Annotated in this window: 60 protein-coding genes (2 of these 60 cut by a window edge); 36 read left to right on the top strand and 24 right to left on the bottom strand. The window is 65.5% G+C overall.

Going from position 1 to position 55,187, the window contains the following annotated elements:
* Positions 1-178, top strand: the final stretch of a protein-coding gene (gene msrB / locus AC07U1_RS05930) for a peptide-methionine (R)-S-oxide reductase MsrB (RefSeq protein WP_495177168.1). 311 nt of this gene lie to the left of the window's left edge; only the last 178 of its 489 coding nucleotides appear in the window; the start codon falls outside the window, past its left edge; it ends in the stop codon at positions 176-178.
* Here the strand turns inward: msrB and AC07U1_RS05925 are convergent.
* Genes AC07U1_RS05925 through AC07U1_RS05915 form a run of 3 tightly spaced genes read right to left on the bottom strand, consistent with a single transcriptional unit; the run spans position 159 to position 3,928 of the window.
* Complete coding sequence (locus AC07U1_RS05925; protein WP_495177169.1) at positions 159-1,949, bottom strand: hypothetical protein; 1,791 nt, start codon at positions 1,947-1,949, stop codon at positions 159-161. The two genes, msrB and AC07U1_RS05925, sit on opposite strands and share 20 nt — an antisense overlap.
* 6 nt (positions 1,950-1,955) lie before the next feature.
* Positions 1,956-2,393, bottom strand: coding sequence for a GtrA family protein (locus AC07U1_RS05920; RefSeq protein ID WP_056341951.1), 438 nt, complete (start codon positions 2,391-2,393; stop codon positions 1,956-1,958).
* Positions 2,393-3,928, bottom strand: coding sequence for an NAD(P)/FAD-dependent oxidoreductase (locus tag AC07U1_RS05915; protein ID WP_495177170.1), 1,536 nt, complete (start codon positions 3,926-3,928; stop codon positions 2,393-2,395). The genes AC07U1_RS05920 and AC07U1_RS05915 overlap by 1 nt, the downstream gene beginning before the upstream one ends.
* Before the next feature lie 146 nt (positions 3,929-4,074).
* Between AC07U1_RS05915 and AC07U1_RS05910 the strand changes: the two genes are divergently transcribed.
* Positions 4,075-7,308, top strand: a complete 3,234-nt coding sequence (locus AC07U1_RS05910) for a CHAT domain-containing tetratricopeptide repeat protein (RefSeq protein WP_495177171.1) — start codon at positions 4,075-4,077, stop codon at positions 7,306-7,308.
* A gap of 27 nt (positions 7,309-7,335) precedes the next feature.
* Here AC07U1_RS05910 and AC07U1_RS05905 read toward each other — a convergent pair whose 3' ends face one another.
* From AC07U1_RS05905 to AC07U1_RS05875, 7 genes are all read right to left on the bottom strand, one after another.
* Positions 7,336-10,122: an MSCRAMM family protein gene (locus tag AC07U1_RS05905; RefSeq protein ID WP_495177172.1), complete on the bottom strand. Its 2,787-nt coding sequence runs from the start codon at positions 10,120-10,122 to the stop codon at positions 7,336-7,338.
* A gap of 31 nt (positions 10,123-10,153) precedes the next feature.
* Positions 10,154-10,981: a fimbrial biogenesis chaperone gene (locus AC07U1_RS05900; RefSeq protein ID WP_495177173.1), complete on the bottom strand. Its 828-nt coding sequence runs from the start codon at positions 10,979-10,981 to the stop codon at positions 10,154-10,156.
* Positions 10,982-11,231: 250 nt separating this feature from the next.
* On the bottom strand, positions 11,232-11,672 hold the full coding sequence (locus AC07U1_RS05895) for a DUF4402 domain-containing protein (protein WP_495197665.1): 441 nt from the start codon (positions 11,670-11,672) through the stop codon (positions 11,232-11,234).
* A 426-nt stretch (positions 11,673-12,098) separates the two neighbouring features.
* Entirely contained in the window at positions 12,099-13,058 is a 960-nt protein-coding gene (locus tag AC07U1_RS05890) for a ParB/RepB/Spo0J family partition protein (protein ID WP_495177175.1), read from the bottom strand.
* Entirely contained in the window at positions 13,059-13,841 is a 783-nt protein-coding gene (locus tag AC07U1_RS05885; RefSeq protein ID WP_492735019.1) for a ParA family protein, read from the bottom strand.
* The gene (rsmG, locus tag AC07U1_RS05880; RefSeq protein WP_495177176.1) at positions 13,838-14,500 is read right to left on the bottom strand and encodes a 16S rRNA (guanine(527)-N(7))-methyltransferase RsmG; all 663 of its coding nucleotides are present in this window, start codon (positions 14,498-14,500) and stop codon (positions 13,838-13,840) included. Before rsmG ends, AC07U1_RS05885 begins: the two co-directional genes overlap by 4 nt.
* Positions 14,497-14,646: a hypothetical protein gene (locus tag AC07U1_RS05875; RefSeq protein ID WP_187669112.1), complete on the bottom strand. Its 150-nt coding sequence runs from the start codon at positions 14,644-14,646 to the stop codon at positions 14,497-14,499. Before AC07U1_RS05875 ends, rsmG begins: the two co-directional genes overlap by 4 nt.
* Between AC07U1_RS05875 and AC07U1_RS05870 the strand changes: the two genes are divergently transcribed.
* Positions 14,645-15,271, top strand: coding sequence for a hypothetical protein (locus AC07U1_RS05870; protein WP_495197664.1), 627 nt, complete (start codon positions 14,645-14,647; stop codon positions 15,269-15,271). The genes AC07U1_RS05875 and AC07U1_RS05870 overlap by 2 nt on opposite strands.
* 39 nt (positions 15,272-15,310) lie before the next feature.
* Here the strand turns inward: AC07U1_RS05870 and mnmG are convergent, their stop codons facing one another.
* From mnmG to AC07U1_RS05855, 3 genes are all read right to left on the bottom strand, one after another.
* Positions 15,311-17,182: a tRNA uridine-5-carboxymethylaminomethyl(34) synthesis enzyme MnmG gene (gene mnmG, locus AC07U1_RS05865; RefSeq protein ID WP_495177178.1), complete on the bottom strand. Its 1,872-nt coding sequence runs from the start codon at positions 17,180-17,182 to the stop codon at positions 15,311-15,313.
* A 210-nt stretch (positions 17,183-17,392) separates the two neighbouring features.
* A complete protein-coding gene (gene mnmE, locus AC07U1_RS05860; RefSeq protein ID WP_495177480.1) occupies positions 17,393-18,697 on the bottom strand; it encodes a tRNA uridine-5-carboxymethylaminomethyl(34) synthesis GTPase MnmE in 1,305 nt (434 codons plus the stop codon).
* A 23-nt stretch (positions 18,698-18,720) separates the two neighbouring features.
* The gene (locus AC07U1_RS05855) at positions 18,721-19,020 is read right to left on the bottom strand and encodes a DUF6489 family protein (RefSeq protein ID WP_495177179.1); all 300 of its coding nucleotides are present in this window, start codon (positions 19,018-19,020) and stop codon (positions 18,721-18,723) included.
* A 109-nt stretch (positions 19,021-19,129) separates the two neighbouring features.
* Here AC07U1_RS05855 and AC07U1_RS05850 point away from each other — a divergent pair, with 109 nt between their 5' ends.
* From AC07U1_RS05850 to AC07U1_RS05840, 3 genes are read left to right on the top strand one after another with little or no spacing between them, the layout of a single operon-like run.
* Positions 19,130-19,828, top strand: a complete 699-nt coding sequence (locus AC07U1_RS05850) for a dienelactone hydrolase family protein (protein ID WP_056341924.1) — start codon at positions 19,130-19,132, stop codon at positions 19,826-19,828.
* Positions 19,825-20,223: a nuclear transport factor 2 family protein gene (locus AC07U1_RS05845; RefSeq protein ID WP_056341922.1), complete on the top strand. Its 399-nt coding sequence runs from the start codon at positions 19,825-19,827 to the stop codon at positions 20,221-20,223. Before AC07U1_RS05850 ends, AC07U1_RS05845 begins: the two co-directional genes overlap by 4 nt.
* Positions 20,224-20,227: 4 nt before the next feature.
* A complete protein-coding gene (locus tag AC07U1_RS05840; RefSeq protein ID WP_187139273.1) occupies positions 20,228-21,814 on the top strand; it encodes an FMN-binding glutamate synthase family protein in 1,587 nt (528 codons plus the stop codon).
* On the opposite strand, the gene AC07U1_RS05835 is transcribed toward AC07U1_RS05840, so the two are convergent.
* The 6 genes from AC07U1_RS05835 to hemE form a co-directional block, all read right to left on the bottom strand.
* The gene (locus AC07U1_RS05835) at positions 21,811-22,212 is read right to left on the bottom strand and encodes a DUF1489 family protein (RefSeq protein WP_495177180.1); all 402 of its coding nucleotides are present in this window, start codon (positions 22,210-22,212) and stop codon (positions 21,811-21,813) included. The two genes, AC07U1_RS05840 and AC07U1_RS05835, sit on opposite strands and share 4 nt — an antisense overlap.
* An 88-nt stretch (positions 22,213-22,300) precedes the next feature.
* Entirely contained in the window at positions 22,301-23,029 is a 729-nt protein-coding gene (locus tag AC07U1_RS05830) for a YjbE family putative metal transport protein (RefSeq protein WP_056342864.1), read from the bottom strand.
* Entirely contained in the window at positions 23,029-23,322 is a 294-nt protein-coding gene (locus AC07U1_RS05825) for an antibiotic biosynthesis monooxygenase family protein (protein ID WP_495177181.1), read from the bottom strand. The genes AC07U1_RS05830 and AC07U1_RS05825 overlap by 1 nt, the downstream gene beginning before the upstream one ends.
* Positions 23,323-23,334: 12 nt before the next feature.
* Complete coding sequence (gene rho, locus AC07U1_RS05820) at positions 23,335-24,591, bottom strand: transcription termination factor Rho (protein WP_056341910.1); 1,257 nt, start codon at positions 24,589-24,591, stop codon at positions 23,335-23,337.
* A 193-nt stretch (positions 24,592-24,784) separates the two neighbouring features.
* On the bottom strand, positions 24,785-25,234 hold the full coding sequence (locus AC07U1_RS05815; protein WP_495177182.1) for a CopD family protein: 450 nt from the start codon (positions 25,232-25,234) through the stop codon (positions 24,785-24,787).
* A 2-nt stretch (positions 25,235-25,236) separates the two neighbouring features.
* Positions 25,237-26,259 (bottom strand): uroporphyrinogen decarboxylase, encoded by a 1,023-nt coding sequence (hemE, locus tag AC07U1_RS05810; RefSeq protein WP_495177183.1) that lies wholly within the window; start codon positions 26,257-26,259, stop codon positions 25,237-25,239.
* Between the two features lie 338 nt (positions 26,260-26,597).
* Here hemE and AC07U1_RS05805 point away from each other — a divergent pair, with 338 nt between their 5' ends.
* The 12 genes from AC07U1_RS05805 (at position 26,598) to AC07U1_RS05750 (ending at position 34,896) form a co-directional block, all read left to right on the top strand.
* Positions 26,598-27,410, top strand: a complete 813-nt coding sequence (locus AC07U1_RS05805) for a pyruvate, water dikinase regulatory protein (protein WP_056341901.1) — start codon at positions 26,598-26,600, stop codon at positions 27,408-27,410.
* A complete protein-coding gene (locus AC07U1_RS05800; protein WP_495177184.1) occupies positions 27,407-28,003 on the top strand; it encodes a Maf family protein in 597 nt (198 codons plus the stop codon). Before AC07U1_RS05805 ends, AC07U1_RS05800 begins: the two co-directional genes overlap by 4 nt.
* Positions 28,000-28,818: a shikimate dehydrogenase gene (gene aroE / locus AC07U1_RS05795; RefSeq protein WP_495177185.1), complete on the top strand. Its 819-nt coding sequence runs from the start codon at positions 28,000-28,002 to the stop codon at positions 28,816-28,818. Before AC07U1_RS05800 ends, aroE begins: the two co-directional genes overlap by 4 nt.
* On the top strand, positions 28,815-29,438 hold the full coding sequence (gene coaE, locus AC07U1_RS05790; protein WP_495177186.1) for a dephospho-CoA kinase: 624 nt from the start codon (positions 28,815-28,817) through the stop codon (positions 29,436-29,438). Before aroE ends, coaE begins: the two co-directional genes overlap by 4 nt.
* 19 nt (positions 29,439-29,457) lie before the next feature.
* Positions 29,458-30,162 carry a DNA polymerase III subunit epsilon gene (gene dnaQ / locus AC07U1_RS05785; RefSeq protein ID WP_495177187.1) on the top strand — a complete coding sequence of 235 codons (705 nt, stop codon included), beginning with the start codon at positions 29,458-29,460 and terminating at the stop codon, positions 30,160-30,162.
* Between the two features lie 44 nt (positions 30,163-30,206).
* Positions 30,207-30,779: a ribosome hibernation-promoting factor, HPF/YfiA family gene (gene hpf, locus AC07U1_RS05780; RefSeq protein WP_056341896.1), complete on the top strand. Its 573-nt coding sequence runs from the start codon at positions 30,207-30,209 to the stop codon at positions 30,777-30,779.
* A 158-nt stretch (positions 30,780-30,937) separates the two neighbouring features.
* Complete coding sequence (locus tag AC07U1_RS05775) at positions 30,938-31,402, top strand: PTS sugar transporter subunit IIA (protein WP_056342854.1); 465 nt, start codon at positions 30,938-30,940, stop codon at positions 31,400-31,402.
* 27 nt (positions 31,403-31,429) lie between these two features.
* Positions 31,430-31,768, top strand: coding sequence for a DUF1491 family protein (locus tag AC07U1_RS05770; protein ID WP_495177188.1), 339 nt, complete (start codon positions 31,430-31,432; stop codon positions 31,766-31,768).
* 193 nt (positions 31,769-31,961) lie between these two features.
* Complete coding sequence (locus tag AC07U1_RS05765; RefSeq protein ID WP_056341892.1) at positions 31,962-32,624, top strand: cell wall hydrolase; 663 nt, start codon at positions 31,962-31,964, stop codon at positions 32,622-32,624.
* Between the two features lie 69 nt (positions 32,625-32,693).
* Positions 32,694-33,305: a DUF4136 domain-containing protein gene (locus tag AC07U1_RS05760; protein ID WP_495177189.1), complete on the top strand. Its 612-nt coding sequence runs from the start codon at positions 32,694-32,696 to the stop codon at positions 33,303-33,305.
* Entirely contained in the window at positions 33,302-34,423 is a 1,122-nt protein-coding gene (locus AC07U1_RS05755; RefSeq protein ID WP_495177190.1) for a M14 family metallopeptidase, read from the top strand. The genes AC07U1_RS05760 and AC07U1_RS05755 overlap by 4 nt, the downstream gene beginning before the upstream one ends.
* Positions 34,423-34,896 carry a GNAT family N-acetyltransferase gene (locus AC07U1_RS05750; RefSeq protein WP_056341885.1) on the top strand — a complete coding sequence of 158 codons (474 nt, stop codon included), beginning with the start codon at positions 34,423-34,425 and terminating at the stop codon, positions 34,894-34,896. The genes AC07U1_RS05755 and AC07U1_RS05750 overlap by 1 nt, the downstream gene beginning before the upstream one ends.
* A 274-nt stretch (positions 34,897-35,170) precedes the next feature.
* On the opposite strand, the gene AC07U1_RS05745 is transcribed toward AC07U1_RS05750, so the two are convergent.
* A complete protein-coding gene (locus tag AC07U1_RS05745) occupies positions 35,171-35,626 on the bottom strand; it encodes an Hsp20 family protein (protein WP_495177191.1) in 456 nt (151 codons plus the stop codon).
* Between the two features lie 185 nt (positions 35,627-35,811).
* Between AC07U1_RS05745 and gpmA the strand changes: the two genes are divergently transcribed.
* Positions 35,812-36,498, top strand: coding sequence for a 2,3-diphosphoglycerate-dependent phosphoglycerate mutase (gene gpmA, locus AC07U1_RS05740; RefSeq protein ID WP_495177192.1), 687 nt, complete (start codon positions 35,812-35,814; stop codon positions 36,496-36,498).
* A gap of 103 nt (positions 36,499-36,601) precedes the next feature.
* Here the strand turns inward: gpmA and AC07U1_RS05735 are convergent, their stop codons facing one another.
* Positions 36,602-38,659, bottom strand: a complete 2,058-nt coding sequence (locus AC07U1_RS05735) for a TonB-dependent receptor (protein WP_495197663.1) — start codon at positions 38,657-38,659, stop codon at positions 36,602-36,604.
* A gap of 228 nt (positions 38,660-38,887) precedes the next feature.
* Between AC07U1_RS05735 and AC07U1_RS05730 the strand changes: the two genes are divergently transcribed.
* Positions 38,888-40,936: a DUF3857 domain-containing protein gene (locus tag AC07U1_RS05730; RefSeq protein ID WP_495177194.1), complete on the top strand. Its 2,049-nt coding sequence runs from the start codon at positions 38,888-38,890 to the stop codon at positions 40,934-40,936.
* Here AC07U1_RS05730 and dapD read toward each other — a convergent pair.
* Positions 40,914-41,756 (bottom strand): 2,3,4,5-tetrahydropyridine-2,6-dicarboxylate N-succinyltransferase, encoded by an 843-nt coding sequence (gene dapD, locus AC07U1_RS05725; RefSeq protein WP_495177195.1) that lies wholly within the window; start codon positions 41,754-41,756, stop codon positions 40,914-40,916. The genes AC07U1_RS05730 and dapD overlap by 23 nt on opposite strands.
* On the bottom strand, positions 41,753-42,430 hold the full coding sequence (locus AC07U1_RS05720) for a pyrimidine 5'-nucleotidase (protein WP_492735063.1): 678 nt from the start codon (positions 42,428-42,430) through the stop codon (positions 41,753-41,755). The genes dapD and AC07U1_RS05720 overlap by 4 nt, the downstream gene beginning before the upstream one ends.
* 153 nt (positions 42,431-42,583) lie before the next feature.
* Here AC07U1_RS05720 and AC07U1_RS05715 point away from each other — a divergent pair, with 153 nt between their 5' ends.
* Both AC07U1_RS05715 and AC07U1_RS05710 read left to right on the top strand, forming a co-directional pair.
* Complete coding sequence (locus AC07U1_RS05715) at positions 42,584-43,879, top strand: metal-dependent hydrolase family protein (RefSeq protein WP_495177196.1); 1,296 nt, start codon at positions 42,584-42,586, stop codon at positions 43,877-43,879.
* A gap of 54 nt (positions 43,880-43,933) precedes the next feature.
* Positions 43,934-44,671 (top strand): hypothetical protein, encoded by a 738-nt coding sequence (locus tag AC07U1_RS05710; RefSeq protein WP_495177197.1) that lies wholly within the window; start codon positions 43,934-43,936, stop codon positions 44,669-44,671.
* Positions 44,672-44,723: 52 nt separating this feature from the next.
* Here the strand turns inward: AC07U1_RS05710 and AC07U1_RS05705 are convergent, their stop codons facing one another.
* Complete coding sequence (locus AC07U1_RS05705) at positions 44,724-45,269, bottom strand: DNA-deoxyinosine glycosylase (protein ID WP_495177198.1); 546 nt, start codon at positions 45,267-45,269, stop codon at positions 44,724-44,726.
* Between the two features lie 260 nt (positions 45,270-45,529).
* On the opposite strand from AC07U1_RS05705, the gene rpsL reads away from it, so the two are divergent.
* The 14 genes from rpsL to rpmC form a co-directional block, all read left to right on the top strand.
* A complete protein-coding gene (gene rpsL / locus AC07U1_RS05700) occupies positions 45,530-45,901 on the top strand; it encodes a 30S ribosomal protein S12 (RefSeq protein ID WP_037515637.1) in 372 nt (123 codons plus the stop codon).
* Positions 45,902-45,973: 72 nt separating this feature from the next.
* Positions 45,974-46,444, top strand: coding sequence for a 30S ribosomal protein S7 (rpsG, locus tag AC07U1_RS05695; RefSeq protein ID WP_056341861.1), 471 nt, complete (start codon positions 45,974-45,976; stop codon positions 46,442-46,444).
* A 110-nt stretch (positions 46,445-46,554) separates the two neighbouring features.
* The gene (fusA, locus tag AC07U1_RS05690; RefSeq protein WP_056341859.1) at positions 46,555-48,648 is read left to right on the top strand and encodes an elongation factor G; all 2,094 of its coding nucleotides are present in this window, start codon (positions 46,555-46,557) and stop codon (positions 48,646-48,648) included.
* Between the two features lie 118 nt (positions 48,649-48,766).
* Positions 48,767-49,957 carry an elongation factor Tu gene (gene tuf / locus AC07U1_RS05685; protein ID WP_056341856.1) on the top strand — a complete coding sequence of 397 codons (1,191 nt, stop codon included), beginning with the start codon at positions 48,767-48,769 and terminating at the stop codon, positions 49,955-49,957.
* A 148-nt stretch (positions 49,958-50,105) separates the two neighbouring features.
* Positions 50,106-50,417 (top strand): 30S ribosomal protein S10, encoded by a 312-nt coding sequence (gene rpsJ / locus AC07U1_RS05680; protein ID WP_003042199.1) that lies wholly within the window; start codon positions 50,106-50,108, stop codon positions 50,415-50,417.
* Positions 50,418-50,718: 301 nt separating this feature from the next.
* Positions 50,719-51,498, top strand: a complete 780-nt coding sequence (gene rplC / locus AC07U1_RS05675; protein ID WP_056341854.1) for a 50S ribosomal protein L3 — start codon at positions 50,719-50,721, stop codon at positions 51,496-51,498.
* A 2-nt stretch (positions 51,499-51,500) separates the two neighbouring features.
* A complete protein-coding gene (gene rplD / locus AC07U1_RS05670; protein ID WP_056341851.1) occupies positions 51,501-52,127 on the top strand; it encodes a 50S ribosomal protein L4 in 627 nt (208 codons plus the stop codon).
* The gene (locus AC07U1_RS05665; RefSeq protein ID WP_056341848.1) at positions 52,120-52,428 is read left to right on the top strand and encodes a 50S ribosomal protein L23; all 309 of its coding nucleotides are present in this window, start codon (positions 52,120-52,122) and stop codon (positions 52,426-52,428) included. The genes rplD and AC07U1_RS05665 overlap by 8 nt, the downstream gene beginning before the upstream one ends.
* 21 nt (positions 52,429-52,449) lie before the next feature.
* Positions 52,450-53,286, top strand: coding sequence for a 50S ribosomal protein L2 (gene rplB / locus AC07U1_RS05660; protein WP_495177199.1), 837 nt, complete (start codon positions 52,450-52,452; stop codon positions 53,284-53,286).
* A 3-nt stretch (positions 53,287-53,289) separates the two neighbouring features.
* Positions 53,290-53,565 (top strand): 30S ribosomal protein S19, encoded by a 276-nt coding sequence (gene rpsS, locus AC07U1_RS05655; protein WP_037556370.1) that lies wholly within the window; start codon positions 53,290-53,292, stop codon positions 53,563-53,565.
* On the top strand, positions 53,565-53,945 hold the full coding sequence (gene rplV, locus AC07U1_RS05650) for a 50S ribosomal protein L22 (RefSeq protein WP_056341841.1): 381 nt from the start codon (positions 53,565-53,567) through the stop codon (positions 53,943-53,945). Before rpsS ends, rplV begins: the two co-directional genes overlap by 1 nt.
* Before the next feature lies 1 nt (position 53,946).
* Entirely contained in the window at positions 53,947-54,654 is a 708-nt protein-coding gene (rpsC, locus tag AC07U1_RS05645) for a 30S ribosomal protein S3 (protein ID WP_056341838.1), read from the top strand.
* Between the two features lie 11 nt (positions 54,655-54,665).
* The gene (gene rplP / locus AC07U1_RS05640) at positions 54,666-55,097 is read left to right on the top strand and encodes a 50S ribosomal protein L16 (protein ID WP_056341835.1); all 432 of its coding nucleotides are present in this window, start codon (positions 54,666-54,668) and stop codon (positions 55,095-55,097) included.
* Between the two features lie 4 nt (positions 55,098-55,101).
* Positions 55,102-55,187: the 5' portion of a 50S ribosomal protein L29 gene (gene rpmC / locus AC07U1_RS05635; protein WP_037515654.1), read on the top strand. It continues 118 nt past the right edge of the window; the window shows 86 of its 204 coding nt (coding positions 1-86); it begins with the start codon at positions 55,102-55,104; its stop codon lies off the right edge, out of view.

Below are 55,187 nucleotides of genomic sequence, written 5' to 3'. Positions count from 1 at the left end.
GGAGCCGCTGAAAGGCGCCATCGGCCTGTCGACCGACCATGAGCTCGGCTATGCGCGGACCGAAGTCCATTGCCGCCGCTGCGGCGGTCATCTCGGCCACGTCTTCAACGACGGCCCGAAACCGACGGGCAAGCGCTATTGCATGAACGGCGCCGCGCTCAGCTTCCGCCCCGCCTGACGCGATAGAGCCGCGCCGCCGACCCCTGCGGCATCGGCACGGGTTCAAGCCACGACGGCACGCGTCCCGACGCCAGCGCCGCGGCGAGTCCGGCCGGGAAGGACTTGGCGACATTCTCCATTTCGGGCTGGCCCGGGCAGACGAACAGATAATCGGCGCGCGCAGCCGCGACGATCGCTTCGGCATCGGCGGGGGGTGCGGCAAAGGCCCCGATCACCCGGTTCATCGCCGCATGGTTACGGTGATGCCCGGTCGCGACGACGGCGTGCGGCGTGGCGACGAGGAGCATCGGGCCGATATCGATCCCCGACAGCACGAGTCCCGTCGCCTGCCGCGCGAGCAGCGCCAGATCGGCGGGCGCCGGGCACGACGCGGCCGGCTTTTTCTCCGTGCGCGGCGCCGGCGCGATCATACCCACCGCCGAAGTCGCGATCTGGCCGAGTACCGGCGGCACGACGAGCAGCACTGCCAGCGACGCGCCGATCCGTGCCAGCGGCGAACGTCGCGACTGGCCATGACGCCAGAGCGCCACCCCGGTGAGGGCAAGCGCGGGCAGCGCATAGACATGGGTGACCGCGGTGGTCCGCGCGATCAGCAGCGACAACAGGCAACTTGCCGCGAGCACGATCAGCATCGTCTCCCAGCGTGCTTTCGCGGGTCCCGGCGCGGCGTTCCGCCAGATGCGCCAGCACAGCGCCAGACCGACGAGCGACGGTGCCAGCAGCAGCGCCATCGCCGGCGCCGCCTGCCGCCACACCGGTCGCCCTTCGAGCACATTCACATACCAATAATCGCGCACCAACGGCTCGAGCGCCCCGAACGGCCCCGCGAGGCAGAGCGGATTCTGCCAGGCAAACACCGCCGCACCGGCCGCTCCGGCGACCGCGATCAGCCCGAGCCGGACGCGCCAGTCGCGGCGCACCGGCGCCAGCCGCGCCCCGCCGATCAGGATCAGCGCCGCCACGGCGGCACCGCTCTGGAACGGGCGCGACCAGGCGTCGCACCAGTCGCCTGCCACGCCGTCCCAGCCGCGCGTCGCGAGCAGCAGCAGCGGCGCGCCGAGCGCCAAGGTCGCGACGAAGCTCAGGAACCGCGCGCCCGCGGCTGCGTCGCGCAGCCAGGCGAGCGCAAAAATACCGCCGAACAGCAGCAGATAGGGCAAGGCCTCGAGCGAGACGACGAGGTGCAGGCTCATCACCGCCCCCGCGAGCAGCCCGTGGCGCCGGTCGGCGGCGCCGAGTGCGATCGCCAGCATCAGCGTCGACAAGATCGTCTGCCAATTGTGATGATCGATGCGCAGCGGCACGAAATAATGGAGGAAGGTCACCGTCGTGGCCGCGAGCAGCAGCCCGGTCGCGACCACCGCGCGGTCGTCCGACAGACGCCGTAGCACCAGTGCGATCGCCAGAAACAGCGGCAACAGCAACAGCGGCGGATAGAGCGCGACCACCCATTGCTCGGCGGCGGCACGGCCGATCAGCGGTTCGAGTATCAGGATCAGCGCGGCGATCTGCGCATCGATCAGCCGCGACCAGTGCATCAGGCCGCCCGATGGTGGGTTGATGCGATATTGCGTCGTGTCGAACCAGGACTGACCGGCGATCAGGTCGCGCACCTGCACCAGCCGCAGCGCGTCGTCGCCGTCGCGAAAGCCCATCGTCGCGATCGCCGGCCAATAGATCGCCAGCATGACTGCCATGACGCCAAGTGCCAGCGCGACCGCAAGCCACAGGTCGCGCGCGAGCGGGCGCGGGGCGGAGGCACCGGTCATCGCGGGTCAGCCGCGCGCAAAGACGATCGTCTTGCGCAGCACATAGGTGGTCTGGAAACTGATCGCGATCGCCGCGAGCTTGGCGAGCCGCGGGTCGAGGCCGAAGGCGTCGCCGATCCACACGATGCCGACGGTGATACCGAGTCCCGCCAGCGCCGACCCGAGGAACAACGCCTTTTGCCGCGCACGCTCGACCCCTTGGGTCCGCGCGCCCGCGACGAACACCAGCCGCGTCGAGATCAGCCAATGGACGGCGATCCCGGCGCTATAGCTGATCGCCGATGCCGCGGCGGCATGCCAGCCGCCCGCGAGCAGCAGCAGGAACAGCCCCATATCCGCCGCCAGCGCCAGCGCGCTCGCGCCGATATAGCGCAAATAGGTGATCTGGTGCAGCCGCGCGAGCAGCCGCTGCCCGAGACGACCGATGCCGGCCTCGCCGAGCATCAGGCGGCCTTGCTCACGCGCGCCGGCACGTCGCGGACCGACGCCAGCGCCGCCTGCTCGCCCTCGGTGCCGCTCTCATGATATTCGGCGTCCTCATTGACACCCCAGATGTCGTAAATGCGCTCGCCGGCGACGATATTGCGCACCGTCAGCATCGCGGTCATCATCGCATGATCCTGGTTGTTGTAACGGTGCATGCCGTTGCGCCCGACCATGTGCAGCGTCGGATAGCGCGCCTCGAGTTCGGACCGCATCGTCTCGACATGCGCGGCATAATGGTCGTCATAGACCGGATAAGCCTTTTCCTGCCGCACCACCGCGCCGCCGACCACATCCTTGGGGTCACACAGCCCGAGGATCGCCATTTCCTTCGTCGCCAGCGCCACCAGATCCTCGTCGCTCGACGCCCACAGCCCGTCGCCCTCGAAGCAGAAATATTCGAGGCCGACGCAGGCGAGTTCGGGATCGGGCACCATTTCGGGCGACCAGCTGCGGAAATTCTGCACCCGGCCGACCTGCACCTTGCTGTCGTGGATATAGATCCAGTTGTCGGGGAACAGGTCCTCCGAGCGAATCTTGAGCGCGACGGTCAGGAAATCGCGATATTTCAGGGACGGCGCGGCGGAGAGCGCGCACGCCGGCAACGGATGGATGCGCGCCGCGAGCTCGCGCATCGGCGCGGAACTGATAACATGCCTCGCATCGATCATAACATCGCCGTCGGGCCCGGTCGCGGTCAGCCGCCAACGGCCCGACACCTGATCCTGCGTCACCTGCTTGAAGCTATGCCCCATCAGCACCGAATTGCCGCCCGCGACGACCTTGTCGCGCGCCGCTTCCCACATCATGCCCGGCCCCAGCCGCGGATAGCGGAAGGTTTCGAGCAACGTCTTGGTCGCCATGCCGTCATTCGGCGCCTTGTTGAGCCCCAGGCTGCGCTTCAGCCCGTCGAGCACCGCGGCGCCAAGGCTCAGCCCCTTGATGCGCTGCGCCGCCCAGTCGGCCGACATTTCGTCGCACGGCATGCCCCACACCTTCTCGGTATAGGTCTTGAAAAAGATCGAATAGAGCTTCCGCCCGAACTGGTTGATCGTCCAGTCCTCGAAGCTGCGGACTTTCTTGTTCGGAAACAGCTTCGCCTGCGCATAGCTCGCCATGCACAAAGTCGAACGCACGATCCCCAGATTCCACAGCGCCTCGAACGCGCGCAGCGGATAGCTGTAGAATTTGCCTTCATAATAGATGCGGCTCATCCGCGGGCGCTGGATGAAATCGTCGGGCAATATCTCGTTCCACAGGTCGACGACTTCCTGGCTCTTCGAGAAAAAGCGGTGACCGCCGATATCGAAGCGGAATCCCTCATGTTCGACCGTGCGGCTGATCCCGCCGACATAGGTCGGGTCCTTCTCGATCACGGTGACCGAAAAGCCTTCCTTGGTCAGCAGATAGGCGGCGGTCAGCCCCGCCGGCCCCGCCCCGATGATCGCGACATCGGCGCTGGTCGGACGATTTTTCGGCGCGGATGCGTCGGACATAATTTGATTCCCCACAGGCAAATTCATGCTCAGCGATTGCTGTGGGCAATCATGGATAAAAATTGGTTAACATCGCGCGGGAATATCGCCGCGCGGCCGCGTTTCCGGCCCGTTTACTCGGCTCTGGCCCGGCGCTAAGCAGGGTCATGATCGGACGCCGCCTTTTGCTGGGGCTTGCGGTGTCGCTTGCGACATATGCTGCGCCGTCGGCCGCGCAATTCGTCCCGCGCGAGGCGATGATCCCGGCCGAACAGGCCGCCCGGCAACTCGCGCCCGACCGCGCGGCGCCGACCCTCGCCGAACAGGACCAGATCGCCACGCTCGAAAGCCAGGTCGGGATCGACAGAGCCTGCAACACGACCTGGCAGCCCGCGCTGGAAGCCCCGCGACGCGCGCTGCTTCAGCTCTACGAACGCACCTACGGCCCCGACCATCCGGCCACCGCCCGCCCGCTCATGTCGCTGCTCTGTCACTTCGCCTATAATGGCAAGACCCCCGAAGGACGCGCCGAGAACGAGCAAATCATCGCACGCCTCGTCGCGATCGGCCGCAAGCGCGCGCAACCCGCCACGCTGTTTGCCGCGCTGACCGCGCAGGCAGGGCTGCGACGCGAGCAGGCAAAGCCCGACGCCGCCATCACCGACGCCACCGAGGCGCTCGCGCTGGCGCGCCGGCACTTCGCCGACTATCCGGCGATCGTCGCATCGAGCGCCGGCGCACTCGCCGCAACTTTCGAGGCCGCAGGCCGCCCGGTCGATGCCGAGCCGCTGCGCCAGGAGGCGGTCACGCTGATCCAGACGATGCCCGACGTGAATCGGCTCGCGTTGGTCGACGTCTATGAAGCGCTCGGCAACAACCTCACGGCACAGCTGCGCGCCAAGGATGCCGCGAGCTGGTTTTCGCGCGAGCTCGACATCTTCGAAGCGATCCTTTCTACCGCCAATGCCAACGATCTCAGCAACATCATCCTCTATTCGCAGCGGCTGTACGGGGCCGACCCGCCGCGGGTCGAGGCGCTGTATCGCGCGGTGCTCGCCCGGCAGGAGGCCGACCCGGCGAGCAGCGACAAGCGCAACTGGATGACGCTGTGGAATCTCGCCAAATCGACCTCGCTCGAACGGGGCTGGAAAAACAATGTTTTCCGCAGCGACCTGAGCGAAGCGATCGCCTATCAGCGGCGCGTCATCGCGGCGATGGGCCCCGGGCAGGGCAATAGCTTCGAACTCGAACTGGCCAGCCTGTTGCAGCAAAGGCGCGATACCGCGGCCGAAGCCGAAACCATCTATCGCCGCGCGCTGGCGGGCGATCCCGACAATCCCGCGCTGATCGAGAATCTCGGCAATACATTGCAGATTCTCGACCGGTTCGACGATGCCCTGCCGATCCGCCGGCATGCGGTCGACATCGCCAAGGCGCGGTTCGGCCCCAGCCACCGCGAAACGCTGCGGCTCGCGCAGAATCTGGGGGTCGCTTTGTGGATCCAGCGCCGGCCGAGCGAAGCCAGGCCCTATTATGAGGATGTCCTGGCCGGATATCGCGCCGAGTTGTCCGCGATCCCCGAGGGCGCGAACGCCGACTATCGGCGCAGCCTGAGCGATTTCATCAGCATCAAGGCGAGCGACCTGCTGAAACTCTACTGGACCGACCGGGCGAACCCCGCGCAAGGCGGCGATGCGGCCAGTCGCGCGGCGGGGTTCGCCGTCGCCCAGCTCGCGCACCCCTCGGTTTCGAGCGCGGCGATCAGCGAAACCGCGGCCCGCACCCTGGCCGAACGGGCCCGCAAAGGTGAATTGTTCGGCGCGTGGGTCGCGGCGCGCGACCGGGTCGTTTCGCTCGACGCGGCGATCGGCGGCGCGGCCCAGCGCGGCGCCGGGGGCGACGCCGACCGGGGCCGGCTGCTCGAAGAGCGCGCCGCCGCCGGCAAGATGCTCGCCGAAACGACGATCCGGCTGCAGGATCAAATGCCCGACATCTTCGCGACGCTCCGCCCCGAACCGGTGGCGCTGGCCGAAGTGACCGGCAGCGAGGGCAAGCCGGCGCTGCTGCGCGAGGATGAAGCGCTGATCCTCCTCTATCCCGGGATGCCCGATGCACGCGGCGAGATGAGCCGCGGAATCGCCTTCGCGGTGACCCGCACGGGATCGGCCTGGACCGAAATCCCGATCGACGGCGCCGATCTGGCGCAGGTCGTGGTCGACCTTCACGGGCAATTGTCCGACCGGCAAAATTCCGGCGCGACCGAACGGGTGCCGGGCGAAGACCTGTTCGACTATCTCCACTATGATCGCGGCGCCGCCTATCGCGTGCATCAGGCGCTGTTCGGCGATCCCGCCGTCGCCGCGCTGCTCAAGGACAAGGGCCGCTGGATCATCGTCCCCGAAGGCCCGCTGCTCGCGCTCAATTTCGCGGCGCTCGTGTCGCGCCCGCCCGCAGGCGGCGCAGCCGGCGACATCGATCCCGCCATGTTGCGCGCGACCGCCTGGCTGGGCCTCGAACGCGCGATCGTCGTGCTGCCATCGGTCGACGCGCTGCGCACAGCGCGCCGGGGCCGCGCCATGGCGTGGGGTCCGGGCAAATTCTATGGCGTCGGCGACCCCGCCTTCCGCGGCATCGCCGATCCCGCCCCGAAGGCATCGCCCGACCGCATCGCCGTGGACAGCGCCGCTCGTTCGGCGACGGCGAATATCCTGATGGCGCCGCGACAAAGCCTCTACCGCGGCGGCGTCGCCGACCCCGCGATGCTCGCCAAGCTGCCGCGCCTCGACCATAGCGCGGCCGAAATCCGGACGATGGCCCAGCTCCTCGGCGCCCCGCCCGATCGGCAATTGCTCCAGCTCGATGCGACCCAGGCGCGGATCGAGCGCAGCAGCCGCGACGGGACGCTGGGCGACAGCAATATCGTACTTTTCGCCACCCACGCGTTGCTCGGCGGCAGTTTCGACGGCACGCTGGCCGAACCCGCCCTGGCGCTGACGCCGGGCGCCCGGACGGGCGGCGAACCCGCCGACGCAAGGAACGACGGCCTGCTGACGGCGTCGGAGGTCGCCGAACTGCGCTTCAACGCCGCGCTGGTGATCCTGTCGGCGTGCGACACGGCGGCGGGCACCAGGGGTGGCGACGGTTTCAGCGGGTTGACGCGCGCTTTCCTTCTGGCCGGCGCGCGCGCCGTGCTGGCGACCTACTCGCCGGTCAACGACGAAGTCGGCGAACGGATGACCACCACCGCGGTCGCGCGGCTCAAGGACAAGCACGGCGACATCGCGGCGGCCTTGCGCGAAGCGATGCGCGAGATTGCCGCCGATCCTTCGCGCGATACGCGCGGTCAATCGCTCGCGCATCCGGCGGCATGGGCGGTCTATGTCGCGATCGATCCGTCCTGAACCAAAGGGGCGACCGGCCTGCCCCGATTACGGGACGGATGGCGCCCGCGCGGGACCCTTGTCCTCCGCAACCGGCGGCCCGCGCGCGCTGTTGCCCGCGCCGGTCACCCCGTCGCTCGCCGCCGCCAGATCGCGGCGAACCGGCTTCAGCGCCAGCGTCCCCAGCCGTATCCGCGGCGCCGCCTTGCCTGGCGATGCGCCGATGGCAAACGCGCCATCGATCCGCAGCAACTGCGCCGACGCTTTCGCCAAACGCACCGTGTAGCGGCCGTAAGCAACGCTTTCGAAAAGGAAATATCCGTCGAACTCGGTCAGCGTCGTCGCGCGCACCCGGCCCTCGGCATCGACGAGTTCGAGTCCCAGTCCCTCGATCGCATTGCCGCCGTCGCGGATCGCGACCCCCTCGATCTCGCCCGCCGCGGTCATCGGTAGCATCACCCGCGTCGCGACACCCGGACGCGGGGTGACGACGACGCCGGGCAGCGCGGGCTGGACATAGGGGTCGGGCAGGCTGCCGGCGTCGATTCCGATCATCACGGCGCGAAAGGGTTCGAGCCCGTCGACCGTCGCGCGCCCGCCCTTGTCGGTCGCGGCGTCGACAAAGGCATGGCCCGCAGTGATCGGCACGTCGGGCAGCGCGGCCTCGCCCGGCTGGCGGATGCCGTCGCCATTATCGTCCATCCACACCTCGGCCGTCACCTGGCCGCGGCTCGCGAGTTTCTCGCTCGACACGCGCCAGCCGCCACCCTGTGGTTTGGGTCCGAAGCTGAAGGCGAGCGCGAGCGACGCGGCGACCGAGCCGTCGCTCGCCACTTCGCCGAAACCCGTCAGCTGCAACGTGTTGAAACGGCGCGTATAACCCAGGCCCGCCCGCGCGCGGTCGAGCCCCTTGTCATAGCCGAGTTCGGCGCGCCACTCGGCGTCGCCCTTGCCTGCCCATTCGGCGATCACCGTCGCCCGCGAATCGGCGCTCGCGCCCGACAGCGCAAAGCGCGCCTCGCCGCGGAGACGCACGCGCCCGATGCGCGCATTTGCCAGTAAGGTCGCGCTGAGATTGTCGGGCGGATCGGGACCGATCGGCACTTTCGTGCGGCTCCAGTCGAGCTGACCGGTGAAGGTCAGCGCGCGAAAGCTCGCCGAGGCGCGCGCCGAGGCCTCGAGGCTCTGCACCCCCGACGTCCGGTCGACCTGGCGCAGGTCGAGATGCAGCGGCAGCACGGTGCGCCCGAGCTTGACCGACTGGTCGACCGAAATCTGATACAGCCCGTTGATATTGTTGATGAAACGGTCCGACACGAAACCGCCGAAGCCGCGCATCGCGTCGGCGCGCACATAGGTCTCGCCGAACGCCGCGAGCCAGCTCGCGCGCAGCGCGCCGCCCCCATCATCCGCATAGGCGCCCGATACCTCGAGCAGGGTCGGGCCGATCGAACGGCGCAGCGCGACTTCGCCATAGTTGCGCCGGACATTCTCGATCATCAGGCTGTGCGCATAACCAGCAATTGACGTGCGCGTGTCGAGCCCGCGCTCGACCCCGATCGTGCCGCGCCAGCCGCGGCGGAAGGTCTGGCGCCGATTGCCGAATTCGACCAAATCGGCATTTTCCTGGGCGAAACCCGCCCAATAATAGGTTTGTTGCGGTGGGATCGAATCGATCCCCACCTGCAACTGCTTGATCTCGCGCCGTATCTGACCCTGTGGGCCGTACAGCACGATCTCGAAGCGGTTCGAGCCATATTGCAGCGGCACATCGAGAAATTCGTAGCGGCCGTCGCCATTGGGGCTGGTGAAGGCCAGCAATTGCCCGTTGCGATACAGCTCGGCATCCCAGCCCGCGGGCAGGTCGCCCCGAAAATCCGTCTTGTCGAACGCATCGGGGCGCTCGACCGGGCGGTTGGTCAGCACCGCACCGCGCCCCGGCGACGAACCCGCGACGATTCCGGTCGATAGCAGGCTGACATCGCCGACCGCATAATGGGTCGCCTTCAGCGGGCCAAGCAACTTGCCCTGCGGATCGGTGCGATAGAGCCGCATCCGCAGGCTGTCGGGCACCCCCTCATTGTCCGACGACAGCCGCGCGTCGAAACTCTGCCCGAGCACCTCGCCCGCCGCAAAAACCTCGTAGCGCGCCTGGACATAGGAGCCGCCGCGCTTGTCGTTAACGAACCCCGCCGAGGCGACGACATCGACCGACGGCGTCGCCCAGTTTTCATAAGGTCGCGCCGCCTGCGGCAGGCTCGCGAGGTCGAAACTCTGCTGCGGGCGCAGCCCGGCGCCGCGCGCGCGGCGTTCGGCGGCGAGCTGGAAGGGCAATTTCTCTTTCGAATCGATACGCAGCACCGCGTTCGACATATCCGGGACCAGCGGCAGTTCGAACCAGGCGGCGAGCTGCGTCACATCGACGCACCAGCCCGCCGCGGTGTCGCGGATCGCGGTGGTGTCGATGGCGAAGCTGCGGCTCCCCAGCCTTACCTCGCCCGCATCGCGGTCGATCGTCAGGCTGCGGCGCTCGTCGAACACCCAGCCGGTTGCGCGGCGCAACTTCTTGTCGACGCGGATCGGCAGGTCGAGCGCGAGCACCATGTCGGCCAGGTCGACGCACATCCCCGTCGGCGTCTGATAGCCGCGCACCCCGTCGCCGAGCCGGTACTGGCCCGAGCGCAGGTCGAACAGCCAGCTGTCGTCCTCATTGGGTTTCCAGCCGTCCGAAACTTCAGCTTTTTCAGCCGCATGGGCACCGGCCGGGACCAGCCCCACCAGCGCCAGCCCGGCCGCGAGGACCGGGAAAATTCGTGTCAGAAGCGCGCGAAGCATCGCCGCGCCCGCTCGGCCGACTACCCGATGCTCATTTCACCACCCGGTCGACCGCGTCGATCGTGCCGCCGCCGACCTCGCGGTCCTCGCTATAACGGATGCGCACCGGCCCCTTGAGCTTCGCCGCCAGCTCGGCGGGCACGCGCAACTGGACCTGGCGCTGGCCGACCTCGGGATAGACCGCGATGCCGCGCGCGAGCAGCAAAGGCTCGGCGACCCCGGGCCGCGTCACCTCGATATCGCCATAGACCGAACGGTTGCCGCTGCGCGCGAGGTCGAAGGCGAAGGCCGGCCCGTCGACGGTATCGACCACCCGCGCCTCGCCGATCGACGCCTCGGCCCCCAGGTCGCCGACGCGCACGATCACCGGGATGGTGATGCCATAGATCGGGGTGAGCGCGATCGACACGCCGCCGCTGGTCGCGGGCTTCGCCGGGTCGGCCGCGGGCGCCGCATCGGGCACCGCGCGGAACAGCATATGCGCGCGATATTCGCCGGGCGGCGTCCCTTCGGGCACCCGCACCCCGACGCGGATCACCTGCGGCTGGTTCGGCGGCAAGGTGACGCGGCGCGGGCTAAAGCTAATCATGGCCAGCGCCGCCTTTTCGGCGTCATTCGCGTCACCCTCGTCGATCTCGTCGAGCCCGCCGAGCGCGGTCATCCGCTTGATCTCGAGGCTGATGCGATAAGTCGCGGGCTCGGACCCGATATTGTTCAGCACCACCTCGGTGCCGCGCGAGCCGTCGAGGACGACGCGGGTCGGCGCGACGAGCAGATCGCCCGCGGCGTGCGCGGGCATCGCCGCCGCACCGATCGCGAACGCGGAAAACAGGCACAAATCCTTGAAAAATCGCAACATGGAAATGGTCCCCACCATTTTGGAAACCGGTCGGCCCACACCGCCCGGCAGTCCCCTCCCTGTTGCGCCAACATGGTTGATATTTTGCTAACCATGGTGTTTCGCGCTGGCTGTGCAGCGCGGCACCGGCCCGCTCCTCCACCGTCAGTCAAAAAAATCAGCAAAAAGGGCCGCCGGGGGCTGGTACCCCGACGACCCTTTTGCGGCCGGCGAACCCGAAGGCCCGCCGGTCCCCCCACCCTGTCGAAACTTACTGGTAGTTGGCGGTGACGTTGAACGTCCCCGAATAGTCGCCCGCGGTCTGGTTGGCGCCGACGCTCAGCGTGCCGCCGACCTGAAAGCTGCCGCCCGTCGCGCTCAGCGTGACGTTGCTCGCCGAATAGGACAGCGACGAGGTCATCGTGCCGCCGAGCGAACCGTTGAGCGTCACCGACGAATCGCCGCCGACCAGCACCACCGCACCCGAGGTGCCGGCGATGTTGAAGTTCGCGGCGGTCGTGGCGCCGGTGCAGGTCAGCCCCGAACCGCAGGTCGCGGCACCGGCGGTCGACACCACGACGGTCGAAGCGGTCGCGCCGCTGATGACCGTGGCATATTGCAGGTCGCTGGTGTTGGTGAGCGTGATCTGGCGGAGGATCTTCGCCTTCGCCGTCCCGGTGGCCGATGCCGCCTGTGCCGCCGAAGCGTTCATGGCGAGAGCGGCAATAGCGGCACCCATAAGGGCGCGCTTCAGTGCAATGTTGCGCATAAGTTTTTGGTCCCTTGGTCAATCGGAAGCGATTGGAAATCCCACCCCATCGCTGTCGCCCTTCTACCGACGACCGGTTCAGCTTTTGCCCAACAACCATGGTTAATGACGCATTAGGGATTGGCCCGCATTTCCGGTGGAAAGCAGGCGAAATCAGCGTCTTGGCGCAAAATTAGCGGGACGGTGGGGACCGTCTTTTTCCTATAACGGCCCGCTTCGGTACAAATTAAGCCCGGTCCGACAAAATCGATTCGAACCGCAGAATCGGATTCGCGCAGAAGACACCAAGGACGCAGAGCGGCTAAGCGGCCCGATTGCTCGGCGCACTCCGCGTCCTCTGCGCGAATCCCTTCACGCCTTCGGTAGCAATCAGATCGATTCGCCGGAGAGCCGCTGGCAGATCATGTCGAGCTGGTCGAGCGACGCGAACTTCAGCGTCAACGCCCCCTTGCCGTCGCCGGCATATTGGATGCCGACGCCGATACCGAGCAGCTCGGACAGATGCCGCTCGACCGCGACGATGTCGGGATCGCGATTGCCGTCCATGCTCTTATATTCGAGCGGCGCCTTGCGCCCGCCGCCCTTGCCGGCGCGTACCAGCGCCTCGACCGCGCGCACCGACAGCCCGTCCTTGACGATCTTGCGCGCGAGGCCCTCGGCGCCCTCGGCGCCGATCAGCGCGCGCGCATGCCCCATCGCGAGGCTGCCGTCGCCGACGAGGTCCTGTACCGCGCGCGGCAGCTCGAGCAGGCGCATCAGATTCGCGACATGGCTGCGCGACTTGCCGACCAGCCGTGCCAGCGCATCCTGGCTATGCCCGAAATCCTCGATCAGCTTGCGATAGGCCCCCGCCTCTTCGATCGCGTTGAGGTCCTGGCGCTGGATATTCTCGACCAGCGCGATTTCGTAAGTCGCCGCATCGTCGAGTTCGCGCACCAAGGCCGGAATCTGGTGCAGCCCGGCGCGCTGCGCCGCGCGCCAGCGCCGTTCGCCCGCGACGAGCTGATAGCCGTGCCCATCCGGCGCCGCGCGCACGATGATCGGCTGCAGCAACCCGCGCGCGCTGATCGAATCGGCGAGTTCGGCAATCGCATTTTCGTCGAAATGGCGGCGCGGCTGGCCAGGCAGCGGGCGAATGTCGCTCACCGCGACATGCTGCACCGATTCGCCGCTCGCCGGCGCGGGCGACGCCCCGCCGGGGCTGGCGAGCACCGGCGCCTCGACCGCGGCATCGCCGAACAGCGCGTTCAGCCCGCGCCCCAGCCCCGACGGCCGCTTCTTCACCGGAAGCGCGCCAGAAACGCCAGTTTCGTCTTGTTTATCAGCCATTTATGCAGCCTTGCGGACGTTGGGCAGGCGATCGATCAGCTCGCGCGCCAGCGCGATATAGGCCGCCGACCCGGCGCAGCGATGGTCATAGATCAGTGCCGGCAGCCCGTGGCTCGGCGCCTCGGACAGCCGCACATTGCGCGGGATCACCGTTTCGAACACCACCGGGCCGAGCACTTCGCGGACATCGTCCGATACCTGATCGGTCAGCCGGTTGCGGCGATCGAACATCGTCAGCGCGACTCCCAGGATCGTCAGCCGCTGGTTGAATTTGCCGCGCACCCGCTCGACCGTGGTGAGCAGCTGGCTCAGCCCCTCGAGCGCGAAAAATTCGCATTGCAACGGCACGATCAGCGATTCGGCGGCGATCAGCGCGTTGAGCGTCAGCATCCCCAGCGACGGCGGACAATCGATCAGGCAGATGTCCCACTGCCCCGCTTCGGCGTCGGTCATCGCCTGCTGCAGCTTGTGCAGCCGGTCCTTATATTCGATCAGCTCGATCTCGGCGCCCGACAGGTCGACCGTCGCGGTGACGATGTCGAGCCGCGGCACCGCGGTCGGGATCGCGCATTCGGCCAGCGTCGCTTCGCCGCGCAGCAGGTCATAGCTCGACAGCGTGCGCCGCGCCTGCCCGATGCCCAGCCCGGTCGAGGCATTGCCCTGCGGATCGAGGTCGATGATCAGCGTGCGCCAGCCGGTCGCCGCAAGCGCGGTCGCCAGGTTGATCGCGGTCGTCGTCTTGCCGACCCCGCCCTTCTGGTTCGCCACGGCAATGCGGATCATCGCTTTCCTCGCTGTTGCGCCGCGATTTGGCCCGATCCCACCAAAATCTGGCTATCGGCATCGGTGCGGCTCTGTTCCACGTGAAACATTCTCTGCCACGCCGGCGGCAGCAACGCCAGTTCCTTAACCGCGTTTCGCCCCTTTGGCAGCAGCCAGCGCGTCGATTCGGTGGAAAAACGCGCGGATAAGTCGATCAGTCTGTCGAGCGGCGCAAAGGCCCGCGCGCTGATCGTCCCTGCGGGCCGCGTTGCCACCTTCTCCAGCGGCGCCTCGGCGACCTCGACATGCCCGAGCCCCAGCTCGCCCGCGACATCGCGCAAGAATTCGCACCGCCGCTTGCGCGATTCGACGAGCAACATCGGCCGCCCGGACAGGATCGCGACCACCAACCCCGGCAACCCCGGCCCGCTCCCCAGATCGACCCAAAGCCCCTCGCCATCCCGATCGAGCGCGAGCAACTGCGCGCTGTCGGCCACATGCCGCACCCACAAAATCGGGATCGTCGACGCCGCGATCAGATTCTGCCGGTCATTCTCGTCCACCAGCATCGCCGCAAACCGCTCGAGCCGCGCCCATTGCGCGGCGGTCGGCGAGAAAGCCTTCGCAATCCAGCCGCGTGCCTCGTCCTCACTCGCCAAAATCCCGTCAGGGGAAGTCACCAGTCACCACCTTCATTCGTCATTCCCGCGAAAGCGGGAATCCAGCTTTGCGCCTTAGCGCCCTTGCGCGATGTTTTGAAAGCCTCACGCTCCAAAGCATTCGGCCGATTGCGAACCTCGACCATCCGTGCGATCTTTCCACCCATGGGCATTTCGGCAACCATAGTCCCGATATTCATTTTATGGTCTGCATCATTTGCCGACCCGCCGGAGAATCTCGGGGTCACCAGCCCCGAAATTGCATCTCGGAACATTGTGCAGTGCGGCGCACGGGCCGTCGAAGTCCGCTACGACGACGACCTGGACGAGCTGAGCGGCTTCTCACAGTCCCCTACCCTCATCGTTCAGGGAGCGACCGAGGAACAACTGGCATGCATAGACAGGGCTGTTGGCTTTTACGATGTCGAATTGCCGCCCGAGCTACAAAAGGGCTTCGACGCAATAAGGCTGGCGCAATATATGACCGCCTATCGTGAACGAGCCGCAGCGTCGCTGTCGGCGCGAGGCCTGCTAGATAAGGTACCAAGGTTTCGCGCCGGAGAAATGGATGAGGTGACATTCTCCCGGCAATTGGAAGCCGTCTGTGGTCCCGCTGCTGCAGGAGCACTACAATCATCCTATGGTCCCCACGTCATCAGTCCCGAATGGGCGAGCAAACTACGGCTACCAACCGGGCTGGACGAAGAAGACGCGATCTCCTGTTTGCTGGCGGCCGCGTCCACCGCTGACTTCGAATTGAACCTCATCGGAAATGAAAGCATTTCCCAATAGGAAATCGGTCTATCGAAGCGGACTTTAACCGGGTCGGCTTCAAGCCGCGCGCCGCTTGCTATGCACCAGGATCGCGGTCAGCGCCGCCGGGGTCACGCCGTCGATCCGACCCGCCTGCCCCAGCGTCTCGGGCTGCGCCTTGGTCAGCCGTTCGACCATCTCGCGCGACAGCCCGCCGATCGCGGCATAATCGAGCGCCGGGTCGAGCAATATCGCCTCATTCGCCGCCAGCGACCGCAACTCGGCCTCCTGTCGCGCGATATACGGCGCATAATGCGCATCCTCGGCCAGCTCGGCGAGCAGCCTTTCGTCGATCGCCGCCAGTTCGGGCGCCAACAGCGCCAACATCACCATCGTCACTTCGGGAAAGCGCAGCAGATCGATCCGCCGCCGCGCCGCGCCGTCACCGGGCAGCGCCAGCCCGATCGCCGCATAATCGGCACTCGTCACCGGCGCTTCGAGCAAGGCCACTGCCCGCGCGCGCACGGCCATCCGCGCGTCGAACAAAGCCGCGATCGCCGGCCGCACCAGCCCCAGCGCGATCCCCTTCGGGGTCAGCCGCGTCGCGGCATTGTCGGCGCGCAGCCGCAGCCGATATTCGGCGCGCGCGGTGAGCATCCGGTACGGCTCGCTCACCCCCTGCAGCACCAGATCGTCGACCATCACCCCGATATAGGATAGGGACCGGTCGAGGATCAGCGGATCGCGCCCCTGCACAGCAAGCGCCGCATTCGCCCCCGCGATCAACCCCTGTGCCGCCGCCTCCTCATAACCGGTGGTGCCGTTGATCTGCCCCGCGCACCACAGCCCACCGATCGCGCGGACCTGCAACGTCCGGTCGAGCGCGCGCGGGTCGATATGGTCATATTCGACCGCATAGCCCGGCACGACCATCTCGACCGTCTCAAGCCCCGCCATCGTGCGCAGCATGGCCAGCTGCACATCGGCGGGGAGCGAGGTCGAAATGCCGTTCGGATAGACCAGCACCGAATCGAGTCCCTCGGGCTCGAGAAACACCTGATGCCCGTCGCGGTCGGCGAAGCGGTGGATCTTGTCCTCGATCGACGGGCAATAACGCGGCCCTGCCGCGCCGATCGCCCCGGTGAACAGCGGCGAGCGGTCGAGATTCGCCGCGATGATCGCGTGGCTCTCGCTATTGGTGCGCGTGATCGCGCAGAAAATCTGCGGCACCGTCCGCGCACTGTTCCACGTGGAACAGGTCCAGCTTGCGCCCTCGACGCTGTCCGACGGCTGCTCATCGAGCCGCACCCAGTCGATCGTCCGTCCATCGAGCCGCGGCGGCGTCCCGGTCTTGAGCCGCGCCATCGGCAGATTTGCGCGGCGCAACTGTTCGGCCAGCCGATGCGCGCCGGCCTCGCCGATGCGGCCGCCCTCCATCCGTTCCTCGCCACGGAACAGCCGACCGCCGAGGAAGGTCCCCGTCGCAAGCACCACCGCCCCCGCCACCAGCTTGCTCCCGTCGCCGAGTTCGAGCCCCGCGACCGACGCGCCATCGTCGGACAGGGTCAGCGCCGCCGCTTCGCCTTCGACAACGGTGATGCCCTCTTCGGCGGCGAGCAGGTCCTGGATCGCCTGCCGGTATAATTTCCGGTCGGCCTGGATACGCGGCCCCTGCACCGCCGCGCCCTTCGACGCGTTGAGCATCCGGTAATGGATCGCGGCGGCATCGGCCGCGCGCGCCATCCATCCGTCGAGCGCATCGACCTCGCGCATCAGATGCCCCTTGCCGAGCCCCCCGATCGCCGGATTGCACGACATCGTCCCGATCAGCGCCGGATCGAAACTGACCAGCGCAACCGACGCGCCAAGTCGCGCCGCGGCGGCGGCGGCCTCGGTCCCGGCGTGCCCGCCGCCGACGACGATGACATCATATATTGCGCTGCTGTGCATGATTGTGGCGGCGCATAGCCGAAACTGCCGGTCAAATCCATCTGGTCTTCGACCACCGATCGAGCGCCGCAAGATACATCGATGGAAGAGCCGTCACCGCCCCTCGTCCCCCCGGACTTGATCCGTGGTCCATTCTCGCAGCGTCGAATATGTGGATCCCGGATCAAGTCCGGGATGACGGCGAAATAGATCGCTGTTCCACGTGGAACATCACTTCCCGATGCAGAATCGTCCGAACAGCGTATCGAGCATTTCCTCGACCCCCGCCCGTCCCGTGATCCGGTCGAGCGTCCCGCCCGCGAGCCGCAATCGTTCGGCGAGCAGGATCAGGTCGCCCGCCTCGCGCGACCCGGGCACAACCTCCATCCAGCCCTTCGCCTCGGCGAGCGCCTCGCGCTGGCGCCGGCGCAGCGCCGCCTCGCCCTCGCGCGGCAACAAGGTCCGCGCCATCTCGACGATCATGCGGTGAAGCCGGTCCATCCCCTCACCCGTCGCCGCCGACAATATCAGGTCGCAGCGCGCGGCCTCCGCTTCCGCCGCGGCATCGCCGCGCCAGCGGTCGGCCTGCGCCGCGATCAATATCCCGCGCGCATGCTCCGGCGCCTCCTTCGGCGGCCCCAGCCACAGCAAGATATCCGCCGCCTCGACCGCCGCCTTCGCGCGGTCGATACCGATCATCTCGATCGCGTCGGCACTTTCGGCGCGCAGTCCCGCCGTATCCGAAAAGCGCATCGCGATCCCGTCGAGCGCCAGCGCGGTTTCGATCACATCGCGCGTCGTCCCCGCCACCGGCGACACGATCGCCAGCTCGCGCTTGGCTAATGCATTGATAAGGGTAGATTTCCCGGCATTGGGCGGTCCCGCGATGACGACCGACAGCCCCTCGGCGATCACCTCCGCGCCAGGCCGGACCAGCCAGCCATCGAGCTCGGCGGCGAGCATCTTCATCCCTTCGCCTAGGCGATGTGCGCAATCATCGTGAAGTTGCACATCCTCCTCATCACCGAAGTTCAGCTCGGCCTCCGCCGCCGCCATCAGCCCGAGCAACCGGTCCTGCCAGCCCTCGACCGCGCGCGACACATGCCCGCTCGCCATCCCGAGGGCCTGTTTCCGCTGGCTCTCGGTCTCCGCCGCAAGCAGGTCGGCAAGCCCCTCGGCTTCGGCCAAATCGATCCGCCCGTTGAGAAATGCGCGCCGCGTAAACTCGCCCGCCTCGGCCGCGCGGAGCCCCGGCATCGCCGCGAGCGCCGCCTCCACCACCGCGACCACCGCACGACCACCGTGCAGGTGCATCTCGGCCAGATCCTCCCCCGTCGCGGTCGCTGGTCCGGGAAACCACAGGACCAGCGCGCGATCGAGCGCGGCGCCGTTCATATCTTTCAGCTCGGCCAGCACCGCGCGCCGCGGCTCGGGCAATCGGCCCGCCAGTGCCGCAAGGGATGCGCCCGCTCGCGGCCCGCTGACGCGCACGACCGCGATCGCTGCCGGCGGCATCCCGCTCGACAGCGCAAAGATCGTGTCGCTGCTTCCGTCTTGGTTCAGCTCTTGCGCCCCCGCGCCGGCTTGTCGTCGCCATCGACGCTATCGGCCGATTTGCCCGCGCCGCCCATCAATCCGCCGCCGAACTGGCTCATCAGCGATTGGACCAGCCCGAGTCCGCTTTCGCCCATCGGCACCCAGCTCTTGACCATCGACTGGACCATGTCGGGAGTGATCCCCTTCGCCATCAATTCCTTGACGCGGCCGAGGTAGATGGCGTGCAGCGGCTCGAGATCGGGCAGGCCGACGAGCCGCCGCGCTTCCTCGGGGGTGCAATCGATCTCGATATTGAATTTCATCGTCCGTCTCCGCCCCGAAAAAACCGCGAACCGCGCTTGAGCCGCGCCGCTGCGCCCGCTAGCTTCGCGCTTTCACCGCCAAGAAGCAAGAGTCACAGGAGAGTCCCCCATGTCCGCGACCAACAACAGCATCCCCGCGCTCGACGGCGAGGGGGACATCCCCGCCTATGTCGCGCGGCCCGACGCCGACAGCTCGCGCGCGATCATCGTCATTCCCGAAATTTTCGGCGTGAACGCCGGCATCCGTAAGAAATGCGATGACTGGGCCGCCGAAGGTTATCTGGCGATCGCGCCCGACATCTTCTGGCGCTTCGCCCCCGGCGTCGAACTCAACCCCGATGTGGAAGCCGAATTGCAGGAAGCTTTCGGCTATTTCGGCCAATATGACGCCAATGACGGGGTCAAGGACATCGAGGCCGCGATCCGCTGGCTCCACGGCCAGGGCGCGTCGAAAGTCGGCGCGGTCGGTTTCTGCCTCGGCGGCCGCCTCGCCTATATGGTTGCCGCACGCACCGACGTGAATGCGTCGGTGGGCTATTATGGCGTCATGATCGACCAGATGCTGAATGAAAGCCACGCGATCGCCCATCCGCTGATGCTCCATATCCCGACCGAGGATCATCTCGTCGACCATGACGCGCAAAAGGTGATCCACGAAGGGCTCGACGCGCATCCGAAGGTGACGATCCATGATTATCAGGGCCTCGACCATGGCTTCGCGGCGACGATGGGCAATCGCCGCAACGAGGCCGGCGCGCAGCTCGCCGATGGGCGCACCAAGGCCTTCTTCGCCGAGCATCTGGCATGAGCGCGCACGCCGGAGTCACCGCCTGGCACGCCTATATGGCCGGCGGCGGCGATCCGCAGGCGCTGCGTGCGATGCTCGCCGAGGATGCGGTCTTCCACTCACCCGTCGTCCACACGCCGCAGGAGGGGCGGGACAAGGTCTTCGCCTATCTCCACGCGGCGAGCCACGCACTTGGCGGCGACGATTTCCGTTATCTGCGCGAGATCGTCGATGGCGATCAGGCGATGCTCGAATTCGCGACGACGCTCGACGATATCCAAATCAACGGCGTCGACATCATTCGCTGGAACGACGACGGAAAGATCATCGATTTCAAGGTGATGGTGAGGCCCTTGAAGGCGATCAACAAGGTGTGGGAGAAAATGGCCGCGATGCTCGCCGCGCAGGCGAGCTGACGTCATGGTGCGGGTTCCGCGCTGGATCGCCATCCCCATTCTCGCCGCCGCGATCGCGCTCGCCGCCTGGTGGGGACCGGCGCACTGGACGCTGATCCTCTGGGTTCCGCTGCTCGGAATCGCGCTCTACGACGCGGTCCAGCGCCACCACTCGCTCCGCCGCAACTATCCGCTGATCGCGCGGATGCGCTGGCTGTTCGAGGCGCTGCGGCCTTTCCTCTACGCCTATATCGTCGAAAGCCCGCTCGACGGGCGCCCCTTCGCACGCACCGAACGCGACCTCGTCTATGCGCGTGCCAAGGGTGATCTCGATTCGCATCCCTTCGGCACCGAACTCGACGTCTATTCGGACGAATATGAGTGGATGAGCCACAGCATCGCGCCAACCGCCCATGGCGATCGCGGCGCGCGCGTCCATGTCGGCACCTCGCAATGTTCAAAGCCCTATCAAAGCGCGCTGCTCAACATATCCGCGATGAGCTTCGGCTCGCTCAGCGCCAATGCGATCGAGGCGCTGAACCTTGGTGCCAGGATGGGCGACTTTTATCACGACACCGGTGAAGGCGGCTTCAGCCCCTATCATCGCAAGCATGGCGGTGACATCGTGTGGGAGCTGGGCAGCGGCTATTTCGGCTGTCGTGACGACGCTGGTCATTTCGATCCCGAACGCTTTCGCGACACCGCGCAAAACGACCAGGTTCGGATGATCGAGATCAAGCTGAGCCAGGGCGCCAAGCCCGGCCATGGCGGCGTCCTTCCTGGGCCGAAGGTCAGCGCCGAGATCGCCGCGACGCGCGGCGTTCCCGAGGGCCATGACTGTATCTCACCCGCCGCGCATTCGGCCTTTTCGACTCCGGTCGAGATGCTGGCATGGGCCGCGAAGCTGCGCGACCTGTCGGGCGGCAAGCCGGTCGGGATCAAGCTCTGCGTCGGCCAGCCGCACGAAATCTATGCCGTCATGAAGGCGATGATCGAAACCGGCATTCGGCTCGATTATATCGTCGTCGACGGCGCCGAGGGCGGGACCGGCGCGGCGCCGGTTGAATTCTCGAACCGCGTCGGCATGCCGCTGCGCGAAGGCCTGATCTTCGTACGCAACGCGCTCGTCGGCTGCGGGCTCAAGGGAGAGGTCAAGCTCGCAGCATCGGGCAAGGTCCATTCGGGTGCCGGCCTCGCGGTCAATAACGCGCTCGGCGCCGACTGGTCGAACGCCGCGCGCGCCTTCATGTTCTCGCTCGGCTGCGTCCAGTCGCTGCAATGCCACACCGATCGCTGCCCGACCGGGGTCGCGACGCAGGACCCGGGTCGCCAACGCGGGCTGGTGGTCGAGGACAAGGCCGAACGCGTGCGCCGCTTCCAGGCAGCGACGGTCAACGCGCTATGGGACATTACCTGCGCGATGGGGCTCGACACGCCGTGGCAGATCATGCCGCATCATCTCCACGAACGGCTCAATTCGGCGCGCTCGGACTCGATCGACCGCATCTATAAATTCTATGAGCGCGGCGTGCTGCTGGACGATCCGGACTCGGTCGCGAGCGCCCGCTATTGGGCGATGGCACGCGCCGACAGCTTCCGCGCCGTGCTTTAGAGCAGCATCAGCGCCGCGAGTTCGCGCTGGAGATGCGGCGGCAGTCCGTCGCCCTCTCCGCCTTCGCCGATGCCGGCAGGCGCATCCTCGCCGGCCAGATAGCGCCAGCCCTGATGCGCGCGGCGGTAGGTCGGCGGCAATATCTCGAGCTGGTCCGAACACACGATGTCGAGCCGCCCATCCTTGCGATCCTCGAAACGCAGGATCGTCTGCCGCGCGACGATGCGGTGCTTGATGATCCAGTGCAGCGCGCCGCCGATCAGTTCGTCCTGCCGCTTCGGCCGCATCCGCGTCGGCACGCGCAATTCGCCCTTGTCGGCCCGCGCCGCGACGCGCCGGGCAAAGGTTTCGACATGCGCGCAGCCAACGGCGACCTTGGTGAGATGAAGGGGAGGCATGGGTCTTAAATGAGGAGAAAGAAACAAGGAACAAGAGGGCCGCCCTGTCGAGCCGCCCCCTTGGTGTCGATGACTGCTGTTACGGGACTTAGCCGAACAATGTCCCGACACCGACGGTCGGATTGATCCAACCCTCGTACATCATCTTGACGGCGACATAGATGACGAGAGCCAAGCCGATATAAGCGATCCATTTATATCGCTCGATCAACCGCGCGAGATAATTGGCGGCTACCCCCATCAACGCCACGGCAAAAATCAGTCCGACGATCATGATCCCCGGATGATCCTTTGCCGCACCGGCCACCGCCAGAACATTGTCGAGGCTCATCGAGACGTCGGCGACGCCGACAGCCCAGGCAGCAGCCCAAAAGCTTTTCGCCGGTTTGATGCCAGACGTCTCATCACCCGATATCTCGGGCGATCCGGCCGAATGTACGGCGCTGTTGTGATTGATTTCACGCCACATTTTCCATGCGACCCAAACCAACAACAGTCCGCCGATAAAGATCAGACCGACGACCTGCATGAGTTGCACAACGACCAATGCAAAGAGAATTCGCAAGATCAGCGCCGCAACGACGCCAATGATGATGACCTTGCGGCGCTGTTCGGCGGGAAGCCCAGCGGCAAGAGCGCCAACGATGATCGCATTGTCCGCCGCCAGCACCAGATCAAGACCAATCACCGTCAGAAAGGTCGAAAAGGCCGCAGGAGAGGTTATATTGCTGAAATCGTTGACAATATGCTGCCACATTTCGGCCGGCGAACCGAGGCCCTGTGCGGCGGCCGCCGCTTGCGTCAAAATATCGAATATCACAGCATGTCCCCGAAATAGCTGACCTCTGGCATAGGGTCATAAAAATGATGCAGCAATGCCCGCCACTGCTGATAGCGATCGGACTGGCGGAACCCGTCGCGGTGATCCTCGACCGACCGCCATTCGACCAACAGCAGATAAGGCTGTCCGGTTCCTGTCGGGCGGCGGATTTGCATCGAAATAAACCCAGGGGACGCGGCTATGAGTGGCCGCGCTTCGACGACGGCCGTCTCGAACGCCGCTTCGCTGCCTGCACGAACGGGAAGCAGCGCGTGTTCGATCACGGCCATCGCCCCGGCGACTTACTGGTTCATGCTGTCGAAGAAATCCTCGTTGGTCTTCGAATCCTTGATCTTGTCGAGCAGGAATTCCATCGCGTCGATGGTACCCATCTGCATGAGGATGCGGCGCAGCACCCACATTTTCGACAGCTTGTCCTTTTCGACGAGCAATTCTTCCTTGCGCGTGCCCGACTTGCCGACGTCGAGGCTGGGGAAGATACGCTTGTCGGCGACCTTGCGGTCGAGGACGATTTCGGAGTTACCCGTGCCCTTGAATTCTTCGAAGATCACCTCGTCCATGCGGCTGCCGGTATCGATCAGCGCGGTCGCGATGATCGACAGCGAACCGCCTTCCTCGATGTTGCGCGCCGCGCCGAAGAAGCGCTTCGGACGCTGCAGCGCATTGGCGTCGACACCGCCGGTCAGCACCTTGCCCGACGACGGGACGACGGTGTTGTAGGCCCGGCCGAGGCGCGTGATCGAGTCGAGCAGGATGACGACATCCTTCTTGTGCTCGACGAGGCGCTTGGCCTTTTCGATCACCATTTCGGCAACCTGGACGTGGCGCGTCGCGGGTTCGTCGAAGGTCGAGGATACGACCTCGCCGTTCACGCTGCGCTGCATGTCGGTGACTTCCTCGGGACGCTCATCGACCAGCAGGACGATCAGGTAGACCTCGGGATGATTGTCGGTGATCGCCTTGGCGATATTCTGCAGCAGCACCGTCTTGCCCGTACGCGGCGGCGCGACGATCAGCGCGCGCTGGCCCTTGCCCTGCGGGCTGACGAGGTCGATGACCCGCGCCGACTTGTCCTTGACCGTTGGATCGAGACTGTCGAGCGACAGCTTCTGGTTCGGATAGAGCGGCGTGAGGTTGTCGAAATTGACGCGGTGGCGGACGACATCGGGATCGTCGAAATTGACGCTGATCAGCTTGGTCAGCGCAAAATAGCGTTCACCGTCGCGCGGGGCACGGATTTCGCCTTCGACGGTGTCGCCGGTGCGCAGGCCATGTTTGCGAACCTGGTTCGGCGAAACATAGATGTCGTCGGGACCGGCCAGATAATTGGCCTCCGACGAACGCAGGAAGCCGAAGCTGTCGGGAAGCACCTCGATCGTGCCCGACCCGATGATTTCCTCGCCCTCTTCGGCGAGTTCTTTCAGGATCGAGAACATCAAGTCCTGCTTGCGCAGCGTCGACGCGCCCTCGACACCCAGTTCCTCGGCCATTTCGACGAGTTGGGCGGGCGATTTGGTTTTGAGTTCTTTAAGATGCATGGGATAGATTCCGGGTATGAATATAAGAAGATATGGAGACTAGTTTCGTCGCACCGGCTGGTGCCTATCCGGTCGTGGGACAACCGTTACAGATAGTTCGGCGCATCGAAGCGCCGCCCGCAGGAAACGGGGTTGATCGGCCCCTATAACCGGCTTTTGTCCAAGTCAATCGGCGCTGCGCCGCACCGATGGATCAAAAGGGGCGAACGACTGCCAGAATGACGATCACCGCGGCCGCGACGCCCGGCACCTCATTCAGCATGCGAAGCTGTTTCTCGGTCAAGGGGCGCTCACCCTTGGCGAGCTTCTTGAAATAGCCGATCATCCAGCCGTGATAGCCCGACAGCGCGATCACGATCGCGAATTTGACCAGAAACCAGCCCTGGTTCCAATAGGAACCGTTAAAGGCGAGCATCAGCCCCAGGATCCACACGACCATGATCGCCGGGTTGAGGATGATCCTGCGCAGCCGGTCCTCACGCTCGATCCATTTCGCATCTTCCTCGGACCCCACCGGACACTGGTGATGATAGACGAAAAAACGCGGCATCATGAACAGGCCGGCCATGAAGAAGATCACGAAGATGACATGCGCCGCCTTGACCCACAAGGTTGCCAATCCCAGGAAACCTGCCAGTTCCATGCCTATCCTCGCACGCGCTTGATCAGATGCTCGACATGGGCGATCGGGGTGTCGGGCACGATCCCATGGCCGAGATTGAAGATATGGGGACGATGGCGGAAGGCCGCAAGGATGCGGTCGATCGCCGTATCGAGCGCTTCGCCGCCAGCGACGAGCGCCAACGGGTCGAGATTGCCCTGTACCGGCAGATGGGGTGGCAGAACGGCATCGGCCCACACCGGATCGACCGTCTCGTCGAGACCGACCGCATCGGTGCCGACTTCATTCGCATAGGCTGCCAGCTTACCGCCGGCCCCCTTCGGAAAGCCGATGATCGGCGTATCGGGATGCAGCGCCTTCAGCCGGCGCACGATCTCGGCATTGGGCGCGATAACCCAGCGTTCGAATTGCGCAGGGCTGAGGCTGCCCGCCCAGCTGTCGAACAATTGCACCGCCTCGACCCCGTTTTCGATCTGGCCGGAGAGATAGGTGGTGCTGAGGTCGACAATCGCGTCGATGATCGCCTGGAACGCCGCCGGATCGCCGAACGCCATGCGCCGGGCCGCCGCCTGGTCCTTCGACCCCGCGCCTGCGATCATATAGGTCGCGACCGTCCACGGGCTCCCTGCAAAGCCCAGGAAGGTCGTCTCGGGCGGCAAGGCGTCCGCGACGCGCGCCACGGTGGCATAGACGGGGTCGAGCCGTTGCGGCACGGCCTCGAGCGACGCCAGCGCATGGTCGACGAGCGGCGGGGCGAGCCGTGGGCCTTCGCCGGCCTCGAACCACAGATCCTGTCCCAATGCGTGCGGGATGACGAGGATGTCCGAAAACAGGATCGAACCGTCGAAGCCGAAACGGCGGATCGGCTGCAGTGTCACTTCCGCGGCGGCTTCGGGATCGTAGCACAGCTCGAGGAAACCGCCCTTGGTTTCGCGAAGGGCGCGATATTCGGGAAGATAGCGTCCTGCCTGACGCATCAGCCAGAGCGGCGGCCTGTCTTGCCGCGCCCCGCGCAGCGTCGCGAGCAAGCTCTTACGGGAAGCCATGGCGCGGACCTCTTTCTCTTCCAATATAATATATAAGAATATGGTGGTGGTTTGTTGGCGTGCGAATAGCGCGGCTTTAGGCAGCGCCGCCGCTTTTGCCAACAGCTTGACTCACGCGGTGATGATCTTCGCCAAGGAGTCGCGGCGGGCTTTCCCCCTAATTCACAGCCTGTGGATAAGATGCCTTCGCTGTGGACAAGCCGTGGGGTGGAATCGGTGCCGCCAGGGATGAATCCACCGTGCCGATTTGCTCCCCCCACTTGTCCCGAAACTTATCCACAGCCGGCCCGAACGCTTCATCGCTTGCCTTTTTCTGCGGCTTTGCGCCATGTGCGGCGATGGGCCGGCTCCACCTTCACCTCATATCCGATTCCACGGGCGAAACGCTCGAAAATATCGCCAAGGCGGCGATCGCCCAGTTCGACGATGTCGAAGTGGTCCGCCATTTCTGGCCGATGGTGCGCTCGGAATCGCATCTCGACCGGATCATGGCCGAGGTCGAGGCGAGCCCGGGGATGATCCTGTTCACCCTCGTCAACGGCGACCTGCGCGTCAGCCTCGAACGCCGCGCGCGGGCGCGCGACCTCCCGCTCGTCGCCGCGCTCGACGCGGTGACCGATGCGCTGTCGCAAATGCTGGGGCAGGAAGCCAAGGCGCGCCCCGGCCGTCAGCACCAGCTTGACGCCGCTTATTTCGCGCGGGTCGAGGCGATCCAGTTCACCGTCGCGCACGACGACGGGATCGGCTGGGAAAATTGGGAACAGGCCGATATTGTCCTCGCGGGCGTGTCGCGCACCTCGAAAACCCCGACGAGCATCTATCTCGCCAACCGCGGTTTCAAGACCGCCAACATCCCGATCGTCCCCGAATCACCGCCCCCCGACGCACTCTATCAGCTCAAGAAACCGTTGGTCGTCGGGCTGACCACCGGGCTCGACCGGCTGGTGCAGGTGCGCCGTAACCGGCTGCTCGCGCTCAACCAGGCCCCCGAGACGCCTTATGTCGACGATGAAACCGTCAAGGCCGAACTCGCCTATGCGCGCCGCATGTTCGCCGACAATGGCTGGCCGGTGATCGATGTGACGCGCCGCTCGATCGAGGAAACCGCCGCCGCGGTGATCAAGCTGGTCGAGGACCGCGGCGCGGCATGACCTTGCTCCTCGCCTCGCAAAGCAGCGGCCGCGCCGCGATGCTCCGCGCTGCAGGGCTAACCTTCGAAACCAGCGCCGCGCATGTCGACGAGGAGGCGCTGACCGCGTCGCTGCACGCCGCGGGCCAGACCCCGCGCAACATCGCCGACGCGCTGGCCGAGGCGAAGGCGATCAAGATTTCGTCGCGGCTTCCGGGCGTCACCGTGCTCGGCGCCGATTCGACCCTTGCACTCGATGATGGCGCGATGCTGAGCAAGCCGGAGAGCCCGGTGGAGGCCGCCGACCATCTCCGCCGCCTGTCGGGAACCCGACATCGCCTGTTCAGTGCCGCGGTCGCCGCGCGCGACGGGGCGCCGGTGTGGCGCGCGATCGGCGAAGCGAAACTGTGGATGCGCCCCTTGTCGGACGCCTTCATCGCCGACTATGTCGCGCAAAACTGGGACAGCATCCGCTGGACCGTCGGCTGTTACGAAATCGAGGGGGCGGGGGTGCAATTGTTCGACCGGGTCGAGGGCGATCCCTGGACCATCATCGGCATGCCGATGCTTCCGCTGTTGTCGTGGCTGCGCGCGACCGGGCTGGCGCCATCATGAGCGGCGGCGTTCCTTATGCCGAAGTGATCGGCGACCCGATCGCGCACAGCAAGTCGCCGCTGATCCACGGTTTCTGGCTCAAGGCGCTGGGCCTCAACGGCGATTATCGCCGTGCGCATGTAAAGCCCGACGATCTCGCCGCCTATATCGCCGAACGCCGTAACGATCCCGACTGGCGCGGCTGCAACGTCACCATCCCGCACAAGCTGGCGGTGATGGATTTCGTCGACGATCCCGGCGATGTGCGCGGCACGATCGGCGCGATGAACACGGTGGTGCGCCAGCCGGGCGGCGCGCTGATCGGCACCAACACCGATGCTGCGGGCTTCTATGCGCCGCTCGCCGAACTCGACCTCGAGGGCGCGCCGGTCGTCGTCGTCGGTGCCGGCGGCGCGGCGCGGGCGGTGCTGTTTGCGCTCGCCCGCGCGAAGGTCGGGCCGGTCACCATCCTCAACCGCAGTCCGTTGAAAGCCATGGGCCTGCTCGCGACCTTCGGTCTCAAGGGCGACGTCGTTGCGCTCGATGCCGCCCTGCCCCCGGCTGCGCTGCTGGTGAACAGCAGCAGCCTGGGCATGACCGGCCAGCCGCCGCTCGACCTCGACCTGTCGCCGCTCGCCGACGACGCGATCGTCTATGATCTCGTCTATGCGCCGCTCAAGACCGGCCTACTGCGCGCTGCCGAGTCGCGCGGACTCGACACGGTCGATGGCCTCGACATGCTGATCGGCCAGGCCGCACTCGCCTTCGAGCTCTTCTTCGGCAAGGCGCCGCCCGAGGGACGTGACGAAGAATTGCGCGCGTTGCTCACCGCATGAGTCACTACAAGCATCCCGCGTCGCGGCTCCGCCGTCCCTTCCTTCTCGGCCTCACCGGGTCGATCGGCATGGGCAAATCGACGGCGGCAAAGATGTTCATCGCCGAGGGCATCCCTGTGTTCGACGCCGATGCCGAGGTGCACCGACTGCAGGGTCCCGGCGGCGCGCTCGTTGCCGCGATCGAGGCGCGCTTTCCCGGCACCACCGGGTCGAACGGCGTGGACCGGCAAAAGCTCGGCGCGCAAGTGCTTGGCAATATGCACGAACTCGCCGCGCTCGAGGCGATCGTCCACCCCGCGGTCGGTCGGGCACAGAAACGCTTCCTCGCCCGGCACCGCGCGCGCGACGTCGTCGTGCTCGATGTCCCGCTGTTGTTCGAAAAGGGCGGCTGGCGACGCGTCGGCGCGATCGCCGTCGTCTCGGCCCCCGCCTGGATGCAGCGCAAGCGTGTGATGCGGCGGCCGGGCATGACCGCCGCGAAGCTGAAGGCGATCCGCCGGCTCCAGGTCCCCGACCGCGTCAAGCGCGCGCGCGCCGATTTCATCATCGAAACGGGTCGCCCGAAAAGCGCGACGCATCGCCAGATTCGCGCCATCGCCTCTTGTTTCCATGCCCGATAGGGTCAATATTGCGGGTTCGATGCGAGAGATTATCTTCGATACGGAAACCACGGGGCTCGACCCCAGAACCGGGGACAGGCTGGTCGAAATCGGGTGCATCGAACTGGTCGACCGCCGCGAAACCGGTCAGAGCTTCCACGCCTATTTCAACCCCGAACGCGACATGCCCGCCGCCGCCGAAGCGGTCCATGGGCTGTCGATCGGTTTCCTGTCGGACAAGCCGCTGTTCGCGGCGCGCGTCGACGATCTGCTCGAATTTCTCGGCGATGCACCGCTGGTCGCGCATAATGCGGTATTCGATTTCGGCTTCGTCAACGCCGAACTCGCACGCGCCGGGCGTCCGGCGCTCGACATGACGCGTATGTGCTGCACGGTGCAGATGGCGCGCAAGCTTCACCCCGGCGCCAAGCACAGCCTCGATGCGCTGTGTACGCGTTACGGCATCGACCGCAGCCACCGCGTCAAGCATGGCGCGTTGCTCGACGCGGAACTGCTCGCGCATCTCTATATCGAAATGACCGGCGGGCGGCAGATCGGACTCGGGCTCGCCGCCAGGCCGACGGCGCAGGTGGCCTCGTCGCTGGCGGCAGCCGCCGCCGCATCTTCCTCACCCGACCAACCATGGCGCGAACCGCGCCCGCATATGGCATCGGCCGCCGAACTGGCGCGCCATGCCGAATTTGTCACGGGGCTCAACCAGCCGCTGTGGCTCGATACGGTGTGATGGCCATTCCCTGACCATCGCGCCGGCCAAGAAGGAGAAGAAAAATGGAAATCCGCGTCTCTGGCCACCAGATCGAAACCGGCGAAGCGCTGCAGTCGCACGTGTCGGATCGGATGAACGCGATTGCCGACAAATATTTCTCCCGCGCGATCGGCGCGCACGCCACCTTCGGCAAGGGGCCGCACGACAGTTTTCAGTGCGACATCGTCGCGCATGTGATGCAGGGCCTCGTACTCAAGGGGCATGGCCAGGCGCAGGACGCCCATGTCGCTTTCGAGGGCGCGGCCGAACGCATCGAAAAACAGCTCCGCCGCTACATGCGCCGGCTGAAGGACCGCAACGGGTCGGGGGCACCCTCGCCGACGGTCGACGAGATCCAGGACAATGCCAGCTACATCGTTTTCGACAGCGGCAGCGAGGAAGAGGATGCGGGCGACGCCCCCGCGATCATCGCCGAAACGCGCGTCGATATTCCCAGCAGCAGCGTCTCCGACGCGGTGATGATGCTCGACCTCAGGAACACCAACGCGCTGCTCTTCGTCAACAGCAAGACCGGCGCACACAACATGGTCTATCGCCGGACCGACGGCACCATCGGCTGGGTCGAACCGCAATAGGACTGGATTTTCTCCGCCATCCGGCCTAAGGGCCGCGCCCAACGATACACCCAAAGGTGCCGGGGCCGGCATGGCGGGGGCCGTCACGACGATCCGCGAACGATTGCCGTCAGGGCGACCTGGGCGCTGGCCGGGCTGTTTGAGATTTGACCAAAAAGATGAACCTATCTTCCCTTCTTTATCCCGCGACCGTGCGCGCGCATGTTCAGCTCGATTCGAAAAAGGCGCTGTTCCCGTTCGTCGGCGAACTCGCGGCGCGTTCGCTCGGACTCGATTCGGGCGAGGTCAGCGAAGCCCTGCTCGAACGCGAGCGGTTGGGGTCGACCGGCTTTGGCCGCGGCATCGCTTTGCCGCACGCCAAGATGGCCGATCTCACCGGGGTGCGCGGCCTGTTCCTTCAGCTGTCGCGGCCGATCGATTTCCAGGCCGTCGACGGCCTGCCGGTCGACCTGCTGTTCGTGCTGCTCTCGCCGCTCGATGCCGGCGCCGACCATCTGAAGGCGCTCGCCGGCGTCTCGCGCATGCTTCGCAACGAGGCGATCGCCGACCGGCTGCGCGGCGCGAAGAGCGACGAAGCGCTATATGCGCTGCTCGCCGACAGCGAAACGCGTGACGCGGCCTGACGCCTCGACGTTGTCGGAAACCCCCGCATGACGCGGCTGACCAGCCGCTTCCTGATCGATCTTCTGCTCCGCCGCACCGACGCGGCGGGCGGCTTCGCGACGATTCTCGCCTCGGGCGACGCCCAATCGGGGGTGATATTGATCCAGTGCCGCGCGCGCGGCGCGGTCGGACCGCTGCTCGAACGGCGTTTTTCCATGACCGGCGCTTATATGTGGGAAGATGTCGGCGCATCGGCCGGCGATGATGAAGCGGCACGCACCGCTTATCTCGACCGGCGCAAAAAAGCCGATCCCGACCTCTGGATCGTCGAACTGGACATCGCGGATGCGCCACGACTCGTCGCCGAGTGGGCCGAACTGGCTTGACATTGTTGCGGCGCACAATAAGTGGCGCCGACAGATTAACGCGTAGGTCGTCCCGTGGGTTGCATCGGCTTCAAGTCGAGAGACCCGGCAAACGGTTCGGACACGCAGTCGGATGATGGCCGCAGGCGGGTACAGAAACTAAGTCCCCCGCCTGTTTTTCTTTGGCCCGTCAGCCGCCCTTTTGACGGATTTTATGAGTCGCATTTTGAACGTCGCCAGCGTGGCCGCCGTCGGCATGACCGTCGCCACCATGCTGTTCGTTGCGGAACCCGGTTTCGCCAAGAATCTGGCTTTTGATGCCAGCCTGCCCGTGTTGAGCCTGCCCGGCGCCGATGTGCCCGAACTGCTCCAGAAGGCGGATCTGCCGACCGACACGACGGTCGATACCCCCGATACCATCGAAGACCGGCCCGCCGTCGAACCGATCCCGGCTCCGGTGACCGCCGAATCGCTGGCCGCGCTCGTCGCCACGACGTCGCGTCCGGCGACGCTCGATCCCGAACTGCGCTGCCTTGCCGGTGCGGTCTATTTCGAATCGCGCGGCGAATCGCTCGTCGGCCAGCTTGCGGTCGCGCATGTCGTGATCAACCGCGCGCAGTCGGGCCGCTTCCCGACCAGCCTGTGCGGCGTCGTCCATCAGCCGAGCCAGTTCAGCTTCGTGCGCGGCGGCAAGATGCCGGCGATCCGCGAATCGTCGACCCTGTGGTCGAACGCGGTCGCGATCGCACAGATCGCCCGCGACGGCAGCTGGAAGAACCAGGCGCCCGGCGCGCTCTTCTTCCACGCCCGCCACGTCTCGCCCGGCTGGCGCAAGACGCGCATCGCGCAGATCGATAATCACATCTTCTATCGCTGACGATGGCACGGGGTGCGCCCGCGCATCCCGTTCATTGCCAATCCAGATTCGCTGGCGCATGGTGGGCGCATGAAGCTTCATCTTAATGCCGCCCTGCTCGGTGCAGCGGCGCTGGCTCTCGGCGGTTGCGCAACTGTTGTTCCGCCCGTCGAAGTCACGCGTTTTCACAACGCGGTTCCCGGCTGGGCACCCGGCACCCGCTACGCCATCGCGACCGCGCCTGTCGACGGTCCGGGCGCTGGCATGCCGTCGATCGAGTGGAACAGCTACCGCACGGCAGTCGACCAGCAATTGCAGCGGCAGGGCCTTGTCGCCGCGGGGTCGGGCGACAGCGCGCCCTTGCTCGTGCGTATCGGTTTCGATCGCAGCGAACGGGTGAGCGGCGGCGGCAACTCGCCGGTGTCGGTCGGCGTCGGCGGTTCGACGGGCGGCTATCGCTCGGGGGTCGGGCTTGGCGTCGGTTTCAGCTTCGGCGGCGGACCGCGCCGCATCTATGATCTGCAACTGTCGGTGCGCATCGACGATGCCGCTTCGGGTAACGCCTTGTGGGAAGGCCGCGCGATCGCCGCCGTCCCGGCCAAGGCGCCCGCCGCGCAGCCGTCGCTCGCCGCGGCAAAATTGGCCGGTGCCTTATTCAAGGACTTCCCCGGCGAATCGGGACGCACTATCAGCGTCCCATGACCATCAGCATCGACGCCGCTTTCGACAGCGGCAATATCGTCGTGGAGTCGCTCGCCGGCACCACCGCCCGGCTCTCGATCCGCAAGGACCGCGAATCCGATTTCTTCCAGTGGTTCCATTTCCGCGTCGGTTGCGCCGTCGGCGATGCGCTGGAACTCAGCATCACGGGTTTGGCGAACTCGGCCTATCCCGACGGCTGGCCCGATTATGCGGTGTGCGCCAGCACCGACCGTGAGCATTGGTTCCGGCTCGACACCGATTATGACGCGGCCGCCAACGGCGGGTCGCTGATCGTCCGCCACACCGCCGAAAGCCCGATCCTGTGGGTCGCCTATTTCGCACCCTATTCGATGGAGCGGCACCACGACCTGATCGCCTGGGCGGCCGAATGCGAAGGTGTCACCTATCGCCGCCTCGGCCACAGCCTCGAAGGCCAGCCGATCGATTGCCTCGAAATGGGCACTGGCGACACGCAGGTCTGGCTCTATGCGCGTCAACATCCGGGCGAGAGCATGGCCGAATGGTGGATCGAAGGCGCGCTCGAAAAGCTCACCGATCCCGCCGATCCGCACGCGCGCTCGCTGCTTGCCAAATGTCGCTTTCACATCGTGCCCAACATGAATCCCGACGGGTCGCGCCGCGGCCATTTGCGTACCAATTTCGCCGGCGTGAATCTCAACCGCGAATGGCACGAACCGACCGCCGAACGCAGTCCCGAAGTGCTCTGCGTCCGCAATGCGATGGATGAGACCGGCGTCGACTGGGCAATGGATGTCCATGGCGACGAAGCGATCCCGGCGGTCTTCTTCGCGGGCTTCGAAGGCATCCCGTCGCTTAAGCCCGAGCAGCAGGACAAATATAAGGCGTTCCAGGCTGCGCTCGCCGCCGCGACGCCCGATTTTCAGGTCGACCTCGGCTATGTCGAATCGGCGCCGGGCAAGGCCAACCTCAGCATGTCGACGACCCAGCTCGCCGAACGGTTCGGCGCGGTGTCGATGACGCTCGAAATGCCGTTCAAGGACAATCGCGACCTGCCCGACCCGGTGCAGGGCTGGTCGCCCGAACGCTCGAAGCTGCTTGCGCACGCTTGCCTGTCGACGCTGGACCAGATGCTGTGATGCCCGACGGGGGCGGCTGGCATATCGTCGAGGACGATCTGTCGGGCGCCCCTATCCGCGCGCTGCTCGAACAACATTTCGCGGGCATGCTGGCGAATTCGCCGGCGGGCAGCTGCCACTTCCTCGATTTCGATGGCCTGCGTGCGGGCGATGTGACCTTCTGGTCGATCCATCATGGCGACGATCTTTCCGGATGCGGCGCGCTGAAGATGCTTGATGGCCGGCATGGCGAGGTCAAGTCGATGCGCACGCATGACGCTTTCCTCAGGCAGGGCGTCGCGGCGCTTATGCTCGACCATATCATCGCCGAAGCGCGCGGGCGCGGGGCCGAAAGGCTCAGCCTCGAAACCGGCTCAAGCTCCGCCTTTGAACCCGCGCTCGCGCTCTATCGGCGCTACGGCTTCGAAGACTGCGAACCCTTCGCCGATTACAGGCCCGACCCGTTCAGTCGTTTCATGACACGATCGCTTTGAAAGGGGTTCGCGCAAAGACGCAAAGACACGAAGAAGACGCTCCGGGCCGATAGACCCTTTTCTTCTTGGGCGATGCGTTTGGCGCTGCGTTGTGGGAAAAGGCCGCTTCGCGGCAGGCACGACCTCTTTGCGTCTTTGCGTTTTTGCGCGAAACAAAAACGCGACACTTGCGCCACACCACAACCCGGCGAGGCCAATGCCCAAATGAAAACGGGGTCCGGAAGGAACTCCGGACCCCGCTCATAACCCCGAGGGGTTTGGACAATCGGGCGCGTTACGCGGCCTTCTTGTCCTCGATCACCGGCTGCGCGCCGCCGATCGCGATCTTGTGCGGCTTCATCGCCTCGGGCACTTCGCGGACCAGGTCGATGGTCAGCAGGCCGTCGGCGAGGTCGGCCTCGCTCACCCGCACGAAATCGGCGAGCTGGAAGCGGCGTTCAAAGGCGCGCGTCGCGATGCCGCTGTACAGCAGCTGACGGCCGTCGCCCTCACCCGGCGTCGCCTTGCGGCCGCTGACGGTCAGCATATTCTGCTGCGCGGTGATATCGATCTCGCCCGACTTGAAACCCGCGACCGCCACGGTGATGCGGAAATGATCGTCGGCAACCTTCTCGATGTCGAACGGCGGATAATTTTCGGCGCCCGAACCGCTCGTTTCCAGAAATTCGAACAGGCGGTCGAAACCGACGGTCGAACGGCGATAGGGGGTCCAGTCGAAGCTGTTGCGCATGGGTCTTTCTTCCTTTGATAAGCGAAGTCAGGGACCGCGGCGCGTGCCGCGATCGCCACCCGGTCCCTTCCTGGCGACCGGATGATCCGAATCTGGTGGCGGGCGAAACCATTTCAAGAGGGGCGTTGGCCTTCGTCCGAAAGCCACGCTAAGGGGGCGGCGAATCGTCGCTAGAAGGACCATCCATGCCGCAGCTCATCCTCATCCGCCACGGCCAGTCGCAGTGGAACCTCGAAAATCGCTTCACCGGCTGGTGGGACGTCGATGTCACCGAAAAGGGCGCCGCCGAGGCATGGGCCGCGGGCGAGCTGATGAAGGAAAAGGGTATCGCCCCCGACCTTTCCTTCACCTCGGTGCAGTCGCGCGCGATCAAGACGCTCAACCTCGCGCTCGAGGCGATGGGGCGCTTGTGGCTGCCGGTGACCAAGGATTGGCGTCTCAACGAGCGCCACTATGGCGGCCTCACCGGGCTCGACAAGGCCGAAACCGCGGCAAAGCATGGCGATGAACAGGTCAAGATCTGGCGCCGCAGCTTCGACATCCCGCCGCCGCCGCTCGACGCCGGCTCGCCCTACGACCTCGCGAGCGATCCGCGTTATGCCGGCATCGCCATCCCCGCGACCGAAAGCCTGAAAGACACGATCGCGCGTGTCCTGCCCTATTATCAGGCCGAAATCGAACCGCAGCTCGCGGCGGGCAAGACGGTGCTGATCTCGGCGCACGGCAACAGCCTGCGCGCGCTCGTGAAACATCTGTCGGGCATTTCGGACGCCGACATCACCGGGCTCGAAATCCCGACCGGCCAGCCGATCGTCTACGAACTGAACGACGACCTGACCGCGCGCGAACGCTATTATCTGAGCGAGAAATAATCGACCTCGTCATTGCGAGGAGCGAAGCGACGCGGCAATCCAGAGTGGCACAGGACCAGGCTGGATTGCTTCGCTTCGCTCGTAATGACGGGGAGGGACTCGGTTAAAGCGTCCCGGTCACCGTCAGCTGGACATATTGCCCGAACTTGCGCTGGCGGCTCTCGCTGAACGCGATCGGCCCGTCGCGCCGTTCGACGAAGACGGTGCGGTCGAAGCCGTCCTTCATCCCCGCAAGGTTGCGGTACGACAGCTTCACCGTGAAGCCCGCGACATTCTTGTGCTCGACAAAGGCGGTGACGAAGGGCCCGACCGTATATTCCTTCTCGACCGCGTCGAGCCGCAGCCCGGGGCTGAAGCGCTCGTCGAAATAACCGCCGCCCCAGGCGAAATTGGTGCCTGGCACGTCGTGGCGCAGGCTGAGATCGGCGACATAGTCCTGCCCGAAGCTCTGATCGCGCCACTGGTCGGTCAGCGGGTCGCGCACACGGTTTCGGCGCCAGGTCACATCGGCGTTGATCCGCGCGCCCTTCCACCCCAGCGGGTCGAGCAGCAACGTGCCCTTGGTGGTGACGCGATAGAGGTGCGCCCCCGGCAGATTGCCGCGCCCCTCTTCGGTCGGCGACAGCGGCACCTGATCGACCAGGTCCTGCGCATAGCCATAGGCGAAAGCGACCGACGCGTTGCCCCAGCGTCCCATGTCCTGCACGAATTCCAGCTCGCTGCGGTTGACGATCGGCGGGACGAGCTGGCCGTTGCCGCCATTGCCCTGCCCGTTCGCGACGTCGACCGAGCTGGCGAAGTCGAAGAAGTTGAGCTGGTCGACGCGGCGCTGGACGAACCAGTTGATGGTGGTCTTCGGCCCCACCTTCCACGCCAGCGCGAACTTGCCCTTCGGCCGGATGAAGCTGCGCGTCAGCCCGCCGGGCCCCGATGAGGTCAGTTCGCTATATTCGGCGGCAAGGTTCAGCTGGGCGGTCAGGTTCGGCGCGAGCGCGCGGCCCCAGGTGAGCGAGGCTTCGCTGCGCTTTTCCTCGACCTTGGTCCGCTCGCCGCCAAAGGCGACCGGCAGAAAGCTGCCATCGGGCTGCAACTTCGCAAATTCGGCATCGACGTCGAGGGTGTTATAGGCGCCCTCCAGCGCGATCTGCCAGTCGGTGCCGCCCGCAGTGCGCCAGCTATATTCGCCGCGCAGGATCGATTCGCCTTCATCGGCGGTCTGGCTGAAACGCTCGCCCGACCGGCCGCCGATCGCGCGATCGACGATGAACGTATCGACGAACGGACTATGCTCGAACCGATAAAGGCTGATCAGCTTGAGTCGGCCCTTGCCCAGCCCCATTTCATAGTCGCCGCCGATATCGAAATTATGCTCGTCTTCGGTAAAGCGGAAATCTTCCGATACGCGCCCGAAGCCCGGCTGCACCGATGTGCCACGCACCGATTCGCGCAGATTCTGCAGCTGGCCGCCAAGGTTGAAATTCCACTTGTTGCCGTTCGCGGTCGTACGCGCGAGCGCCGCCGACAGCCGCGGCCGGTCGCCGTCATAGGCGCCGAATTCGTCGCGCACGAACATCAGGTCGCCATTGCCGTCGAACCGCTGCTCGGGACCCCAATGGCCGCTGCGATTCGCCTCATTCTTCAGGCTCAGTGTGACCTGCGTACCGTTCAGCTTGCCCGTCGTCGAAATCTCGCCGTTCAGCCAATTGTCCTCGATCCGCGGGCGCCATTCGGGCTGCCAGCGGATCGTCGTCTTGAACCCGCCGCCGGCCCCTGCGCCCGCGACCAGCACGACATTGGCGACCCGCCCGGTCAGCCCGGGCACGTTCAGGCTCGCACCGTCGACGATGTCGATATAGGCGACCTGCGTCGCGGTGATCCGTGCCAGCGCGGTGCGCGCGTCGGTCGTCTTGCTTGCGATGCGCTCGCCGTTGATCAGCACGTTCTCGGTCGCCTGCCCCAGCCCGCGATCGCCGCCATTGGTGCCGGTGACGATCAGGAAGCCGGGGACCTTCTCGACCATGTCGAGCGCGGTGCGCGGGGCAAAGCGGGTGAAGTCGGCGGGGTTGTAACGCTCGGCGCTGCCGACCGGCGCGGGGATCGCGGCGGGCGCGTCGCCGGTCGGTTCCTGCGCCCAGACGGGTGCGGCCGACGCCAACAGCATCGCCGCGAACGACGCTCGACAAATAAAGGCCGACATGACTTCCCCCAACCGCGCCGCGATCGAAGTGCAGCCCGTCCCTTGTGCGAATAGTTCGCAATAATGAAGTTTCGTTACAATGTCTACCAACGCCCCGTGCTGTTCGACGAGCGACACGACCGCGCGGCGCGCCATGTGGTCTTGCGTCCGGCGAAATTTGCGACATGATGTCAGCAAATTGCGGGGGTGAAGGTGCGGATTTTTGGGTCGATGCTGCTGGTGGCTGCGCTCGCGCAGGCGCCGGCGAATGCCGAGGATGATCAGATCGAGCGCGGGCCGGTGCCCGACTGGGTTGTTCCGTCCGAATTGATGCCCGTCCCCGAGGACGCCGGCGGGCTGCTCTTCGTGCGGCGCCAGGATGTGCTGGCGCATCTCGATGCCCGGGGGCAGGCGCAATATGTCGGCTATCGAACCCGCATCCTGCATTCCAACGCACTGCAACTCGGCAATATCTCGATCAGTTGGAAGCCTGTTTCGGGTCCACCGGTCGTGCATCTGATCAAGCTGCACCGCGGCGACGAGGCGATTGACGTCCTCGAAAACACCTCGTTCGAGATCTTGCGCCGTGAGGACCAGCTCGAAGCCGCCCAACTCGACGGCGTGCTGACGGCGGTGTTGCGCATACCGGACCTGCGCGTCGGCGATGAAATCGAAGTCGGCCTGACGACGCGTGCAGACGACCCGACGCTGGCGAAGAATGATTCGGGTTTGCTGTTCATCGTCGACAGTCCGCCGCCCGGGCGCACCCGGCTCGGACTCAGCTGGGAGGAGGGGTTCAAGCCGCGAATCCGGATGACGCCGGACATGACCGCGGTCGCGCACTCCGGCGCCAGCGGGATAGACTTCCCGTTCGACAACCCCCCGATCAAGACGCCGGCGAAGGATGCGCCCCCGCGTTTCCAGTGGCAACGCGTCGTCGAATATAGCGATTTCGCCGATTGGTCGGCCGTGTCGCGGCACTTTTCTCCGCTTTTCGCCAAGGCGGCGCATATTCCAGAGGGATCGCCGCTCAAGGCTGAAGCGCGCCGGATTGCGGCGGCGCATGTGCAGCCGACCGACCGTGCAGCTGCGGCGCTCAAGCTGGTTCAGCAGGATGTCCGCTACATCTATGTCGGGCTGGGCACTGGGAATCTGACCCCCGCCAGCGCGGACGAGACCTGGCAACGGCGATATGGCGACTGCAAGGGCAAGACGGCCTTGCTGCTTGGGCTGCTTGCCGAACTGGGGATCGAGGCCGAGCCGGTGCTCGTGAACAACCAGGGCGCCGACGACGGCCTCGATGCGCGGCTCGCCAATCCGGCCCTGTTCGACCATGTCCTGGTTCGCGCGCGGATCGACGGGACCAGCTATTGGCTCGACGGCACGCTGCCGCCTGTCGCCGTTCCGACGACCGATCCCGTCATCGCCTATCGCTGGGTCCTGCCGCTCAGCGCGAAGGGGAACGCGATCGAGCAGCGCGCCTGGAAACCCGCTGCGACGCCCGACGAGATCACCCTCTATGAAATCGACGCGCGCGCGGGTTTCGACGTGCCGGCGCAGGTGACGAACACCACGATCACACGCGGCATAGCGGGTTTGCAGCAGCAGGCCCAATTATCCAGCGTCACGTCCGACCAGTTGCTGGCCGGGATGCGCCAGCAGATTGTCGGCAGCACTTGGCAGTCGGTTGACGAGGTGAAATGGCGCTACGATCAAAAGGCCGGCGCCAGCATTCTGACCATTCGCGGCAGCTGGGATGTCGACTGGGACAAGGATTCGCGTTTCGGGCGAAGCTACTCGCTGCCCGGCGGCGGCTTCAACCCGCCCGCGAAGCGCGTCCGGCCGCCCGACCAGGACCAGGGGCTGCCATATTATGCCAAGCCCGAATTCGATTGCCGGGTGACGACGGTCCGGCTGCCGTCGGGCACCGATCCGGCACACTGGACGCACAAGTCGGGTTTCGACACGCACATCTTCGGCATGAACTATTATCGCGCGTTCGATGTTCGCGACGGATCGGTCCGTATGATCCGCGGGCGGCGCGTCGACAGCCCCGAAATCGACGCTGCCAGCGCGCGGCAGGACAATGGCCGTATCGCCGCCTTCGACAACAGCATGGCGTGGATCTTCTACAGCCCCAATGGCGGTGCCAGTCCGAATCCGGACCGCAAGGTCGTTCCGGCGACCTATGATATCGACTGGACCGCCGATCAGGTCCCCTGCCTGTCGCCCGCGGCGATCAGTCGCGCAGCAGCTCGTTGATCCCGGTCTTGGCGCGCGTCTTGGCATCGACGCGCTTGACGATCACCGCGCAATAGAGCGACGGCCCCGGCGTGCCGTCGGGCAGTGGCTTGCCGGGCAGCGATCCCGGCACGACGACCGAATATGCGGGGACTTCGCCGATGAAGATTTCGCCCGTCGCGCGGTCGATGATCTTGGTCGAGGCACCGAGGTAGACGCCCATCGACAGCACCGCGCCCTCGCGCACGATCACGCCCTCGGCGACCTCGGCGCGCGCGCCGATGAAGGCGCCGTCCTCAATCACCACCGGTCCCGCCTGCAGCGGTTCCAATACGCCGCCGATCCCCGCACCGCCCGACAGATGGACGTTGGCGCCGATCTGCGCGCAGCTGCCGACCGTCGCCCAGGCGTCAACCATCGACCCCTCGCCGACATAGGCGCCGATATTGACGAAGCTCGGCATCAGCACCGCGCCCTTGCTGATGAAGGCGCCGCGGCGGACGATCGAGCCGGGGACGGCGCGGAAGCCCGCATCGCGAAAACGGTTCTCGCCCCAGCCGGCGAATTTCGACGGCACCTTGTCCCACCAGGTCGCGCCGCCGGCGCCGCCCTCGATGACCTCCATGTCGTTGAGGCGGAAGGACAGCAGCACCGCCTTCTTCAACCACTGGTTCACCTGCCAGGTGCCGCCGGCGTCGCGTGTCGCGACGCGATAGCGGCCGTCGTCGAGCCCCGCGAGCGCGGTCTCGACCGCCTCGCGCACCGCGCCCTGCGTCGTCAGGCCCAAAGTGTCGCGCGCATCCCAGGCGGCTTCGATGGTCGATTGCAGGTCGGTCGTCATGAAATCCCCCAGGGTGTCGGCAAAGTGTCGAGCCAGTCCGAAATGTCGTTCACATGGAAATCGACCTGGTCCGGCAGGTGGTCGCGATGGCCGCTTTCGCTGCCATTGTCCAGCCACACGGTGGTCATCCCCAGCGCCTTCGCCGGGGTCAGGTTGCGCGCCATATCCTCGACGAACAGGCTGCGTTTGGGGTCGATGCCCAGATGGTCGACCATCATCCGATAGGCGGCCGGATCGGGCTTGGGCGTGTAGCGCGTGGCGCGAATGTCGCAGACGCCGTCGAACAGGTCGGCGATGCCGCGCGCCGCCAGCACCCGCGCTGCATAATCGGCATCGGCGTTGGTGAAGATCAGCCGTCGTCCGGGCAGCCGCTCGAGTCCCGCGCGCAGCCGCGCGTCCGGCGCGATGCGGTCGAGCGCGATAGCATGGACGTCGACCAGGAAATCCTCGGGATGAACGCCATGATGGCGCATCAGCCCGGCCATCGTCGTGCCATGGTCGTGGAAATATTGCTTCTGCACCCGCCGCGCCTCGATGGCGTCGACGCCCAGCAGCCGCATGATGAACGCGCCCATGCGCGCGTCGATCAGGTCGAACAGCTGCGCCGACGGCGGGTAGAGCGTGTTGTCGAGATCGAAGATCCACGTATCGATATCGGCGAGGCGCTCGGTCATGTGGCGGCGCTTAACGATCGGGCGCGTCGCGGGCAAGCCACCCTCCCCCTTCGGCACCCCGGGCTTGACCCAGGGTCCCGCTTGGCCTTCAAACCGGCGGGACCCCGGGTCAGGCCCGCGGTGACGACATCATCAGACGACAGGGGACGCTGCATGAACAAGACCTTCCTCCCGCTCCTGCTGCTCGGCACGGCGCTCGCCGCGCCCGCCGCCGCGCAGACCGCCCGCACGGTCATCCACGCCGGCCATCTGATCGCCGAACCGGGCAAGCCCGCGAAGAGAGCCGCGACGATCATCATCGAGAACGGCCGGATCGTCTCGATCGCCGACGGCCACCAGCCCGCCGACGCTGGCGCGACCCTGATCGACCTTAGCGACAAATATGTCCTCCCCGGGCTGATCGACAGCCATGTCCATCTCACCAGCGACGCCGGTGGTCTCGCCGGGCAGCTGGAAGAAATCACCCTCAGCCCCGCCGCGCAGGCCTTCAATGCCGAGGTCAACGGCATGAAGACACTGCGCGCGGGCTTCACCACGGTGCGCAACCTCGGCGACGGCGACGGCGCGACGCTCGCTCTCAGGGATGCGATCGCCGCGGGCAAGGTGCAGGGGCCGCGCATCGTCGATGCCGGCAATGCGATCTCGGGCAGCGCCGGGCATATGGACGGTTCGCTCGGTTATCGCGACGAGCTCAAGTCCTTTTTCGCGGGCGCGGGCAACACCTGCAACGGCGCCGACGATTGCCGCCGCGCGGTGCGTCATCAGGTCGGGCGCGGTGCCGACGCGATCAAATTCGCCTCGACCGGCGGGGTCAACAGCCGCATCGGCGCCGGCCTCGGCAAGCAGATGTTCGACGACGAGGCGCAGGCGATCGTCGATACGGCACATATGTTCGGGAAAAAGGTCGCGGTCCACGCGCATGGCGCCGACGGCATCCGCCTCGCGCTCGTCGCCGGCGCCGATTCGATCGAACATGGCACAATCCTCGACGAGGCGACGATCGCGCTGTGGGCAAAATCGAAGACCTATTATGTCCCGACATTGTCGACCGTGAACGGGTACAAGGAACGCATCGCCGCCAATGCCGCGGCCTATGAGCCCGACGTGCTGGCGAAGATCCAATGGCGCATTTCGATCACCGGCAAGAGCCTCGAACAGCTTGTCCCGCGCGGCGTGCGCATCGCCTTCGGCACCGACGCCGGCGTCTCGAAGCACGGCCGCAACGGCGACGAATTCGAACTGATGGTCCAGCATGGCATGACGCCCACTGAGGCGCTCAAGGCCGCGACGGTCAATGCCGCCGACCTGCTCGGCCTCTCGAACGAGATCGGCACCATCACGCCGGGCAAGAGCGCCGACATCATCGCGGTCGCCAGCGACCCGATCGCCGATGTGCGGGTGCTCAAAAAGGTCGATTTCGTGATGGCGCGGGGGACGGTGGTAGAATGATCTTAACGGGTGGGGTGTTTAGATCGGGCCTTGTCCAACAGCGAAGGCAGGTCGATGCATTTTACCCGGAGCGTGGCGGCGCTGGCCCTTCTTTCGATCGCCGCCTGGGCGGAAAACCCCGATGCGGCATGCCAGGGCGATGCGGTGATTGCGGCGCTTACCAAGGGCATCACCGAAAAAGCGATCACCGGCGCGCAGCAAATGGCCGATCACCGCATGCGCGGGTCGGGCGCGACGCTGTCGGCTTTTCGATCCGTCGCCGATCGTTTTGAATTGAGTGTCACGAAGGCGCGGGTGATCGAAAAGGGTCCCCACGCGGCGCGGCGCTGTGCGGGGCGGCTGTCGATCACCGTGCCGGAGGATGTCCTGACCAAAGCGGACAATGTCGCTGCGATGCTGGGCAAGGGCGACATCCAGGCTCTTGCCAAAGCGGAAGGCGTCGACCTGAAGGGCACGACCTTCCGGACCGACGTCGATTATTCCATCGCGGGAGGCGACGGCGGCGCGGTGGCCGAGCCCGAACGCGGGACGAGATTTGTTAGTCTGGTCCGCGACCTTCTGGTTGCTGCGGTGCTTGATCGGCATATCCGGTCCGAATATGATGCGATCCGCGAGGAAGAGCGGGTCCGCGCCGATGCACGGGCGATGGCGGAGGATCCCGACCGAGCCGACGAATTGGCCGAACTTCTCGAGCGTGAACGACAGGCCCATGCCGAAGATGACGCCGATGGCGTTGCCGCCGCCGCCGAACGCGCGGCAGCCGTCTCCGAGGCGGCGGCGCGCGGGCTATGATGCGGCGTGGACCGTTCCAGGCTGGCTTCGTTTCGCTTGTAAGGGCTAGGCTTCAGCCGGTGATCGCGGCTTTCAACGGCAGCCATCGCTCCAGCTTCACCGCATAGCGAGTCGTATTCGCTGCGCTGCTCGACGGCAGATCGATCACCGCCACAGCGTCCAGCACCGGCAACTGCCGCCGCCCGATCGCCGCTGCCTTGCCGCCGTTGAACGCGACCGTCCGCAATTCGGGCAGCGTTGCGACCAGCGCCGCCAGATCGTGCGCTTCGACCCCGCGAATCTCGCTGTCGCTGCTCGACCGCCGTTCGGCGGTGCGGATCACGTCCCACAGGCCGACACGCGCTTCACGCAGCGCCGCGAGTCGCGCGTCATAACCCATCGTCGCCAGCGGCCGGTCGACCACCTCGCCCACGAGGCGCCAGAACTGGTTCGTCGGATGCGCATAATAGCGCCGTTCGGCGAGCGAGCGGGCGCCGGGCAGGCTGCCGAGGATCAGCAGGCGGGTGTCGGGCGCGACATGCGCGGCGAAGCTGGCGTGGCGGACGGGCGGCATCGCCACCCGATAGCCCGCCCCGCCCGGCGCAACAATCTTGCTCACCCCTTGACCCTCAGGGGAATCGCCGCTAGGGGCCGCGTCGATCGAAAGCGGCGCTTAACCGCCACTTCCGGTTACAACAGCGCTTGAACATTGCTGGCGCGGATGGAGCCTCCGGAAGATCCTTGTGATCCGCCGGGGTCTTTTGCTGTTACAAGGTCGCCCGTTTTCCGCGGTTTTCCGTGGGGTCCGGTCGATGTTTCATCCACCGCAGCACAGTAACCGTTCGCTTTGATGGGCGGACATTTAAAGGTGAAGCATTCATGCCCACGATCAACCAGCTGGTCCGCAAGGGCCGGACTCCCCAGAAGGTGAAGTCCAAGGTCCCGGCGATGGACGCAAACCCGCAGAAGCGCGGCGTTTGCACCCGAGTCTATACGACCACCCCGAAAAAGCCGAACTCGGCGCTCCGCAAGGTTGCCAAGGTCCGCCTGACCAACCAGCGCGAAGTCATCACTTACATCCCCGGCGAAGGCCACAACCTCCAGGAACACAGCGTTGTGCTGATCCGCGGCGGTCGTGTCCGCGATCTTCCCGGTGTGCGTTACCACGTCCTGCGCGGCGTGCTCGATACGCAGGGTGTGAAGGACCGCAAGCAGAGCCGTTCGAAATACGGTGCGAAGCGTCCGAAGTAAGGACCGCTTTTTCGGCTTTTGATCATCCCGCTGCGCTTGGCGCCGGGATGCTGTTGTACAAAGGAATTACCTATGGCTCGTCGTCGTCGTCCTGAACGCCGCGAAATCCTGCCCGATCCCCGTTTCGGTGATGTGGTGCTGTCGAAATTCATGAACAGCGTCATGCTGGACGGGAAGAAGTCCACCGCCGAAGGCATCGTCTATGGCGCCCTCGAATCGGTCGAAGCCCGTGCCAAGAAGGAACCGATCGGCGTGTTCCACGAAGCGCTGGCGAATATCCGTCCGAACATCGAAGTCCGCAGCCGCCGCGTCGGCGGTGCGACCTATCAGGTTCCGGTCGAAGTCCGTCCGGACCGTGCCCAGGCGCTCGCGATCCGCTGGCTGATCACCGCCGCGCGCAACCGCAGCGAAACGACGATGGCCGCGCGCCTGTCGGGTGAGCTGCTCGACGCCTCGAACAACCGCGGCAACGCGGTGAAGAAGCGCGAAGACACGCACCGCATGGCCGAAGCCAACCGCGCTTTCAGCCACTACCGCTGGTAATCGAACGCGGGATGCCACCGCCCTCGTGGCCAGGCGTCTCGCATTCGTAACAATCCTTCCTATATCGGGGGTGGCCCTCGCGGCCTCCCCCCAAATTCAAGGACAAGACCATGGCCCGCAGCCATCCGCTCGAAAATTATCGCAATTTTGGTATCATGGCGCACATCGACGCCGGCAAGACCACGACGACCGAGCGTATTCTTTACTACACCGGCAAGTCCTACAAGATCGGCGAAGTCCATGACGGCGCCGCGACGATGGACTGGATGGAGCAGGAACAGGAACGTGGCATCACGATCACGTCGGCTGCGACCACCTGCCTCTGGAAAGCCGACGAAGGTCAGGGCCCCGAGCATCGCCTGAACATCATCGACACCCCCGGCCACGTCGACTTCACCATCGAAGTCGAACGTTCGCTGCGCGTGCTCGACGGCGCGATCACCGCGTTCGACGGCGTTGCCGGCGTCGAGCCGCAGTCGGAAACCGTGTGGCGTCAGGCTGACAAGTACAAAGTCCCGCGCATGTGCTTCGTCAACAAGCTCGACCGCACCGGCGCCGATTTCTATTATTGCGTCCAGACGATCATCGATCGCCTCGGTGCGACCCCGGCTGTCCTCTATCTGCCCATCGGCGCCGAAGGCGACTTCAAGGGTCTCGTCGACCTGGTCAACGAGCGGGCGATCATCTGGAAGGACGAAAGCCTCGGCGCCGAATTCTTCTATGAGGAAATCCCCGCCGACCTCGCCGACAAGGCCGCCGAATATCGCGAAAAGCTGATCGAGCTCGCCGTCGAACAGGACGACGACGCGATGGAAGCCTATCTCGAAGGCACGCTCCCCGAGGTCGCGCAGCTCAAGGCGCTGATCCGCAAGGGCACGCTGGCGCAGGCGTTCGTTCCGGTCCTCTGCGGCTCCGCGTTCAAGAACAAGGGTGTCCAGACGCTGCTCGACGCGGTCGTCGACTATCTGCCTTCGCCGCTCGACATTCCCGACGTTCAGGGGCTCAAGCTCGACGGCACGACGCCCGATTCGCGTCCGGCCGCCGATGACGCGCCGCTGTCGCTGCTCGCCTTCAAGATCATGAACGATCCGTTCGTCGGCTCGCTCACCTTCGCCCGCATCTATTCGGGGACCCTGAACAAGGGCACGTACCTGAACTCGGTGAAGGACAAGAAGGAAAAGGTCGGTCGTATGCTGCTGATGCATGCGAACAGCCGCGAAGACATCGAAGAAGCCTATGCGGGCGACATCGTCGCGCTCGCCGGCCTCAAGGAAACCACCACCGGGGATACGCTCTGCGCCACCGGCGCGCCGATCATCCTCGAGCGGATGGAATTCCCCGAGCCGGTCATCGAGCTGTCGGTGGAACCGAAGACCAAGGCCGACCAGGAACGTATGGGCATCGCGCTCAACCGCTTGGCCGCCGAGGATCCCTCGTTCCGCGTCTCGACCGACCATGAATCGGGTCAGACGATCATCAAGGGCATGGGCGAGCTTCACCTCGACATCCTCGTCGATCGCATGAAGCGCGAGTTCAAGGTCGAAGCGAATGTCGGCGCGCCGCAGGTGGCGTACCGCGAATCGCTCGCGAAGCCGGTCGACGTCGACTACACCCACAAGAAGCAGTCGGGTGGTTCGGGCCAGTTCGGCCGCGTCAAGGTCAGCGTCGCCCCCGGCGAACGCGGTTCGGGCATCACCTTCATCGACGAGATCAAGGGCGGCAATATTCCGCGCGAATATATCCCGTCGGTCGAAAAGGGCATGCGCGAATCGGCCGACAATGGTCACATGATCGGCTTCCCGATCATCGACTTCGAAATCAAGCTCACGGACGGCGCGTATCACGACGTCGACTCGTCGGCGCTGGCGTTCGAAATCGCGGGCCGTGCGGCGATGCGCGAAGTGGCGGCAAAGGCCGGCATCAAGCTGCTCGAACCGGTGATGAAGGTCGAGGTTGTTACCCCGGAAGAGTTCATGGGTGACGTGATCGGCGATCTCAACAGCCGCCGCGGCCAGATCCAGGGCACCGACAGCCGGGGCATCGCCCAGGTCGTCGAGGCGATTGTTCCGCTCGCGAACATGTTCGGCTACGTCAATCAGCTGCGCAGCTTCAGCCAGGGACGCGCCAGCTACTCGATGCAATTCTCGCATTATGAGGAAGTGCCGACCAACGTCGCCGAAGAGGTGAAGGCCAAGATGGCCTGACGGGTCTAAGCCGCGCGGACTTGCGCCGCGCGGCAAAGCCCTCTAAGGGCGGCGCCTGATTCAGCAGGCTCGTCCAAGACTGATCAATTCAACTATCGAACAAGAAGGTTCTTAAATCATGGCCAAGGCTAAATTTGAGCGGACGAAGCCGCACTGCAACATCGGCACCATCGGTCACGTCGACCATGGCAAGACCTCGCTGACCGCGGCGATCACCAAGGTGCTCGCCGAAACGTCGGGCGGCGTCGCCGTCGACTTCGCGAACATCGACAAGGCGCCCGAAGAGCGCGAACGCGGCATCACCATCTCGACCGCCCACGTCGAATATGAAACCGGCGCCCGCCACTATGCGCACGTCGATTGCCCGGGCCACGCCGACTATGTGAAGAACATGATCACCGGTGCTGCCCAGATGGACGGCGCGATCCTCGTCGTGTCGGCCGCTGACGGCCCGATGCCGCAGACCAAGGAGCACATCCTGCTCGCGAAGCAGGTTGGCGTTCCCACCATGGTCGTCTTCCTTAACAAGGTCGACCAGCTGGACGATCCCGAGCTGCTCGAGCTCGTCGAACTCGAAATCCGCGAAGAGCTTTCGAAGCGCGACTTCGACGGCGACAATATTCCGATCATCCCGGGTTCGGCGCTCGCCGCCCTCGAAGGTCGCGACGACGCCATTGGCAAGGACGCGATCCTGAAGCTGATGGAAGCCGTCGATGCGTGGATCCCGCAGCCGGAACGTCCGCTCGACAAGCCCTTCCTGATGCCGATCGAAGACGTGTTCTCGATCTCGGGTCGCGGTACCGTCGTCACCGGCCGTATCGAAACCGGCATCGTCAAGGTCGGCGAAGAAGTCGAAATCGTCGGCATCAAGGACACCAAGAAGACCGTCGTGACCGGCGTCGAAATGTTCCGCAAGCTGCTCGACCAGGGCCAGGCTGGCGACAACGTTGGTGCGCTGATCCGTGGCGTCGGCCGTGAAGAAGTCGAGCGTGGCCAGGTTCTCTGCAAGCCCGGCACGATCAAGCCGCACACCGAGTTCACCTCGGAAGTCTATGTCCTGTCGAAGGACGAGGGCGGCCGTCACACGCCCTTCTTTGCGAACTATCGTCCGCAGTTCTACTTCCGCACCACGGACGTCACCGGCGAGGTCATCCTCCCCGAGGGCACCGAGATGGTCATGCCCGGCGACAACGTCCAGCTCGCCGTCAAGCTGATCGCCCCGATCGCCATGGACCCGGGTCTGCGCTTCGCGATTCGCGAAGGTGGCCGCACGGTCGGCGCAGGGGTTGTCGCGACCATCACAAAGTAATATAGGGCCGCGAGCCGCGCGATTCGGAAGCGATTCGCGCGGCTCGTAGCACTAGGAATTTAGATGGCCGATCCGGCTTCCCTGCGGGAGCCGGAGCAGGCCATTTCGGCTCTTTCGCATCGTCAGACGGGATTCGACTGGAATAGTCATGGAAACGCAGAATATTCGCATTCGCCTCAAGGCCTTTGATCACCGCGTGCTCGATCAGGCCACCACCGACATCGCCGACACGGCGCGTCGTACCGGAGCGCTTATTCGCGGCCCGATCCCGCTGCCGACGCGCATCGAAAAGTTCACCGTGAACCGCGGTCCGCATGTCGACAAAAAGTCGCGCGAGCAGTTCGAGGTCCGTACCCACAAGCGGCTGCTCGACATCGTGCAGCCGACCCCGCAGACGGTCGATGCGCTGATGAAGCTCGACCTCGCCGCGGGCGTGAACGTTGAAATCAAGCTGGCCTAAGGCCAGCGAAGCCCCGGTGAAGACCGGGGTCTCTATCGGCAGGCGGTTCGCCGCCTGCATCGTCCGGAGCGATCCGGACCGACGATAGGGTGGATACCGCCGGACCGCTTCCGCTGGAAGCGCCAGGGTCCGGGCTGCGTCCCCCGTCTCGCCGCAGGTCCTTCGGGATGGCGGCACCTCAGCCCGGACGGGGCGATGCATCGAAATTATGGGCTGGGAGGGTAGTCGTCGGGCTTGGCTTGATGGCTTCCCGCAAGCCGTGCGGAATGGTCCGCCCGGCCTCTGTTGAGGAGTATTGATCATGCGGACTGGCGTGATCGCGAAAAAAATGGGGATGACCCGCCTGTTTCAGGACGACGGCCGCCACGTGCCCGTCACCGTCCTGAGCCTCGAAGGCTGTCAGGTTATCTCCGTGCGCGAACAAGAACGCGACGGCTATGTTGCCGTCCAACTCGGTGCCGGCTCGGCGAAGGCGAAGAACGTCGCCAAGCCCCAGCGCGGCGCTTTCGGCAAGGCCGAAGTCGAACCCAAGGCGAAGGTCGTCGAATTCCGCGTCGCTGACGACGCGACGCTCGATGTCGGTGCCGAACTGTCGGCCGACCATTTCGTCGCCGGCCAGATCGTGGACATCCAGGGCGTCACGCAGGGCAAAGGTTTTGCCGGTGCGATGAAGCGCTGGGGTTTCGGAGGCATGCGCGCCACGCACGGCGTGTCGATCAGCCACCGTGCCCATGGTTCGACGGGTAATCGCCAGGATCCGGGCCGCGTCTTCAAGAACAAGAAGATGGCCGGCCACATGGGCGCGCGCAACCGCACCCAGCAGAATCTCGAAATCGTCCGCACCGACGTCGAGCGCGGCCTTCTCTTCGTCAAGGGCTCGGTCCCTGGCTCGAAGGGCGGCTGGCTGATGGTCCGCGATGCGGTCAAGCTGCCGCGCCACCCCGAGGCCCCCTATCCGGCGGGCATCAAGAGCGCGGCCAACAGCAACCAGGAAGCCCCGGCAGACGCGCCGGTCGAAACGCCGGTCGAAGAGACCGTCGTCACCGACACCGCGACCACCGACGGCGCGCAGGAGTCCTGATCATGAAGGTCAAGGTTCAGACCATCGACGGCAAGGCCGGCACCGATATCGACCTCAACGACGACGTCTTCGGCGTCGATCCGCGCGCCGACATCCTGCACCGCGTCGTTTCGTGGCAGCTCGAAAAGCGCCGTGGTCCGGCTCGCGCCGCCCGCGAACGCAGCGACGTCGCCCGCACCGGCAAGAAGTTCGGTCGCCAGAAGGGCGGCGGTACCGCCCGTCACGGCGATCGCAAGGCACCGATCTTCATCGGCGGCGGCAAGGCGCACGGTCCCCGGGCCCGCACCTTCGGTCACTCGCTGAACAAGAAGATTCGCGCGCTTGGCCTCAAGATGGCGCTCAGCGACAAGGCGAAGGGCGGCAAGATCGTCGTTCTCGACACGCTCGAGCTCAAGGATGCCAAGACCAAGGCGCTCGCCGGCCAGCTCGGCAAGTTCGAACTCGGCAACCGCGCACTCTTCATCGACGGCGATGCGGTCCATGAAAGCTTCGCCATGGCGTCGGCCAACCTCATCGGTATCGACTCGATGCCGGCGGCGGGTGCCAACGTCTATGACATCATCCGTGCCGACACGCTGGTCCTGACCCGCGCGGCGGTCGAAAAGCTGGAGGCCCGTTTCCATGGCTAAGGCAAAAACTGTCGACGCGCGTCACTATGACGTGATCCTCGCTCCGGTGATCACCGAAAAGTCGACCCTGCTCAGCGAGAATAACGCGGTGGTGTTCAAGGTTGCGAACGATGCGACCAAGCCCGCCATCAAGGCCGCCGTCGAGGCGCTGTTCGATGTCAAGGTGATCGGCGTCAACACGCTCATCACCAAGGGCAAGACCAAGCGCTGGAAGGGCAAGCCCTACACCCGCAGCGACGTGAAGAAGGCGATCGTTCGCCTGGCCGAAGGCCAGTCGATCGACGTCACCACCGGCGTCTGATTGTAGGAAGAGGCAAGAACAATGGCACTTAAATCCTATAATCCGACCAGCCCTGCGCAGCGCGGCCTGATCCTCGTCGACAAATCGTCGCTGTGGAAGGGCAAGCCCGTCAAGGCGCTGACCGAAGGCAAGAACAAGACCGGCGGCCGCAACAACAAGGGTCATGTGACCTCGCGCGGCATCGCGGGCGGCCACAAGCAGAAGTACCGCTTCATCGACTTCAAGCGTCGCAAGTGGGACATGCCGGCTACCGTCGAGCGTCTGGAATATGACCCCAACCGTACGGCCTTCATCGCGCTGGTGAAGTACGAAGACGGCGAGCAGACCTATATCCTGGCGCCGCAGCGCTTGGCGGTCGGCGACGTCGTTGTCGCGGGCAAGAAGACCGACGTGAAGCCGGGCAATGCGATGGAATTGTCGCAGATGCCGGTTGGCACGATCGTCCACAACATCGAGATGAAGCCGGGCAAGGGCGGCCAGATTGCCCGTTCGGCCGGCACCTATGCCCAGGTCGTCGGTCGTGACCGCGGTCTCGTCATCGTGCGTCTCGGTTCGGGCGAGCAGCGTTACATCCGCGGCGAGTGCATGGGCACGGTCGGCGCGGTGTCGAACCCCGACAACCAGAACACCAACCTCGGCAAGGCTGGCCGTGGTCGCTGGCTCGGCAAGCGTCCGCTGACCCGCGGCGTGGCCAAGAACCCGGTCGATCACCCGCACGGCGGCGGCGAAGGCCGTACCTCGGGCGGCCGTCATCCGGTTACCCCGTGGGGTAAGCCGACCAAGGGTGCTCGTACCCGTCAAAACAAGTCGACCGACAAGATGATCATCCGGTCGCGTCACGCCAAGAAGAAGAGGTAAGCCATGGCTCGCTCGGTCTGGAAGGGTCCGTTTGTCGACCTTCATCTCCTCAAGAAAGCCGAAACGGCCCAGGACGGTGGCAGCTCTGCCCCGATCAAGACCTGGTCGCGTCGGTCCACCATCCTGCCGCAGTTCGTCGGGCTGACCTTCAACGTCTACAACGGCCGCAAGTTCGTGCCGGTGTCGGTCAACGAAGACATGGTCGGCATGAAGCTGGGTGAATTTGCGCCGACGCGCTTCTTCCCCGGCCACGCGGCCGACAAGAAGGGCAAACGCTAATGGGCAAGGCAAAATCCCCCCGCCGCGTTGCGGATAACGAGGCGCTGTCGGTCGGCACGCAGATTCGTGGCTCGGCGCAGAAGCTGAACCTCGTCGCTGCGCTGATCCGCGGTCGCAAGGTCGAAGACGCGATGAACGTCCTCGCTTTCTCGAAGAAGGCGATGGCGGTCGACGTGCGCAAGGTTCTCGCCAGCGCCGTCGCCAACGCGGAAAACAACCACAACCTCGACGTCGATGCGCTGGTCATCCAGGAAGCCAGCGTCGGCAAGTCGATCTCGATGAAGCGCTGGCACGCACGCGGTCGCGGCAAGTCGACCCGGATCGTCAAGCCGTTCAGCCGCATCCGCATCGTCGTGCGCGAACAGGAAGAAGAGGCGTAACATGGGCCAGAAGAGCAATCCGATCGGCCTGCGCCTGCAGGTCAACCGCACCTGGGACAGCCGCTGGTTCGCCGAAGGGCAGGACTATGGCCGTATGCTCGTTGAGGATCTGAAGATCCGCAACTTCATCTTCAAGACGCTGCCGCAGGCCGCGATCTCGAAGGTGGTGATCGAGCGTCCCGCCAAGCTGTGCCGCGTGTCGATCTATGCCGCTCGTCCGGGCGTCATCATCGGCAAGAAGGGCGCCGACATCGAAAAGCTGCGCAAGCAGCTCGGCGAACTGACCGGCAGCGACGTGTCGCTGAACATCGTCGAAATCCGCAAGCCCGAAGTCGACGCCAAGCTCGTTGGCCAGGGCATTGCCGACCAGCTCGAGCGCCGCGTGGCGTTCCGCCGTGCGATGAAGCGCGCGGTGCAGTCGGCGATGCGTCTCGGCGCAGAGGGCATCCGCATCAACTGCGCCGGCCGTCTGGGCGGCGCGGAAATCGCGCGCACCGAATGGTACCGCGAAGGCCGGGTGCCGCTGCACACGCTGCGCGCGAACGTCGATTATGCCGAAGCAACCGCGCACACCGCCTATGGCGTGTGCGGGATCAAGGTGTGGATCTTCAAGGGCGAAATCCTGGGTCATGACCCGATGGCGACCGACCGGTTGATGCTCGACGCGCAGACGTCGGGCGTGCGCCCGGCGCGCGATGATCGCCGCTAAGGACTGCTGACATGCTGCAACCGAAAAAAACCAAGTTCCGCAAGGCTTTCAAGGGCCGCATCCATGGCAATGCCAAGGGTGGCACCAGCCTGAATTTCGGCTCCTACGGGCTGAAGGCGATGGAACCCGAGCGCATCACCGCGCGCCAGATCGAAGCGGCTCGCCGTGCGATCAGCCGTGCGATCAAGCGTCAGGGCCGTTTGTGGATCCGCATCTTCCCCGACGTCCCCGTGTCGTCGAAGCCGGCCGAAGTCCGTATGGGCAAGGGCAAGGGTTCGCCGGAATTCTGGGCCGCGCGCGTGAAGCCGGGCCGCATCCTGTTCGAACTCGACGGCGTTCCGGGCCCCGTGGCCGCGCTGGCGTTCGAACGCGCCGCGATGAAGCTGCCGATCAAGACCAAGGTCGTTGCCCGCCTCGGCGACACGACCCACCTGGAGGGTTAAGGACATGGCCAAGACCGAAGATTTCAAGGCCAAGACCGACGACCAGCTCGCCGAACAGCTTGGCGAACTGAAGCGTGAGGCGTTCAACCT

This window comes from Sphingopyxis sp. GW821-FHT02C12, assembly GCF_059421785.1.
The sequence above is the reverse complement of the archived record's forward strand: the minus strand, read 5'-3'. Positions and strand labels throughout refer to the sequence as shown.

Bases quoted from the DNA above. Each gene is read 5' to 3' on its own strand.
- gpmA (WP_495177192.1), top strand. From the start codon at position 35,812: ATGCCGCAGCTCATCCTCATCCGCCACGGCCAGTCGCAGTGGAACCTC.
- AC07U1_RS05840 (WP_187139273.1), top strand. From the start codon at position 20,228: ATGGTGCGGGTTCCGCGCTGGATCGCCATCCCCATTCTCGCCGCCGCG.
- rpsJ (WP_003042199.1), top strand. From the start codon at position 50,106: ATGGAAACGCAGAATATTCGCATTCGCCTCAAGGCCTTTGATCACCGC.
- AC07U1_RS05720 (WP_492735063.1), bottom strand. From the start codon at position 42,430: ATGACCGAGCGCCTCGCCGATATCGATACGTGGATCTTCGATCTCGAC.
- AC07U1_RS05855 (WP_495177179.1), bottom strand. From the start codon at position 19,020: ATGAAATTCAATATCGAGATCGATTGCACCCCCGAGGAAGCGCGGCGG.
- AC07U1_RS05715 (WP_495177196.1), top strand. From the start codon at position 42,584: ATGAACAAGACCTTCCTCCCGCTCCTGCTGCTCGGCACGGCGCTCGCC.
- rpsL (WP_037515637.1), top strand. From the start codon at position 45,530: ATGCCCACGATCAACCAGCTGGTCCGCAAGGGCCGGACTCCCCAGAAG.
- rplV (WP_056341841.1), top strand. From the start codon at position 53,565: ATGGGCAAGGCAAAATCCCCCCGCCGCGTTGCGGATAACGAGGCGCTG.
- AC07U1_RS05905 (WP_495177172.1), bottom strand. From the start codon at position 10,122: ATGCTTCGCGCGCTTCTGACACGAATTTTCCCGGTCCTCGCGGCCGGG.
- AC07U1_RS05890 (WP_495177175.1), bottom strand. From the start codon at position 13,058: ATGGCTGATAAACAAGACGAAACTGGCGTTTCTGGCGCGCTTCCGGTG.
- AC07U1_RS05885 (WP_492735019.1), bottom strand. From the start codon at position 13,841: ATGATCCGCATTGCCGTGGCGAACCAGAAGGGCGGGGTCGGCAAGACG.
- AC07U1_RS05745 (WP_495177191.1), bottom strand. From the start codon at position 35,626: ATGCGCAACAGCTTCGACTGGACCCCCTATCGCCGTTCGACCGTCGGT.
- AC07U1_RS05760 (WP_495177189.1), top strand. From the start codon at position 32,694: ATGAAGCTTCATCTTAATGCCGCCCTGCTCGGTGCAGCGGCGCTGGCT.
- AC07U1_RS05835 (WP_495177180.1), bottom strand. From the start codon at position 22,212: ATGCCTCCCCTTCATCTCACCAAGGTCGCCGTTGGCTGCGCGCATGTC.
- AC07U1_RS05710 (WP_495177197.1), top strand. From the start codon at position 43,934: ATGCATTTTACCCGGAGCGTGGCGGCGCTGGCCCTTCTTTCGATCGCC.
- AC07U1_RS05895 (WP_495197665.1), bottom strand. From the start codon at position 11,672: ATGAACGCTTCGGCGGCACAGGCGGCATCGGCCACCGGGACGGCGAAG.
- AC07U1_RS05875 (WP_187669112.1), bottom strand. From the start codon at position 14,646: ATGGGTGGAAAGATCGCACGGATGGTCGAGGTTCGCAATCGGCCGAAT.
- dnaQ (WP_495177187.1), top strand. From the start codon at position 29,458: ATGCGAGAGATTATCTTCGATACGGAAACCACGGGGCTCGACCCCAGA.
- AC07U1_RS05925 (WP_495177169.1), bottom strand. From the start codon at position 1,949: ATGACCGGTGCCTCCGCCCCGCGCCCGCTCGCGCGCGACCTGTGGCTT.
- rplB (WP_495177199.1), top strand. From the start codon at position 52,450: ATGGCACTTAAATCCTATAATCCGACCAGCCCTGCGCAGCGCGGCCTG.
- dapD (WP_495177195.1), bottom strand. From the start codon at position 41,756: ATGACGACCGACCTGCAATCGACCATCGAAGCCGCCTGGGATGCGCGC.
- rho (WP_056341910.1), bottom strand. From the start codon at position 24,591: ATGCATCTTAAAGAACTCAAAACCAAATCGCCCGCCCAACTCGTCGAA.
- AC07U1_RS05755 (WP_495177190.1), top strand. From the start codon at position 33,302: ATGACCATCAGCATCGACGCCGCTTTCGACAGCGGCAATATCGTCGTG.
- AC07U1_RS05750 (WP_056341885.1), top strand. From the start codon at position 34,423: ATGCCCGACGGGGGCGGCTGGCATATCGTCGAGGACGATCTGTCGGGC.
- AC07U1_RS05815 (WP_495177182.1), bottom strand. From the start codon at position 25,234: ATGGAACTGGCAGGTTTCCTGGGATTGGCAACCTTGTGGGTCAAGGCG.
- AC07U1_RS05845 (WP_056341922.1), top strand. From the start codon at position 19,825: ATGAGCGCGCACGCCGGAGTCACCGCCTGGCACGCCTATATGGCCGGC.
- AC07U1_RS05775 (WP_056342854.1), top strand. From the start codon at position 30,938: ATGAACCTATCTTCCCTTCTTTATCCCGCGACCGTGCGCGCGCATGTT.
- rpsC (WP_056341838.1), top strand. From the start codon at position 53,947: ATGGGCCAGAAGAGCAATCCGATCGGCCTGCGCCTGCAGGTCAACCGC.
- AC07U1_RS05665 (WP_056341848.1), top strand. From the start codon at position 52,120: ATGGCTAAGGCAAAAACTGTCGACGCGCGTCACTATGACGTGATCCTC.
- AC07U1_RS05910 (WP_495177171.1), top strand. From the start codon at position 4,075: ATGATCGGACGCCGCCTTTTGCTGGGGCTTGCGGTGTCGCTTGCGACA.
- AC07U1_RS05765 (WP_056341892.1), top strand. From the start codon at position 31,962: ATGAGTCGCATTTTGAACGTCGCCAGCGTGGCCGCCGTCGGCATGACC.
- hemE (WP_495177183.1), bottom strand. From the start codon at position 26,259: ATGGCTTCCCGTAAGAGCTTGCTCGCGACGCTGCGCGGGGCGCGGCAA.
- coaE (WP_495177186.1), top strand. From the start codon at position 28,815: ATGAGTCACTACAAGCATCCCGCGTCGCGGCTCCGCCGTCCCTTCCTT.
- AC07U1_RS05800 (WP_495177184.1), top strand. From the start codon at position 27,407: ATGACCTTGCTCCTCGCCTCGCAAAGCAGCGGCCGCGCCGCGATGCTC.
- rpsS (WP_037556370.1), top strand. From the start codon at position 53,290: ATGGCTCGCTCGGTCTGGAAGGGTCCGTTTGTCGACCTTCATCTCCTC.
- rplP (WP_056341835.1), top strand. From the start codon at position 54,666: ATGCTGCAACCGAAAAAAACCAAGTTCCGCAAGGCTTTCAAGGGCCGC.
- AC07U1_RS05770 (WP_495177188.1), top strand. From the start codon at position 31,430: ATGACGCGGCTGACCAGCCGCTTCCTGATCGATCTTCTGCTCCGCCGC.
- AC07U1_RS05850 (WP_056341924.1), top strand. From the start codon at position 19,130: ATGTCCGCGACCAACAACAGCATCCCCGCGCTCGACGGCGAGGGGGAC.
- aroE (WP_495177185.1), top strand. From the start codon at position 28,000: ATGAGCGGCGGCGTTCCTTATGCCGAAGTGATCGGCGACCCGATCGCG.
- tuf (WP_056341856.1), top strand. From the start codon at position 48,767: ATGGCCAAGGCTAAATTTGAGCGGACGAAGCCGCACTGCAACATCGGC.
- AC07U1_RS05915 (WP_495177170.1), bottom strand. From the start codon at position 3,928: ATGTCCGACGCATCCGCGCCGAAAAATCGTCCGACCAGCGCCGATGTC.
- AC07U1_RS05735 (WP_495197663.1), bottom strand. From the start codon at position 38,659: ATGCTGTTGGCGTCGGCCGCACCCGTCTGGGCGCAGGAACCGACCGGC.
- AC07U1_RS05825 (WP_495177181.1), bottom strand. From the start codon at position 23,322: ATGGCCGTGATCGAACACGCGCTGCTTCCCGTTCGTGCAGGCAGCGAA.
- AC07U1_RS05805 (WP_056341901.1), top strand. From the start codon at position 26,598: ATGGGCCGGCTCCACCTTCACCTCATATCCGATTCCACGGGCGAAACG.
- rplC (WP_056341854.1), top strand. From the start codon at position 50,719: ATGCGGACTGGCGTGATCGCGAAAAAAATGGGGATGACCCGCCTGTTT.
- rplD (WP_056341851.1), top strand. From the start codon at position 51,501: ATGAAGGTCAAGGTTCAGACCATCGACGGCAAGGCCGGCACCGATATC.
- AC07U1_RS05870 (WP_495197664.1), top strand. From the start codon at position 14,645: ATGGGCATTTCGGCAACCATAGTCCCGATATTCATTTTATGGTCTGCA.
- rpsG (WP_056341861.1), top strand. From the start codon at position 45,974: ATGGCTCGTCGTCGTCGTCCTGAACGCCGCGAAATCCTGCCCGATCCC.
- fusA (WP_056341859.1), top strand. From the start codon at position 46,555: ATGGCCCGCAGCCATCCGCTCGAAAATTATCGCAATTTTGGTATCATG.
- AC07U1_RS05920 (WP_056341951.1), bottom strand. From the start codon at position 2,393: ATGCTCGGCGAGGCCGGCATCGGTCGTCTCGGGCAGCGGCTGCTCGCG.
- mnmG (WP_495177178.1), bottom strand. From the start codon at position 17,182: ATGCACAGCAGCGCAATATATGATGTCATCGTCGTCGGCGGCGGGCAC.
- AC07U1_RS05900 (WP_495177173.1), bottom strand. From the start codon at position 10,981: ATGTTGCGATTTTTCAAGGATTTGTGCCTGTTTTCCGCGTTCGCGATC.
- hpf (WP_056341896.1), top strand. From the start codon at position 30,207: ATGGAAATCCGCGTCTCTGGCCACCAGATCGAAACCGGCGAAGCGCTG.